Origin of the sequence: Clostridium sp. AF34-13, from assembly GCF_003477845.1 — a bacterium.
GTDB classification, from domain to species: Bacteria; Bacillota; Clostridia; order Lachnospirales; family Lachnospiraceae; genus Butyribacter; species Butyribacter intestini.
Genome location: NZ_QUEB01000009.1, coordinates 57,672 through 115,342 on the forward strand (window position 1 = coordinate 57,672; position 57,671 = coordinate 115,342).

Genomic DNA, 57,671 nt, shown 5'->3' on the forward strand with positions numbered 1-57,671 from the left:
GTGAATCTTATCTGTGTAGAAGATGGGATTGTGTTTTTTATCACACGAACTGAAATTCACAAGTTAAGAGATAAAAGTATTATTGATGAAATAAGAATGGATATTGTATGAATTTTTAGTGTGCCGTGCATGGAGAGAGACATAGTTTCTCTCTTTGTACAACTCATTTTTGATGTTAGATTATCAAATTTTCAAGAAGTCTTCAGCATCCACTCACATCTGCATAATTCCTTTTTACTTAATATTCTAATTTATTTCTATGTTTCTTGAATATAAATCCATTATGCTTGTTAAATATACGAAACCTTCTAAAGTCCAAATATATGTTATATCTGAAAACCACACTGCATCTCGTAATTCTTTTTTTGTTGGTGCTAGTGTGCTGACCTATTCATATTTAGCTAAATAACTTGCCTGAATTTTCATCTGCTGCGTTGTCATCAATTGCCGTAGCCAGCTACGGCTCATTCTTCCGCCTTGCAGAATGAAAAATTCATTCTGTGTCATTTAACTAAATAGCAACATGCCAGTACACTAGAATATAAATAGTACATAAGATATGATTGGAGGATTAAGACAAGGCTACACAGAAGAATTGTTTTAGGAGTTGACGAAACTTCCCCTTGCCATAGCACCATAAATACAGTACAATAATAGCAAATTCAACAGACACAAGGAGTAATAGTTATCATGCAGTTTAAGAGAACATTAGAAATTAAGGTAAATCATAAGCATATGATAATCAATGTCGCAGATATACTATATATCAAGGCATCGGTGAATGACTGTTACATTCATGTGACAAGCGGAAGCGTATATAAGACCAGAAGCACTTTAGAGGCAATGGAGGCACAGGTCGGAGAATACTTTCTGAGATAGAGAATTTTCTATCAATGACATATAAGATAGACGCAGATGATAGGATACACGAACTGCCATACGGCTGCGAGCCAAAAGCAGTTTAATCCACAGATATAAGAGAGGAGGCAGTCTATGAGAAAAAAGATATGCCGGATAAAAAGAGGTCTGGCGGTAATGCTATCTGTCTGCATGGTATTCGGTGTGGCACCGATTCAGGCAGGGGCAGAGGAAAATGATTCAGAAATTGCAGTGCAGGCAAATGATAGTGCTGGAAAGACTGAACAGCAATCCACGGAAGAGGAAGAGTGTAAGCACGAGGGTATTGAAATAACTTTCAACAGCAACGGTTTCGGAAACTGCCCGAAATGCAATGCAACAGTATATCAGTCTGCTGTTGAAACAACTGACAAATATGACATTGACGATGACAGCACGAAAGACATCGTTTACGAAATCAGCAATGCAGGTCAGCTGTACTGGTTTGCAGGACTTGTAAACGGCACTCTTGATGGAGTTAAACAAAACAAATTAGCCAATGCAATTCTGACAGCCAACATCACAGTAAATAAAAATCTTCTTGATTCTTTACAATACGATACAGAGGGCAATGTTTCTAACGGAAGTGATTTTATAAGCTGGACTCCGATTGCAGATTGTATGGGAGATCATATAACACAGTATTCAGGAACGTTTGACGGAAATAATAAAACTGTAAGTGGTTTATACTTTAATGATAATTCAACACGTATTGGATTATTCGGAAGTTCAGAAGCTGATGGCAACATAAAAAATGTTGGAGTTGTTGATTCCTATTTCAAGGGGAATGATTTTGTGGGCGGTGTGTGTGGACGCAATGACGGCACAATCACAAACTGTTATAATGCAGGGAATCTTACCGTTATTGAGTCATCTGCTACTATAGGCGGTATATGTGGATACAATAGTGGCACAGTCACAAACTGTTATAACACAGGAACTGTTACCGCTACCGGCCAAGTAGCTTCTGTAGGTGGTGTGTGTGGTTGTAGTATTGCACCAATTTCAAACTGTTATAACATAGGAACTGTTACTGCTACTAGCTCAAGTACTGATATAAGCGGTATATGTGGATACTATTTTGGTCCAATCAAAAATTGCTATTACCTCGCAGACACAGAAGATGAAAATGGCGGCAAAACCACCGAACAATTTGCAAGCGGTGAAATTGCGTATCTTCTCTCACAAGGTTGTACAGTAGGTGAAGGTGAAGATGCCGTAACTTACAGTGGCTCCATCTGGGGACAGGCACTTGGCGAAAATGGTGATACATATCCTGTTCTTGATATTACAAAAAAAGTTTATCAGGTAGATAAATATGACGGCTGTGAAGGAAAACCGGGCAGTTCAACAAAGGTATATTCCAATCAGAGTACGTCAATATATGGAGAACATTCTTTTGCTTATGAGCCTGTAGAAAATGGTAATGCTATTAAGGCAGCTTGTAGCGAGTGTGGTGCAACCTACACCGTAAAACTTACACGGCCGGCAGCAACATCAGATGAAAAAATTGTCTATGATGGAACAGAAAAGAAAGCCGGAACAGCAATAGACTCTGGCAACACGGGTATAGAGACAATTCCTGAAAATGCCATTACCTATGCAACGGTAACAAATGGCACACCATCTACTTATAGTACAACAGCACCGAAAAATGCTGGTACATACAAAGCAAAGCTTACATTAGGCACAGGAGATAACATAGTTTCTATTGAGATAAATTTTACGATTGAAAAAGCAGCTTCACCGACTATAGCTGGTGAGGAAAAGAGTTATGCATATTCAGCCGGTTCAGCCGGCAAGACAATCGGTGTGGATATTGCAGGAAAGTTCCCAACGGATAGGGGCATTACAACATATGCGGTTGCAAAGACAGATACAGAGCAGCTTTTAAGTGAGGTAACTGTCGATACAGCCGGAAATCTGACCTATAAAGTAAATCAGGTAGACTCGACCAAGGTTGGAAAGACAGCAATTATCGCGGTAACAGCTTCAATGGAGAACTATGAGAATGCTGGATACACGCTGACGATTAGTAGTATTGATAAGAAGGCGGTAGAGATTAAGAGTGGAAACAGCGTATCCGTAGATGGAAGCAATGTGCTGATCTATGGTGAAAAGATTTCAAAGCTGACACTCGGAAATACCGTTTTTGTGGAAGCCGGTACAGATGATGTGATAGAAGGTATCCTTTCATGGAGTAATCCGGACGAGATACCGGCAGCCGGAACCACACAGGCGGGCTGGGTATTCAAGCCAGCAGACGGTACGCATTACGCAGAACTTACCGGAAAAGCAGCCATCACAGTAGCCAAGGCAACACCTGTAATTGCGGAGAAGTCGACAGCAACCGCACTTACTTACGGACAAAAGCTTTCTGACAGTACCCTGACAGGAGGCAAGGCAACATACAAAACAGTCGATGGAACAGAGGTAGCAGGAACATTTGCATGGAAGAATAGTAATATTAAGCCTACAGTAGCCGACAGCGGAAAGACAGAGTATGATGTGACATTTACACCATCAGATACAGATAATTATAATGCTGTTGATATGAAAATCAGTCTTACGGTCAACAAGGCAGCGAAAGCTCCAAACATGCCGGAAGCTGCGATGGCACCGGCGCACAGTGCAAAGAAGGTTGGTGATATCACGCTTCCGGATGGCTGGAACTGGTCAGACACCGACAAGGATAAAGAACTTACAGATGGTGTGGCTGTGACAGCAACAGCAGTTTATACAGGAGCAGACAAGGGCAATTATGAGAATGTGAGCGTGACAATCACCATTACTCGCAGTTCCTGTGACCATAAGAATACGGAAGTGAGAGATAAGAAAGAAGTTACCTGTACCGAGGATGGATACAGTGGTGATGTCTATTGTAAGGACTGTACCGTATTAGTGACCAAAGGATCTGTGATCACGCATCCGGGTCATCTGTTAAGAGAAGTAGCAGCAAAGGATGCGACAGCGACTGTGGCAGGCAATATAGCATACTATGTATGTGAGAATGCAGGCTGCGGCAAGTACTTTGCGGATAATGCGGCGAAGACGGAGATTACCGATAAGTCAAGCATTATCATTCCAGCTACAGGAGGTGCTTCATCGTCAGGAGGTGGTTCTTCATCCAGTGGCGGTGCCTCAAGTGGAGGCTCATCAAGTGATGGTACATCTGGTGGCGGTACATTATCGGGAACAACCGATAAGCCGTCTGTACCAAAAAAAGGTACGAAGATAAAGGGCAACGATGGTTCGACTTACATAGTTACGAGTGGCAAGGGCAAAACACCGACAGTACAGTACACTGCTCCAAAGAGTACTGCAAAAGGAACGGTTACCATTCCGGCAAAGGCTAAGATTGATGGAGTATCTTATAGAGTAACATCCATCGCCGACAATGCCTTTAAGAATAATAAAAAGATTACAAAAGTCGTGATTGGAAATAACATCGTTTCCATCGGCAAAAATGCCTTTGCAAAGTGTACTAAGCTTGTAAGCGTTATCATAGGAAAGAATGTGATAAAGATTGGCAAAGATGCATTTGCCGGATGTAAGAAGTTAAAGAAAATCGTAATCAATACAAAGAAACTGACGAAGAAGTCAGTCGCCAAAGGAGCATTTCGCAGTGTTGGCAAAAAGGTTGTCGTGCAAGTGCCAAAGAGTGAGTACAAGGCATATAAGAAGCTGCTTCGTGCGAAAGGACTTTCTAAGAAGGTCAAGATTAAGAGATATTAATTTCAAAATCCGGATGCTTGCAATGGAAGCACTTTGTAAATTTGTGAAAATTGAATACAAACATCCTTTTACACCTCTTGCCGGGGCTAACCGGTAGGAGGTGTTTTTTTGTTGGTTCATTTTAAAAGTTTTCGATATTCGGATGGCGAACAGCCCTTTTGTTTATGAAACAGCCGACTGAAATACAGTGGGTTATCGTAACCGACAATGCGTGCAATTTCATTTACGGCATAATTTGTGGTTTCCAATAACATTTGGGCATTAGTGATTCGGATGGAGGTGATAAACTGCATAGGTGTTGTACCGGTAGATTTTTTGAAATTCCGAATAAACCAACTGACACTCATTCCTCTGGAAGCAGCATATTCTTCGATTTTGATATCACGGTTATAGTTTTCGTTAAAATAGGACGCAGCAGTATCCATTTCATGATCTAGGTACTCATTTTTTAGGACATATTTGCTGTTAAGTTCCCGGTGAAAGACAATCAGTAAATGACGCAGCAATAGTGTCAGCATTTCTTCATAGTTATCCTGGCATCTTTGTAATTCTAAAATAATTCGTTTGAAAATACGCTCGTATTCCAGTGATGTTCCAACATGGAAGATACGCTGGTCATTCGGGAAACCATAACCTCTTAAAATGTTCTTTACATCACTTCCGGTAAAATGCACCCAGTAAACTTCTGTTTTATCAATGCCATAGTATTCATATTTCTGAAATTCCTTGGGGCGGTAAAGTACGATATTGCCTGCTGTAACGACAGTATCATCATCTGTGTTGTCAAAATGAAAATGAGCTCGTCCGGCAGCTATATAGATGATTTGAAAGTCAAGTCTTCCTCTGGGACGATAAGTTGGAAGCTTTGGGTGTGAAGATAGACGATAGGTGCCACAGCTTCCTACAATAAGTGGTCGGCTTTTATCTTTGAAGTCTATAAGGGAGTGGTTGTGATAACCGGAATTTATATACATTTTGAATCCTCCTTTCCTTGTTTGCAAATTCATTATAGGATAGGCTGGATAAGAATGCTTGCCAAATTAAAAGAAAATATAGACAAATATTGCAAAGAAAATCAAAAATCAAGTAATAAAGGGGAGATGTATCAATGCATTTGACATTTAAGGAAACAAAGGAAGAGGTATATGCGGCTCAAAGAGTGTCAAAACATATATCTCCACATTTACATAATGCATTGGAAATTGTGTGTGTAACGGAAGGAACACTCGAGATAGGAGTGGGGCAGGAATTATATCATATGGAAAAGTGTGATATCGGATTTGTCTTTTCTGATATTATTCATCATTATCAGGTGTTTTCAGAAAAAACAAGCCGGGCAGATTATATTTTGGTTCCATCTTCTTTTGCAGGAGTATTTAAAGATAAAATACAAGGATATGCTCCTAAATATCCGGTTATTCGTGCGAGACAGATTGAACCGGATGTTTATAATGCAATTCAGGCGATTATCCAAATGGAAGAAAAAGAACCGATGGTTGTTCAAGCGTATATTCAAATTGTTCTGGTAAGATGTATAGGAAAAATGGAGTTGGTGGAAAAAAGTTGTGTGGGAAGCGATGATTTGATATACCGAACGGTATCTTATGTATCAGGAAATTTTAGGAAAAAATTTTCTTTAGAAGAGATGGCACATGATCTCGGAGTAAGTAAATATGTCTTGTCACGAGTGTTTTCTAAAACATTTCATCGCAATTTCAATCAGTACCTTAATGATGCCAGACTGAGTTATGCATGTACAAGGTTAGTGAATTCAGGAGATACAATTCTTGACATCTGTTTGGATAGTGGTTTTGACAGCCAGAGAACATTTAATAGAGTGTTTAAGGAACGCTATAGAATTAATCCGAGCGAATATCGAAAATTAAAACGATAAGATATATTTCTTTGAGGAGAAAAGCGATGTATTTTCATAAGCGGATGCGACAGATTAATAACGATTTGCCGCATCTTTTTGAAGTTGATTGATTTTTAGGCACTATGTAATGTTAATTGTGCAACGATAAAGTTCACGCATGAGGTAATTATGCCGATATATACTAAAAAAGCAGACAAACGGATTTATAATGTGGAGATAGACAGGGAGAAGTGTAGAAAATGAAAGGGCAAAATATGAATAAAACAGAAAACAAGATGTATAATTTTATGATTTTTTTTATTAGTCAGACTGTATCAGAATTGGGAACTTCAATGACTGGATTTGCGACCGTTATTTGGATGTATTCTAAAAGTGGACAGGTTATGTCTGCATCTTTACTGGCAATCTGCAGTACAGTCCCATATTTAATTGTGAGTCTTTTAGGAGGAGCGACTGTTGATAAAATGAATAAGAAAAAAATTATGCTTATTTGTGATTCTATAGCTGCAACAGGTTCAGTATTTCTTCTGAGTTGTTATATTTTGGGGGCTTTACAGTTGTGGGTATTGTGTCTGGTTAATGTGATTAATGGATTTATGAATGCATTTCAAAATCCTGCTTCTCAAGTTACCGTCACATTATTAGTTGATAAAAAAGATTATGCAAGAATTGGTGGAATTCAATCTACAATAAGTGCATTGGTTGGGATATTTCAGCCCATTTTGGCAACGGCAATTCTTAATATGTTGGGATTACAATGGATTTTAATAATTGATTTATGCACATTTGTATTTGCATTTTTAGCGTTATTATTTGTTGTGCAGATACCTGATGAAATTCCCTCTGACAATCAAACATCATTTTCGGAAATATGGAATGGATTGAAAGAAGGGATTGACTTTGTAGTTGGGAATCGACCGATTTTAATGCTTCTGTTTATGTATTGTATTTTGGAATTTATAGGAGCAATTTCATTTGATGGTATGTTTACACCACTTCTTTTGGCGAGAACAAACAATAATGAAACAATAGTTGGGATTGTTTCTTCATTTATGGCATTAGGCTGTATAGTGGCAAGTGTACTGTTGTCAGTAATAAAACAGCCACAAAAAAAATTACCATTAATGTATTTTGGCAGTTATATGTGTTTGATTGGAATTACATTGTTTGGAATGGGAAGAAATCTTGTATGGTGGTGTAGTGTCGTATTTATTGGTTGTTTTGGAAGTCCGATATATCATACATATCAGACAATAATCATAAGAGAAAAAGTTGATACATCTATGCAGGGACGAGTTTTTTCATTACAGGGTATGATTACGCAGGCATTAACACCATTAGGTTTTTTAGGTGGTGGTATGTTGGCTGACTACATATTTGAACCATTTATGGAGAAAATATCTTTAAGTAAAAATATTATAACTTTTCTTGTTGGACGGCAGAACGGTTCAGGAATAGGACTGATATTTGTTCTTGCGGGATTAACAGGGATTGCTGCACTAACAATTTTGAAATGCAATCCTGCAATAAAACAGTTAGACCAATAAATTTTAGTAAAAGATTATATAATAATATCGGGAGCGTCTATTTGTTGGAAAAGCAAATTAATAAAAACTTAACTTCGCATTGCGTGGACGATAGGAATATGTTAAGATAACCAGCAAAAGAATAAGCTCTCTTTTCCTGCAAATTTGTGGTACAATGAACAAAATACAGCAGCTATGAAGATAGCGGAAAGAAAAGAGGTAGACTATGAATATTGAAGATATGTTAGACATCAATGACTGTCCTTTATGTGACGGTGGAGCTTTATTAGAGGAGGAGTGTGGCTGCGGCTATTATGTTATGTGCATGGAATGTGGCTGTCATTCAGTTACGATTGATTTTCATTCGGAAGAAGAAAGGCTGGATGCCGCTAAAAGGACAGTTATGCTTTGGAACACGGGAAAAGTTATTTCAAGCAGTCCGGGAGAATGATTTTCATACGGTCAAGTGTCTTTTTACGGCTGAACTGTTACACTTTGTATTACAAAATGTAATGACAAATATAACAATTTGTGATAATATATCTCGTTGAGTGGTCTGATAAAATCAGATTTCAAATAAAACAAACGAGGAGAGTTTTTAAATGAGTGCAAATGTATGTATTATCATAGCAATTGTTGTATATCTTGGAGCAATGCTGTATGTTGGCTTTGCTTTCAGCAAGAACAACAACAATGCCGAGGATTTTTATCTCGGTGGAAGAAAAATGGGACCTTTTGTTACGGCGATGAGTGCCGAGGCGAGTGATATGTCAAGCTGGCTTCTTATGGGACTTCCGGGAGTGGCATATCTTTCAGGTATATGCAGTGCGGCATGGACGGCAATCGGTCTTGGAATTGGAACATGGCTTAACTGGTTTTTTGTATCGAGAAGGCTTCGCAGATATTCAAGCAATATCGGGGCTATAACTGTACCTGATTTCTTTTCAAAAAGGTATCACGATAATAAAAATATCATCAATGCCATTGCGGCACTTGTTATCATAATATTCTTTGTGCCATATACGGCATCCGGCTTTGCCGCCTGTGGAAAGCTTTTCCATACATTATTTGGTGTTGATTATATGGCGGCTATGATAGTGTCAGCACTTGTTATCATAGGTTATACTATCATGGGCGGTTTCGGTGCAGTCTGCACGACAGACCTTATCCAGAGTATCGTAATGTCACTTGCACTTATAACAGTCGTTACATATGGTATCAATTCAGCAGGTGGATTTGCGGCAGTTATGGACAATGCAAGGTCACTTCCGGGTTATCTTTCATTAAATAACACATTTGATGCCGCAAACAATACATCAAACAGTTTTAGTTTTATTTCAATAGTGTCAACACTTGCATGGGGAATCGGATATTTTGGTATGCCGCATATTCTTGTAAGATTTATGGCTATTGAGGATGAAAAAAAACTCACGCTTTCAAGAAGAATCGCAAGTGTATGGGTTGTTATAGCTATGACAGTTGGTATATTTATCGGTGTTGTAGGACTTGCAATGACAAAAGCAGGTTCACTAGAAAATCTTGCAGACAGTGAGACAGTTATCGTAAGGATTACCGGACTTATAAGCAGACATGGTGTACTTGCGGCACTTATAGCAGGTGTTATCCTTGCAGGAATATTGGCAGCGACAATGTCAACCTCAGACAGCCAGCTTCTTACGGCAGCATCGGGCGTATCGCAGAATATACTTCATGATTTCTTTCATGTAGAGATGGACGAAAAGAAAAGCCTGTTTACGGCAAGACTTACTATAATAGGTATATCTATAGTAAGTATATTTATGGCAAGAAATCCAAATTCCAGCGTATTCGGAATCGTATCGTTTGCATGGGCAGGCTTTGGAGCGTCATTCGGTGCAGTAATGCTCTGTGCATTATTCTGGAGAAGAAGCACACTTGCGGGAGCGTTATCAGGAATGGTGGCAGGAGGAGTGATGGTATTTGTATGGAAATATCTCGTGCGTCCACTTGGAGGAGCATTAGATATATATGAATTATTACCTGCATTTCTTGTATCGCTGGCAGTGATAATAATAGTAAGCCTGCTCACAAATAAGCCATCAGACAAAGTGTTAGCTGAATTTGATAAGGCAGCGGGAAAGTAAGGAAATATAGCATAAATATAGCATATGGAAATACAAAAACAGAGGTTACAAAATGACCTCTGTTTTTGTGTTCGTCCCGTAACAGTTCAGCCTTGCATTTCTTACATTCATAAACCTGCCAGCGAGCTGTCAGTCGCTGCTTTGCAGCTTTTGTTTATTTCATTTCAGAAATGAAAGGCTATTCTACCATAAAAAGGTACTTAACAATACAATGAACAAGCTCATTGTATTGCCAATTATCTTTTTATGGCTGAACTGTTACTTCGTCCCAAATATAAAAAACTAAAAACTTGCTCCACACAAAAAAATTTAATATAATTATCAGGTAATTGCGAATTTATATCTTGACAACTGCATTAAAGTAGCGTATATTACTAGACATAGTAATTCATATTAAAGAGATAGGAATTATATGTTTAGTAGGAAAGGTGATAAATAATATGAGGTTTAATACAGCATTATTACATAGTGCTGCACCGGGAGATAAGGCTACAGGAGCTACGCTTACACCTATTTACCAGTCCAGTGCGTTTTATCAGGAATCAGCTTTACAGCATGAAAAACTGTTTGCAAATAAAGCACCCGGTTTTTCTTATACAAGAATTGGCAATCCGACGATAGCTGCATTTGAAGACAGGATGACTGTTCTTGAGGGTGGTATGGCATCGGTGGCGTGTGCATCCGGTATGGCAGCAGTGTCATGTGCTTTATTAAATATCACTCAGGCAGGAGATGAGATTGTCGTAAGTACAGGCTTGTATGGTGGAACGATAGATCTTTTCCATGACTTTGAGGCATATGGTATAACTACTAAGTTTGTAGACATAAACGATCATGAGCTTGTAAAGGCAGTAATAAACGAAAAGACTAAGCTTGTATTTGCAGAGACTATAGGAAATCCAAAACTTGATGTTGCCGATATTGAAGCACTTGCAGCTATTGCACATGAAGCAGGTATTCCACTCATTATTGACAATACAGTTGCATCTGCTTATCTTACACAGCCGTTAAAACTTGGTGCAGATATTGTCATCAATTCAACATCAAAGTATATAAACGGAAACAGTGATGCAATAAGCGGTGTCATTACAGATGGTGGAAAGTTTAAGTGGGATTTTGAAAAATATCCGGGAATGAAGGAGTTTAAAGTGTTTGGAAAGCTTGCATTTACAGCAAAACTCCGCAATGGATTGTTTAGAAATATAGGAGCGTGCATCGCACCTCAGACAGCATTTTACAATCTTCTCGGAATGGAAACTCTCGGACTTAGAATGGAGAGAGCCTGTAGCAATGCACTGAAACTTGCTAAACATCTTGAAGAATATAAAGACCTTACGGTCAATTATCCGGGACTTGAGAGCAGTGATTGGCACGAAACAGCACTTAAGGTACTACACAATGGATTTGGAGCTATCATTACAGTAAGAGTCGGAAGTAAAGAAAGAGCATTTTCGATAATGGATGGTCTTAAGATTCCGAAAATTGTGTCAAATATAGGTGATACAAAGACTCTCATAGTCCACCCGTCATCAACGCTCAATGTTCACAGTTCTGAACAGGAAAAGAAAGATGCAAATGTTTTTGATGATATGATTCGCATAAGTGTCGGGATAGAAGATATAGAAGATCTTATCGAGGATTTCGACAGAGTATTAAAAGAAAACTAAGTTCATTTGTTATAAAATGGCAGATGATGTGCAAAAACATTTTGGAAATAACAGAATGTATGCAGAAAAAATACCATTAAAGTATGAAACTTCATATTAAAAAGGTTTCATAAACAAGGAGGAAAATATGGCAGTAGATTATGCAGCATTAAAAAAAGGCGGATTTATGCGTCAGAAACAGAAAAATAATTTTTCACTCAGATTGCAGGTTGTAGGTGGAAACCTTACAGCAGAAAATCTTGTAAAGATTGCTGAAGTAGCTGAGAAATACGGAGACGGTCATGTGCATCTCACATCAAGACAGAGTGTGGAAATACCTTTTATCAAGATTGATGATGTTGATGAAGTAAAAGAAGAACTTGCAAAGGGCGGATGTAAGCCTGGTGTGTGCGGTCCCAGAGTTCGTACTATCACAGCCTGTCAGGGAAATCAGATATGTCCTGGCGGAAATATTGATTCGTACGATATTGCAAAGAAACTTGACAGCAGATATTATGCAAGAGAACTTCCTCATAAGTTTAAATTTGGTGTAACAGGATGTCAGAACAACTGTCTTAAGGCAGAGGAGAATGATGTAGGAATCAAGGGAGCAGCTATCGTTTCATGGAAACAGGATGCCTGCATAAATTGTGGAGTATGTGAGAAAGCCTGCAGGGAAGGTGCAATCACTATAGCAGACGGTGTTGTTAAGGTTGACGAGTCTAAGTGTAATTACTGCGGACGCTGTTCAAAAGCCTGTCCTACTGACGCATGGGATGTAAAGACAGGATACCTTGTATCATTTGGTGGATTATTTGGAAACCGGATTGTCAAAGGTAAGGAATTGCTTCCTGTTGTTGAGTCAGAAGAGCAGCTTTTCAGAATTACTGATGCAGCTATCCAGTTCTTTGATGACAATGCAAAACCAAGTGAGAGATTTAAGTTTACTTTGGACAGAGTAGGACTTGATAAATTTGAAAAGGTTATAAAGGAGGCGTACAATGGCTGATTTTGAGATTGATGAGAGAGTAGATATTACTGATGTAGTCTGCCCTATGACTTTTGTTAAGGCAAAGGTGGCAATGGAGGAGATAGAAGTAGGAAAGGTGCTCGCCGTTACAATGAATGAGGGTGAGCCGGTTCAGAATGTTCCAAGAAGTTTTAAGGAAGAAGGACAGCAGATACTTAAACTTATTGACAATGAAAATGGAACATATGACCTTATCGTTAAAAAGGTTGAAGAATAAATCTGTTGAAAAATAAAAGGCATAGTTCTTTAAATAAAGCAGCTTTTAAATAAGTAACTTTATTAAATATAAAAATAAAATGTGATATGTCATTTAAAAGCGGCATATCGCTTAAAACAGGAGGGCGAAGAATGGCAAAGAGAGTTTCTAAAGATGATTTTGAAAAGGAAGTATTGCAATCAGAACTTCCGGTAATTGTAGATTTTTATTCAGATTCATGCATTCCATGTAAACAGCTTTCACCTATCCTCGGTGACATAGAAGATGATTACGAGGATAAGGCAAAAGTTGTAAAAGTAAACATCAATTTTGATGAAGAACTTATGGAGAAATATGAAGTCATGGCTTCGCCAACTCTTGTCTTTTTTAAAGACGGGGAAGAAACAGACAGAACAAGAGGTCTTGTAAAGAAAGCCGAGATAGAAGAGAAACTTGGTGCTTTACTTTAAAACTATCAGGCGGCAGAGCGGATTGCAAATATCCACTTCATTAAAAATATGAAAACAATCGGGGAGAACTTTTAAATAAAGTCTGTCCGTTAGATATATAAGATAGAAATTATAAATAGGAGGGTTAAGAGATGACTATTACAATAGCAGGCGAAAAAAAAGAATACGCAGAGGGAACAACTATTGCACAGATTATTGAAGCTGAAAAGGTAGAGAATCCACTTTATGTAACAGTTTCATTAAATGATGATTTTGTTGATAAAGATACATTTGACACAACAACAGTTAAAGAGGGAGATTCTATTGAATTTCTTTATTTCATGGGAGGAGGAAGTTTCTAATGGCATTTACTAATGAACAGATGGAACGCTACTCAAGACATATCATCTTGCAGGAAGTAGGCGTTAAAGGACAGAAAAAGCTGTTGAACAGCAAGGTGCTAATCATCGGTGCCGGCGGACTTGGTGCACCAGCCGCAATGTATCTTGCAGCAGCAGGCGTTGGTACTATTGGTATTGCGGATGCTGATGAGGTTGATCTTTCAAATCTCCAGCGTCAGATTATTCATGGAACTGCTGATGTAGGCAAAGCAAAAGTTAAGTCTGCAAAAGAGACAATGAATGCAATGAACCCTGATGTAACAGTAAATACATACCGTACATTTGTAACATCAGAAAACATCATGGATCTTATAAAAGATTATGACTTTATTATTGACGGAACAGATAACTTCCCGGCAAAATTCCTTATCAATGATGCCTGTGTAATGGCAAAGAAACCATTTTCTCATGCAGGAATCATCAGATTTAAGGGTCAGCTCATGACTTATGTTCCGGGAGAAGGACCATGCTATCGTTGTGTATTCAAAAATCCACCTCCAAAGGACGCAGTTCCTACTTGTAAACAGGCTGGTGTTATCGGTGCAATGGGTGGTGTTATAGGAAGCCTTCAGGCAATGGAAGCAATCAAATACATCATCGGTGTAGGGGACCTTCTTGTAGGAAAACTTCTTACATACGATGCACTCACAATGCAGTTTAGAACAGTTAAACTTCCAAAGGCTGACGGCAAATGTGCAGTATGCGGTGACCATCCGACAATCACAGAGCTTATTGATTATGAGCAGGCAGAGTGTGACGGCAAATAAGATTAAGCAAATGTCTTTTGTGACAGGTGCAGATTTGAGCAAAAACAAATAGTGTTTATGGCATATGCAAATTTGAGCTTTGCATAGCCGCTTTGCAATGAGTTGCTCAGAAACGAGGAATAATATGCTTTTTTTAACAAAAAATGATTATGACAAGATTTTAAAACATTGCGAAGCCGGACTTCCTGACGAGGCTTGTGGCCTTATCGGTGGAACAAAGGATGGCAATGATAAATATATCAAGAAAGTTTATCTTCTTACAAATATTGACCATAGCAATGAGCATTTTTCAATGGATCCCAAAGAGCAGCTTCAGGCTGTAAAGGATATGCGTCAGAATGGACTTGAACTTCTTGGAAACTTCCACTCTCATCCGGAGTCTCCGTCAAGACCATCTGAGGAAGATAAAAGACTTGCATATGATTCAAAAGTCAATTATCTCATCTTGTCTTTAATGGACAGAGAAAATCCTGTGTTAAAGGCATTTATCATAGATGAAGAAAAAAATGTGACTATAGAGGAAATTAAGATTACAGAGTAGACCGGGCGAAAGCGAAAAGCTTTATGACTGAAAGAATGGAAAAGAGTAAAAGCAAAGCAAAAACTTTTTGAATGAAATCAGGCAAGTGAGCGAAATCTAAAGCAAGGTCAACAATAAAAATGGGCGTTATTAAAAGAGACTGTATAATATATAGTCTCTTTTTGTAAGTAAAAAAATGATTTTCAATTTAAAATGCTCGTAATTTAGTGTGATGCCATCCAAGAATTGTTCTGCTCTTTGTTATAAAATTTGTAAATGAAAGACTCAGGCTTCTTAATACCACCTTATAAAAATAGTGATAATTTTACAAAGACTTGACATTTATTTTACTATGCTGTGATAGTTGCAGCATAGTTTTTTTGTTACTCTTGTGTTGTAAAGAAAGAAGTGCTTTATGATAACTATAAGAAAAATAACAGGATAAAGCATAGGCTTAGTTTTGTGTGTACTTATTAAGAAATTACAGAGAGGACAAAGATTATGAACGAAAATGTTAAGGTAGTGTTTGGTTTGCTTGGCGGTCTTGCATTATTTTTGTATGGCATGAACAGTATGAGTGATGCTTTGCAGAAAGCTGCCGGGGAAAAAATGAAAAAGATTCTTAAAATTCTTACAAAAAATCCCATTATGGGTGCACTTGCAGGTGCGTTGGTGACAGCAGTTTTACAGAGTAGTTCGGCAACAACAGTCATGGTAATAGGTTTTGTAAGTGCAGGACTTATGACTCTGCCACAGGGTATTTCTGTTATATTTGGTGCTAATATAGGAACAACTATGACGGCACAGCTTATGGCATTTAAAATAAGTGATTATATATATCCTCTGATATTTATCGGATTTATCATTAACTTTGTGTGCAAACAGGAGAAAGTAAAACAGGTCGGCCGTGTCATTTTTTCGTTTGGGCTTTTATTTGAGGGGATTGAGATTATGGGAAGTGTCATGAAGCCGCTTGCTACAAGTCCGATTTTCATTGACCTTATGGGAAAAGTAAAAGATATTCCGGTTCTTGGTGTGTTGCTTGGATGTGTAATGACACTTGTTGTGCAAAGCAGCTCGGCAACTATTGCCGTTTTACAGAATTTTGCGTCACAGGCAGGTCCTGATGGAGTGACAAGTGTTATCGGTCTTGGCGGTGCGATACCTATTTTATTTGGTGACAATATCGGTACTACGATAACAGCTCTTTTGGCATCTATCGGTCAGTCAAAAAATGCAAAGAGAACAGCGGTGGCACACAGTGTATTTAACATAACGGGAAGTATCGTGTTTATGTTTCTGATACCAGTCTTATCAAAGTTTGTAAGATATATCTCACCAAAAGGAAATGAAGTTGATGTAATCTCAAGACAGATAGCAAATGCACATACGACATTTAATATAGTCTGTACTTTGGTATGGCTTCCTCTTATACCGGTGATGGTAAAAATTGTTAAATTCATCGTGAGGGGTGACGATGCAAAAGAGAAAGCAGTATTTACCGCAAAATATCTTGATGACAAACTGATAAATCAGCCGACAGCAGCATTATATCTTGTATCAGAGGAGATAAAACGCTCAGCTTCATATGCTGCAGAAGCTTTCAGGTATCTTAAAGCAGCCGTAACGGCAAAAAAAGATGGAGTGGCAGGACGGAAGTTTAATGAATATTCGGAATATGTAAAAGTATTGCAGGAAAGTATTTCAACATACATATCAAAAATGTTCTCAAGTGGAAATCTTACAGAACTCCAATCGGAACAGACGGCAGGGCTGCTATGTGTATCAAATAATATAGAGAGAATAGCTGAGAGATGTGACGAGATAGATAAGTCTTATGAAAACCTAAAATCAAAAGGGTATAAATTGTCAAATGAAGCAATTAACGAAGTAAAAGAGTGTATGGAACTTTCGGGAAAGTTATTTGAAGAAGCGATAGAAGCGGTAGCGACAGGTGATGATAAAGTAATAGATAAAATGACGAGAGATAAAAATAAAATAAGAAAGAAAAACAGACAATGCAGCAAAGCACATTTTGGCAGAGTGAAAAATAAAAAATGCAGTAAGGCAATGTCTGGAGATTATACGGAAATCCTCCAAAATATCGGAAGAATAACGGATAACTGTGTAGGAATAGCCGAAGAAGCAATGGACAATGTAAAGTTTATGACACTTAATGCTGAGGAGATGGAACAGTATGGAAATGTAATAGACTTTTCACAGGCAAAACAGGTGGAGGGCACAGAAGCATAGAAAATACATATGATGCAAGGGTTAAAATACATTTTGCCACCGACATCATAGGATTAAAGAGCAGCTTAAATATGGATAGCTGCTCTTTTTTTGGCATAAATATATATGATATGTGGAATAATCGTTATTGTTGATGTCTGCGGTGCAGTCAGAAGTGGAGTAATTCATTTAGTTCAAAGTAGAGTGAAGTTTGTTTGAAGTGACATTGAAGTTTGTTTGAAGTGATATTGAAGTTTGTTTGAAGCGACTTTAAAGTTGACCACGAAGTGATATTGAAGTATTATTGAAATGTTGTAATCAAATGTGTCAAGAGCAATGTTTTACAGAACAAAACCTGAAATGGTTACATTAAAATAAAAGTCAATGGTTAAATACAGAGAGTACATTTATTAAAAATTGGAGGGAATATGCGAGATTTAGTTATAATAGGAAGCGGACCGGCAGGTCTTTCGGCAGCAGTATATGCAAAAAGAGCCAAACTTGATGTAGTTGTTATAGAAAAAGCAGGATACAGTGGTGGACAGATAGTATCAACAGAGCAGGTGGACAATTATCTTGGATTGCCTGAGACAGACGGCTTTACACTTGGAAGTAAATTCAGGGAGCACGCAGATATGCTTGAAACTGAGTTTATCGATGCAGAAGTAACAAAAATAGAAGAGATAAATGACACAGAGGGGAAAAAGGCATATAGGATAATTCTTAATGCCGGGGAGTCCGTCGAGACAAAGACAATAATAGCTGCTACAGGGGCATCACACAGGAAACTTGGAGCCGCAGGTGAGGAAGAACTTACAGGCACTGGTGTATCATATTGTGCAACTTGTGATGGTGCATTTTTTAAGAAAAAGGTAACAGCCGTGGTCGGCGGTGGAGATGTGGCACTTGAAGATGCAATTTATCTCTCGGCTTTATGCGAAAAAGTTTATCTTATACACAGGAGAGACGAATTCAGGGCAGCAGTAAACATTCAGCAGAAAGTAAAAGAAACACCAAACATAGAGATACTTCCGTTTTATGAGATAAAAGAAATAAAAGGCGACAATAAAGTATCGTCAATCAAACTTGTGCAAAACAAAACAGGTGAAGAAAAAGAACTTGAAGTGTCAGGAGTGTTCGTAGCTGTAGGAATGAAACCGGTAACGGATATATTTAAGGATTATGTCGAGCTTGATAAAACAGGTTATATAAAAGCGGGTGAGGATTGCAAGACAAGCAGTGAGGGAATCTTTGCAGCGGGAGATATAAGGACAAAACCGCTCAGACAGGTAGTGACAGCAGTTGCGGACGGAGCAACGGCAGTGCAGTCGGTCGAAAGATACCTTCATAGTAGATAAAAAATAGGATTGTAAAAATATCGAAAACGGACTATTTGTGATATAAATAGTCCATTTTTTGTTGAAAAAAACGGAAACAGCTTTTTGACATGGGTATGTTAGGATGGGGAATGTAAAGATACAAGCAGAAAAAAGGAGCTGCACGCTGACAATTTTTAGGTATTAGGGCAGTAGTTCCACAAGATTTGTGGTTGTGCACACCAGAAACAGTCTTGTAAAGCAAAAAAGTGTGCAGAAAAGAGGTTTATTATGGTTAAAAAGAAAAAAATGAAAGTTGCGTTTGCAGCATTTGCAGGAGTGATGTTCTTTGGAGGACTTGCATTTTCACCGAATAAGTCGCAGGCGGCGAAAAAAGTAAGCATAACAAAAAGCGTAAAGGTATATGAAGGAAAAAATGAAAAGATTAAACTGAGCAACAACAAGAAAAAGGTTGCATGGAGTGTGACAAAAGGCAGTGGAAATATCAGTCTGTCAAAGAAATCAAAGACGGGTGTAACTGTAAAGGGCAGTAAGGCAGGAACAGCAAAGGTACAGGCAAAAATAGGAAATAAAAAATATGTGTGCACTGTCACTATAAAAGCGGCTCCGGATGCAAATGCAAAGAAAGGAATACTTACGAGTGACAATTTAAAATACTGGGGAGTAAAAGATAGCGGAGCTGTTGTTATTCCTGAGGGGGTAAAAGAAATTGGAAATGATGTTTTTGCTTACAGTGAGATTAGCAGTGTTAAATTGCCAAAGACTCTTAAAGTTATTGGACAAAACGCATTTGCTTCATGTGAGATAACGAGTATCAAATTACCTGATTCACTTAAAACTATTGGTGATTATGCGTTTACAAGAACAACATTGAAATCAATAGAAATTCCTGATACAGTAAGTGAGATGGGAGATTATGTATTTTATTCTTCTGAACTTGAAAGTGTAAAACTTTCAAACGGTTTAAAGAAGTTGGGAAAAAATCTATTTGACAGTTGTGATATGTTGACGGATGTAACAATTCCGGATGGAGTGACATATATAGCTGATAACTGCTTTGTTTCCTGCTTTGAACTTAGTAATGTTAAATTACCAAGTACATTAAAAGAGTTAGGAGAGTGGACATTTTCTGGCTGTTCAAAATTGAAAGATATAACAATTCCGGATGGAGTAACAACGATAGGTGCATTTTGTTTTTCTGACTGTGGTATTAGCAATATAACGGTGCCTGACAGCGTAACAAATATTTCAGGCAATCCATTTGATTCAGATATGAAAATTACTTGGAAAGGTACTACTTATGAAGATTCGTATGATTTTATGAAAGTGTTTAAAGGTCAGTCATAAAATTAAAAAATATAACAGGATAAAAGTCATAATTAAAAATTATTACAAAAAGATGGACTATCTGATATGCAGGTAGTCCGTCTTTTCTATTATGTTTACTATTGCATGGTAAAAAGTTGAGCGATGATGTATAGGTAAAAGATATTATCAATTTATAAAATTAAGGAGTCACACATTACTTTGGGGTGATGGTGAGTATCTGATTGTGCATAGCACAAATATCCTTGCCTGAATGAAATGTCTTGACGAACATATATTCATATGGTAGTATAAAAACACAAAAAACAAACAAATGTTTGCAAGAGCTGGGAGGAATTATTGCATTTTTATTATACAGTATGTATAATGTAAGAAAGGAGACATTTATGGGGAAAATCGATATAGCAACAAAGCAGTATATGTCGCATAGGGATATTATAGCGGATGCCTTTAATTTTTACATTTATGATGGAAGACAGGTAATAAAACCTGAAGAATTGCAAAAAATAGATACGGCAGAGATTGCATTGCCATATGGAAACGATGCTGATATGGCAGTTCAGAAATTGAGAGACAATCTTATGTTGTGGTCTATGGCAAAGGATGACGAGGCGGTCTATGTAGTGCTTGGAATTGAAAACCAGGACAAAATCCATTATGCGATTGCCGTTAAAAATATGCTTTATGATGCATTACAATATGCAAAGCAGGTAGAAGAAGCAAAGCGGTCTTATAGAGACAGGTCGAAGAAAAAGCAGATTAAGTTAAACTCAGAAGAATTTTTATCAGGGTTAAAAAAGGAAGATAAATTAATGCCTGTAATCACATTGGTAGTATATTTTGGTGATAAAGACTGGGATGGAGCAAAAAGCATACATGAAATGTTATCGGTTGATAATGTTGAATTATTGTCGTATGTACCGGATTATAAGATAAATCTTATAGAACCGGCAAAAATATCAGACGAAAATTTTGATAAATTCAAAACTGATTTAGGGGCAGTAATGCAGTTTATCAAACACCAGAGTGATAAAGACGGTAGCTGGATAAAAGGAAACTCAAGATTTAATCATGTAGAAAAAGAAGCGGTAGAATTGATAAATATAATAACCGGGGCAAAATTTGCCGGGGATGATAAAGAGGAGGTTGTTGATATGTGCAGAGCATGGGAAAATTCTATGAAAAATGCGAAACTTGATGGAAAACTTGAAGGAAAAATCGAGACATTGTATGAAGAATGTGAAATGTCAATACCGGATATAGCTAAAAAAGTTTCAAAACCGGAGGAGTATGTGAGAGAAGTTATAAAGAGAATGAAAGCAGCTTGTCTGTAAAAATGCGGAAACATATCTGATATACTATACTTGTTGTCATTTCCACTCCGACAACGGAGAGGAGGTGTTAATGTATGTTATCTTTTATTTGTGCTGTTGTGGCAAGTGTAGTTGCATACTATATATGCAAATGGTTAGACAAGCATTTCTAAATGGCAACTAGCCTGGCAGAAGCTTAAACTGCTCAAACAAAACAAGTAAAAACCCCTATAAGTTGCACCTTATAGGGGTTTTGTTTTGGTGTTAATATAACACTGTTATCTTTTATTTTGCTGATTTGATTATAACATATCTACCCAGTTATTTCAAGTATATTCGAGACACTATTTAACATTCTTGTAACAGTTCAGCCTTTCATTTCTTACATTCTTAAAAAATTGTATCTTTTAACAATTTTCCCACCCTTGCTTTTTAATACTTTTTGTCTTTTTTCCTTTCCGAGCAGTCTCATATTCTTTACATATCTTTTACATAACCTGCCTTTTGGATTTTACTTAACCCATATATCATAATACTTGTAAAAAGGAAAACAAAAAACAATTAAGTTTAAATCAAAAGGAGACAAAAATTATGAGAACAAAAAACAGATTATTAGTAGCTGCAATGGTATCAGCATTAACACTTACATCACTTACAGGATGCGGAAATTCTTCAAACGGTGATAAAGCTTCTTCAGGTTCATCAAGCAGTTCAGGAGCATCTTCAAGTGCAGAACTGAGCGGTTCTGTAGCGACAGACGGTTCAACATCAATGGAAAAAGTAGTTGGTGCATTAGGCGAGGCATTTATGGAAGCAAACCCTGATGTAAAATTTACATACAATCCTACAGGTTCAGGTTCAGGTATCACAGCAGTAACAGAGGGAAGATGCGATATAGGACTTTCAAGCCGTGCACTTACTGATGATGAAAAAAATCAGGGACTTGAGGAAACAATCCTTGCATATGATGGAATTGCTATTGTAGTAAATCCAAAGAATAAAGTTAAAGATTTAAAGGTTCAGCAGATTGCAGATATTTACACAGGAAAGATTAAGAACTGGAAAGATGTTGGCGGAGATAATGGAGACATCGTTCTTATCGGCAGAGAAGCAGGAAGTGGTACTCGTGATGGATTTGAGTCGATTACGGGAACAGAAGATAAATGCAAATACGGACAGGAACTTACATCGACAGGTGATGTTATCACAACAGTTGCAAACAATCCAAATGCTATCGGATATGCTTCACTTGCATCAGTTGATGACAGCGTAAATGCTCTTTCGGTAGACGGAGTAGCACCATCAGAAGATACTGTAAAGGATGCAAGTTATAAAATTCAGAGACCTTTCGTATTCGTTACAAAGAAAGATAAAAAACTCAGCAACGAGGCACAGGCATTCTTTGATTATGCAATGAAAGCATCAGAGACTATCACATCAGCAGGTGTAGTACCGGCAAATGAAAAATAGTGTAAATAGTAATAAATAAAATGCTTAAAAGGGGTGAGTTATATGACTTGCCCGTTTTAACACTATCAGGGAAGTTTTCAACTTCTATTGCAGGGCAGGAAATATGAGTATGGAGTTTAGTGTGAAAAATCCATATATTCAAGATTTTTCAAACGCAAGATTTGTGTCTGGGCACATTTGACACAAATCTTATATGTGAAATATATTACATTTCACATTATGCACTAAAAAATGTGTGCAGAAATGAGGATTAATATGAAGAAAAGTCACAATAAATTTGAAACAATTATCCATGGGATATTTTTAATACTTGGTCTGATTACGGTTGGCTTTGTTTTGCTTATAACTGTTTATCTTGTTATCGCAGGAATACCTGCAATAAGAGAAATCGGGTTATTTAAGTTTCTGTTTGGAAAGAAATGGGCATCAACGGCATCAACACCATCGTATGGAATCCTGCCATTTATCCTGACAAGTATATATGGTACGGCGGGAGCCATCATAATAGGTGTTCCGATAGGATTTCTTACGGCTGTATATCTTGCAAATGTTGCAAACAAAAAAATGAAGGCAGTTGTTGAGATGGCAGTAAGCCTGCTTGCCGGAATACCATCTGTTGTATATGGTCTTGTTGGTATGCTGGTACTTGTTCCATGGGTAAGAGAAACATTTAATATAGCAGATGGTGCAAGTCTTTTTGCAGCAATAATTGTTCTGGCGATAATGATTCTGCCATCAATAATAAGCGTTTCACTGACGGCACTAGAAGCAGTCCCACCGGAATATGAAGATGCATCACTTGCACTTGGTGCAACACCTATCGAGACATATTTTAAAGTATCTGTACCGGCAGCAAAAAGCGGTATAGCGGCGGCTGTGGTACTTGGTGTTGGCCGTGCGATAGGGGAGGCAATGGCAGTAATGATGGTTTCAGGCAATGTAGCCAATATGCCAAAACTTTTTGGAAGTGTAAGATTTCTTACAACAGCAGTTGCAAGTGAAATGTCATATTCATCGGGATTGCAAAAACAAGCATTATTTTCAATCGCACTTGTATTGTTTTTGTTCATAATGCTGATAAATGCATTACTTAACAGCCTTTTAAAGAAAGAAAAGGAGTAATCAGACTATGAAAAGAAAAGCTTATATCTGGATAATGAAAATACTAATGTGGATATCAGTTGCGATAACCTGCGGTCTTGTTGTATTTGTTATCGGATTTGTATTATATAAAGGAGTTCCCAATATTACATGGAAACTTCTAACTACTAAGCCCAGCTATCTGACAAAGAATATAGGTATTCTGCCTGATATTTTAAATACATTTTATATAGTAATAGCAACACTTGTTGTCGTTCTTCCTCTTGGAGTTGGAGCAGCGATATATCTTACTGAGTATGCGACAAATAAGAAACTGGTTGCGGTAATAGAATATGCGGCGGAGACACTTTCAGGTATTCCGTCGATTATATACGGTCTTGTTGGAATGTTGTTTTTCTGCGAATTTCTCAAGATGCAGACATCAATATTAGCGGGTGCGATGACGCTTGTTATTATGAATCTCCCGACAATTATGAGAACAACACAGGAAAGTTTAAAAACAGTTCCGCAAAGTTACAGAGAGGGTGCTTTTGGACTTGGTGCAGGTAAATGGAGGGTTATAAGGACTGTCGTGCTTCCAAGCTGTGTTGACGGTATTATGACAGGATGTATTCTTGCAATCGGAAGAATACTCGGAGAATCGGCAGCACTATTATTCACGGCTGGTTTTGCACATACGATAAACGGATTTGTTGACGGACTCGGCCGTGCAGGAGCAACACTTACCGTTGCACTTTATGTTTATGCTAAAGAGCAGGGTGAGTTTGAGGTAGCATTTGCGATAGCGGCAATTTTGATGATACTTGCACTTTTGGTTAATCTTGCTGCTAAATTTACGGGACTTTATTTCAAGAAGAAAGTAGAGTAATATTTGCGAAAATTTTGCAGGTTGTGTTAGTGGTATGACTACAACAGATAATACCATCGGCACACTTGCGTTACATTGTCGCTCGTAACAGTACATAAATGGTGAAAAAACCACCATTAAGTACTGGCGGCGACAAAAGTGCCGACTAACATTATTTGTTGTAGTCATACCACTTAATTACAAGAATGACAGTTTCACAAATAACTAAGATATATATGCAGGAGGAATTATATGAATAACATAATGACGGTTAAGGACTTGTGTCTCTGGTATGGACAGACGCAGGCATTGAAAAATATAGACATTGATATTCCAGAGAAAAGCATTACGGCTCTTATAGGTCCGTCGGGATGTGGTAAGTCAACTTTTTTAAAGACACTTAACAGGATGAATGATCTTGTGCAGGGTGTAAAGATTACAGGTGAGGTTAAATATGGAGATATGGATATTTTTGCACCTGATACTGATGTAAATAAACTACGAAAAGAAATAGGTATGGTTTTCCAGAAACCAAATCCTTTTCCTATGAGCATCTATGACAATATTGCTTACGGACCGAGAACACACGGAATAAAAAATAAGGCAAAGCTTGATGAGATAGTTGAAAATTCTCTCAGAGGTGCCGCAATATGGGATGAGGTAAAGGACAGACTTAAAAAGTCGGCACTTGGTATGTCGGGTGGACAGCAGCAGAGACTCTGTATAGCGAGAGCACTTGCAGTAGAACCTAAAATTCTTCTTATGGATGAGCCTACAAGTGCACTTGATCCAATTTCTACATCCAAGATAGAGGAACTTGCAAGTGAACTTAAGGAAAAATATACGATTGTTATAGTTACACATAATATGCAGCAGGCAGTTCGTATATCAGATCAGACAGCATTTTTCCTTCTTGGCGACCTTATTGAATATGGTAATACTGAGAAGATGTTTGCGACACCTGAGGATAAGAGAACTGAAGATTATATTACAGGAAGATTTGGTTAAGATAGGAGGATTTTGAAAATGAGAAGCAGATTTGATGAACAGCTTGCGGATTTGAATAAAAAGCTTATTGAGATGGGTGCGATGTGTGAGGAGTGTATTTCTTTGGCTGCAAAGGCATTAAAGGAGGGAAATCCGGGGATTAGATGGGAAGTCGAACCTCTTGATAATTCGCTTGATGACCTTGAGAGAAATGTTGAATCTCTTTGTTTAAAACTTTTGCTCCAGCAGCAGCCGGTTGCAAGGGATTTAAGACAGGTATCAACAGCTCTTAAAATGATAACGGATATTAAGAGAATAGGAGACCAGGCGTCAGATGTTGCTGAGATAATAGGCTTTTTAAATGGAAGAACAAGTGAGGAATGTGAATATCTTGACCAGATGGCAACAGCAACAATAAAGATGGTTACAGAGTCTATTGATTCATTTGTAAAGAGTGATCTTAATCTTGCAAACAGCATAATCGAGTATGATGATGTTGTGGATGAGTATTTCAACAAAGTCAAGATTTTCCTTATAGACCTTATTGCAAAAAATCCAAAGGATGGCGAGTATGCACTCGATCTTCTTATGATAGCAAAATATTTTGAGCGTATCGGGGATCATGCCGTAAATGTAGCTAAGTGGGTTGTTTTTTCAGTAACGGGAAATCATTAAAGAAAAGAGGAATGATATGATCTGGTGCGTAGAAGACGATGTAAGTATAAGAGATATTGAAATTTATACATTGGAACAGACAGGATTTACAGCAAAGGGATTTTGTGATGGTGACAGCTTCTGGGTGGAACTTGCGACAACCGATGAACTGCCGGAACTTGTAATATTAGATATAATGCTTCCGGGAGAAGACGGTGTTTCTCTTTTAAAAAAGATTAAGGCATCTTCCCGAACCAGAGATATTCCGGTTATAATGGCTACTGCAAAAAGTGTTGAATATGATAAGATAAAAAGTCTTGATATGGGTGCAGATGATTATCTTGTAAAACCATTTGGAATGATGGAAATGGTTTCAAGGATAAAAGCCGTGCTCAGAAGATGTATGCCGAAAAAAGAAAACAAAACAGTATATGTTAATGGTATAATAGAAATGAATGTTGAAGAGCACACTGTATCAGTTTCCGGAGAGAGTATATGTCTTACATATAAAGAATATGAGATACTTAAGATATTTCTTATGCATCCCGGTATGGCATATACAAGAAACCGGCTTTTGTCAGAAGTGTGGGGTATCGACAGTTATGGAGAGAGCAGGACGGTAGATATGCACATAAAGACACTCAGGCAGAAACTTGGTGACGGTGGCAGATATATAGTGACAGTGAGAAATGTCGGATACAAAATGGAGGTACACAATGACTAAAAAAATATTTAAATCAGTGCTTTTAGTTGCCGTAGTGATGGTATTGTTCTGTTGTACATTTATTCTTGGAATTTTGTACAGGCATTTTACTACAATAGAAGAGGAACAGCTTGGAGCACAGCTTGGTTTTGTTGTAACCGGAGTTGAAAATGGAGGAGTGGATTATCTTAAAAGCCTTACGGAAAAAAAGTACAGAATAACATGGGTTGAGCCGGATGGAACAGTGAAGTTTGATAATAAAACAGATGCTTCAAAGATGGAAAATCATGCAAACAGGGAAGAGATAAAAGAGTCTTTGAAATTTGGCAGAGGTGAGTGTACAAGATATTCATCTACGCTTACGCAAAGGACAATTTATTATGCCAAAAAGATAAATGACGGCAGTGTAATAAGAATATCAATAAGTCAGGAGACCGTACTTAAGCTTTTATTTTCGATGATTTCACCCATGGCAATAACTATACTTCTGGCAGTGATATTATCTTCATTACTTGCAAGAGGTGTATCCAAAAAGGTTGTTGAGCCGTTAAATAACCTTGATCTCAACAAGCCATTACAAAATGATGCATACGGCGAGATAGCACCGCTTTTAAGACATATAGAACACCAGCACAGGCAGATAGACGAGCAGGTTTTAGAACTTCGACAGAAGAAAGACGAATTTCAGGCAACCATCGAAAATATGGATGAGGGACTTATCCTGCTTGATGCTAAAAACAGTATAATAAGTATAAATCCGGCAGCAAAAAAGATATTTGGAACAACAGATGAGTGTCTTGGGAAAGATTTCCTTACGGTAGAAAGAAATACATCAGTTGGAAATACCATAAAAGAAGCAATGGAAAAGGGAAAGGCTGAGATTATACTTAAAAGATACAGGCTTGATTATCAGCTTGGGATAAGCAAGATAGAATCAGCCGGAAAAACACTTGGAGCTGTTTTACTTGCTGTCGATGTTACTGAAAAAAATAATGCAGAAAGAACAAGAAGAGAGTTTTCAGCAAATGTATCACATGAACTTAAGACTCCTCTACAGTCTATTATCGGAAGTGCCGAACTTATGGAAAACAATCTTGTAAAAGAAGAGGATATGCCTAGATTTGTAGGTCACATCCGTAAGGAAGCAGAAAGGCTTGTAAATCTTGTGGAGGATATAATAAGGCTTTCATGGCTTGACGAAAACAGGGATATGGAGACAGAACTTGTAAGTCTTAAGGATATTGCGGCAGAAACAAAGGAAGCTTTGGAAAATACAGCAAATGAAAAGAATGTGACAATAAACATAAGTGGTGAAGATATAAAACTTCACGGAGTCAGAAGCCTGCTCTATGAGATTGTCTACAATCTTTGTGAAAATGGGATTAAGTACAATAAAGAAGGTGGAAAAGTTGATATAACTTTATCAAAAGAAGCCGGAAAAGATATTCTCGTGGTCGAAGATACCGGAATAGGAATAAAAGAAGATCAGCAGTCAAGAATATTTGAGCGTTTTTACAGGGTAGATAAAAGCAGGTCGAAAGAAACCGGAGGAACAGGACTCGGACTGTCTATAGTGAAGCACGCAGCAATGTATCACAACGCAGATGTTACGCTTGAGAGTACGGAAGGACAGGGAAGTAAGTTTACGGTTATGTTTCCACGGGAGTAGAAAAGAGGAAAAATTTATGGAAGCTGCAAAAATATCAATGATAGCACTTGACCTTGACGGAACCTGTCTTGACAGTACCGGGAAAATGGTGGATAGAACAAGAAATATTCTTGAGTATTACGGAGAGAAGGGAACACAGATAGTATTTACGACAGGCAGGCCTATCGCAGGAATTTTAAAAGAATTGAGAACGATTTCGGGAACAAATTATGCAATAGCACTAAACGGCGGCATGGTCTATGAGCTTTTGGATGAACGGATAATCTATAAAAAGAGTATAGACAGGGAGGAAGTGCTTCTTGTAAGAGATATAGTGTTAAAGCACGATGCACTTACAGATGTTGCATCGTCAGGAGTAGGTTTCGGTGATAAAAAGACATATGACAATGCGGGAAAATACATAAAAAATGATGACTTTAGAAATTATTATCTTTCAAGCAGAGGGGCAAAAAAAGACCTTTGGGAAAATATAGAAAAACTGGAGAGTGTCGAAAAGATAAATATGTTTTTTAGTGACATGGAAGAAAGAAGAAAAGTCTTAGAGGAACTGAAAATCCTAAAAACATCAAAAGTGTGTTCGGGGATGCCGAACAATATCGAGATAAACCATTCAGAAGTAAACAAAGGAAATGCACTTAAGTGGCTTTGCAAAAAACTGGGCATTGATATATCAGAGCTTATCGCCTTTGGTGATGGTGGAAATGATATAGACATGATAAAGACTGCCGGATGCGGTGTGGCAATGGCAAATGGCTGTGATGAGATAAAAAGGTGTGCCGATGTTATCACAAGAACGAATGATGAAGAAGGAGTTGCTTACATTTTAGAAAAATATATATAAATAAAATCTGAATTTAAAAGTAATGTTATGATGTTGGGGTCAAAAGGTATTTTGACCCTAACTGATGCTTCGGATTGTTTCATTGCTACGCAATTTTCGTAATCCTGCAAACACCTCCATTCTTATTGTCGGTATTTTTACATTTTTTCTACAAACATCATTGTAAATACTGCCGCTAAAAGAAGTGAAGAAACCCATATTGCCCTGATTCCGATATGCAGGGATAGGATTCCACCAATTCCAGCGCCAATGGCAAATACAAATATTATTCCATAATAGTGTAGTGCTTTCTTTAAAATCTCAGGCTTCTTTTCACGCATATAGATGGAAAGGCTTTCAGTGCCGCTTCTTAAGTTTCCTATACACATCGTACTTGCGTAGCCGTAGCCGTTTACTTTTCTGAAAGTCTGAACCTGCATTGAGCAGGCAAAAGAAACAAGCATAGTTGCAGCCATATTGTAAGAGTCAGGTATAAGTCCGACAACAAACAATATGGCTAACTCCATAAGTACAATTATCTGACGCCAGTGAATTTTTTTTACATATTTGAGCCTTTTCTGTATTCTCTCAGCGACAAAAACTCCAAGTGCAAATGCGATTATAGGAAAAAGATAATGCAGCCCGCGTATCCATTCACCTGACATAAAATTCTGGCTCATAAGTACGACATTGCCTGTTTGTGCATTAGAAAAGACTTCATCCCTCACATTGTAAGTGTAAGCATCCTGAAATCCGCCCGATATGGCGAGGATTGCACTAAGTCTGAAAGTCTCAGAAGTCTGTTTTTTTAATTTGTTTGTTTTAGTTCTTTTCATTTTATATAAACTCCATTCAGCACACATTTTTTTGTGCATAGTGTGAAAGGTTTTGCCTTTCACACTAAACTCCATTTCAGCATACATTTTTTTACTTATAAAATATTATATAACAATCTCAAAGTATATGTGTAATGTATATATCGTATGTGTGATATATGGTATTGATATATGAATAGATTATCAAATTGTTACTTAAATAAATTACAGAATACAAATAAATTAACTTAAAATGTTGACTATTTAGCAAAAACGATTATAATTAAATTAACTTTAAATGAAAATGCAAACAAATAATTAAAGTTATACAGAAGAGTGATTTAAGTTGAAATGTATTATTAATGGGCAAGATTGGAAATATATTTCATGCACTCTCGAAAGTATTTGATTTGAGAAGATACAGAGAGTACATTTCATAAAGGGGAGGACGAAAAATGTGGATAAGTGCAGATAGTGAAAAGATAAGATATACGGGACGCATAGACTGGAGTGTGCCAAAAGAACCAACATGGATATTTCCATGCACATCGTCAGAGTTTAAATTTACTGGAAATACATTAAAAATCCATGTGAAAAATAAAAATGAATATTGGCAGAATTATCTTAGCTGTATTCTTGACAATGTGCAGTCACGCTTCTACATAAAAAAAGAGGGAGAAACTAAGATTGAAGTACGAGTGAATGAAAATGAGACAGGCGTTCACCATGTATTATTTTTTAAGAGACAGGATTCATGTCATGAAGTGACAATTCTTGGTTATGAGATAGAAGATGGCGAGAAACTCCTCGAACTTCCAAAGAAAACTGACAAAAGAATAGAGGTGTATGGAGACTCTGTATCAGCAGGAGAGGTATCGGAGGCCGTTGACTTTGTTGGAAAGGAAGACCCGGAGCATGAGGGTGGTTATTCAAACAGTTACTATTCTTATGGCTGGATTTTGGCAAGAAAACTGGGGGCACAGATACATGACATTGCTCAGGGAGGAATCGCACTTATGGATGGCGAGGGCTGGTATCACGAACCGGAGCAGATAGGAATGGAGACTGTTTGGAATAAAGTACATTATAATACAAGGCTTAGCGGTATGAGTGACTGGGATTTTAGTAAGTACATACCGCAGGTCGTAATCGTTGCCGTAGGACAGAATGACTGTCATCCGGAAGATTATATGAAAGAAGAGTACTGTCATCCGCAGGCAAGAAAATGGAGGGAACACTATATGAATTTTTTGAGAAAATTGAGGAGTGTATATAGTGAAGCCTACATAATATGCTGTACGACACTGTTAAACCATGATGAATCATGGGACGATGCGATAGCACAGGTTGTAAAAAATATGGATGATAAAAAGATAACGCAATATGTCTTTAAAAGAAATGGCATGGGAACACCTGGACACTTAAGAATACCGGAGGCATATGAAATGGCGGAGGAACTGGAAGAATATATTGGGACATTGGATGGAAAAGTTTTTAGTTGCATAGGATAGCAGATGAATTTATAGATATGGTTCAAAAGTATTGCGAACAACATTTAAAAGATATAAATAATGATAAATTTTAAAACTAAGTATATAGAAGATACACACTGGAGATTTAATTTTTTTGGTGTGTATTTTTTATATTTTTTAAACTTTCTGCTGACTCATTACAATATAATATATAGAAGCACAGATAAAACATGATTTGGAAAGGTAAATATTCGCTCGCAAGTTTTTCGATAGTACAAAGAAAAAATAATTATTCGTTATACAGATGTTAAACTTGTGTCGGAATTTAAAATTCACAGGACATTAAATATGAAAAAAGAAGAACTTGAACAATTTATTTTAAAATATGGTGAAACTCTGATGAAGTTTTGCAAGATAACCACCAACGACAGTGAACTTGCATGGGAACTTTATCAGGACACTATGCTCAGACTTGTTGAGCATTACAAAAAGCTTGATATGTCAGAAAATGTAAAAGCATGGGCAATCTCTACTGCCATAAATCTATGGAAAAACAAGAAAAGAAAATATGCGTGGAGAAAGAGGATTGCAAAGCAGGAAAGTTATGAGGTGCATATGGAAAATGAATTTCAAATTTTTGATTATGCGAATTTTTCCGGTGAACAGGATAACAGTCCGGAGGATACGGCAATAAAAAATGAACTTATAAGGTTTGTTCAGAGTCAGGTGAGAGAACTACCCGAAAAATACAGGATAGTAGTGTATCTTTATTACACGGCAGATATGAAGATAAAAGATATTGCGGCATTGTGCGAGATACCGGAGAGTACCGTTAAGAGCAGGCTTATCAAGGCAAAGAAAATATTGAAGCACAAGATTGAGTCCGCTTGGAAATAGAATGGAGGATTAATATGAATGATTTAAAAATAACGGATGAGCAGTTTGAAAATATTCTTCGGGTATCGATGTCACCCGAAGTTAAGAAAACAGAATTAAGATTTGCAAAAAAGTTTGGAATAAGGATAATGGCAATGTATATGTTGATGGCTGCGGCAGGACTTTATCTTATCACAGGTGCATATATATTTGCGGGCAGCAGCAGATATGTCAAGGCAGACAAGCTGTTTTTGGAAATAGGAAATTTATTTGAAAACAGTTCGTTTTATGTTTCATTTGTGACTTTGTGGCTCAGCATTTTGCTTTGTGGATTGTTTTTGGTAAAACAGCTTTTTAATATGAAACAATACAAAAAGAGCAGAGGATTTTATGTGATTTCGTATGCTGTAACTATCTTTTTACAGTATTATTTTGTGGACAGGCTTATACAGCCGTCAGTCTATGTGAGCAAGCTGTCGGTGGAAGTACCAAACGCTTTGAAATTAAGCCATTTTGCGGTAACTTATCTAAACGATGGAGTAACGAGTTCATGCAGTTTCAATCTTCTGCCTGCTGTTGTTCTTTGGGGTGTATCCTTTATAATCCTGCTCGTGCAGATGTTTAGGGAACGGTAGATGGCAGTTAGTTATATTTCAACTTCTATACTGAGGTATCGTGTATCGGGAATTTCGGTATGTCTTGTATTTACAAATCTTTTTGGAGCCTGAGAAGTCCTCGTATATGTCACATCAGCTGTGTAACATATTATATAAAAAAGGTATGTCATGAATCTGCTATTTTAATGAAAAATATTGTATATATTTTTTTATGAATCAGTTATATTTTGTAAAAAGATATTAAGTTTTGTGTCGTGCATACATGATACAGAAAATGCAATGAGAAAATTATTTATATGCAGAAAAGAGGAGCAAAATGAGATACGGCTATTTCGATAATGAAAAAAGGGAGTATGTTATTACAAGACCTGATACACCGGCACCTTGGGTAAATTATCTTGGTTCACCTGAATATGGTGCGATTATTTCAAACAATGCGGGGGGATACAGCTTTGAAAAATCAGGTGCAAACGGCAGAATTTTAAGATATGTATTTAATCAGTTTGATGAACCGGGAAGATATATTTATATCAGGGACAATGACTCAAAAGATTATTGGTCCGCATCATGGCAGCCGGTTGGAAAAGATTTGGATGAATACAAGAGCGAATGTCATCATGGAACAGCTTATACAAGAATGATTGCCAAATATTCAGGTATAAGCTCAGAAGCACTTTATTATGTACCGCTTGATAAATCTTATGAAGTATGGGATTTAAAGGTTACAAACAATTCAGAAAAAAATAGAAAATTAAATATAACAGGTTATGCTGAGTTTACAAATAATTGCAATTACGAGCAGGATCAGGTGAATCTTCAGTATTCACAGTTTATTACATCGACACATTTTTCGCAAAATCGTGTAATGCATCATGTTCATGGAAATCTTGATGCTTTAAAAGAAGACGAATACATTGACAATAAAAATGTTTCAATGAGATTCTTAGGAATGGCAGGTCAGAAGGTTTCATCATGGTGTGGAAGTAAAGAGGGATTTTTAGGAAGATACCATGATTATTCAAATCCGATTGGTGTTATTAACGGTAGTCTTGATAATAAGGGAAATTACAATGAAAACGGCTGTGGTGCTTTAACAACACTACTTGAACTTGCACCGGGAGAGACAAAGGAAGTTATTTTTATTGTTGGAATGAAGTACGATGATGAAGCGGCAAAGATAATTGCAAGATATGATGAAAATGAAAATTTATGTGAAAAAGAACTTGTTGAGTTAAAGAAATTCTGGCATGGGAAACTGGAAAAATTCCAAGTTAAGACACCAAGCGAGGAATTTAATACAATGATAAATACATGGAATGCATATAATTGTTTTATGACATTTATATGGTCAAGGGCTGCATCATTTACATATTGTGGTCTTAGAAATGGATATGGTTATCGTGATACAGTACAGGATATTCAGGGAATTATACATCTTGCCCCGGAAATGGCAGTAGAGAAAATAAGATTTATGCTTTCGGCTCAGGTTGACAATGGTGGAGGACTTCCACTTGTAAAATTTACACACAATCCGGGACATGAGGACACACCTGATGATACATCTTATGTTCAGGAGACAGGACATCCGGCATATCGTGCTGATGATGCTTTATGGTTATTTCCTACAGTTTATAAATATATTTCTGAAACAGGAAACATGGAATTTTTAGATGAGGTTATTCCTTTTGCAAACAAAGATGAAGCAACAGTATATGAGCATTTACAGCGTGCAGTTAAATTTTCTGCTGAGCATCTTGGAAAACATGGAATGCCTGCCGGTCTTTATGCAGACTGGAATGACTGCTTAAGACTTGGAAAAGACGGAGAATCTTCGTTTGTTGCAATGCAGTATTATTATGCAATGACAATACTTAGAAAGTTTGCTGAATATAAAAATGATGATAACTATGTAAAACAGCTTGACAAACAGCAGGAAGAACTCGGAAAGATTATTCAGAAAATTTGCTATGACGAGGATCGTTTTATAAGAGGATTTACAGAAGAAGGAAATGTTATCGGCAAGCGTACAGATGCAGAGGCGAATATGTGGCTTAACCCACAGAGCTGGGCTGTAATCAGCAAGGTTGCAGATGAAGAGCAGGGTGAGGTTATAATGAACAGCGTATATGACAGATTGAATACGGAATACGGTGCTATTCTTATGGATCCACCATATCATGCAGAAGCATTTCCAGGAGCTTTAGCGGTTATATATAATGCCGGAACAAAAGAAAATTCAGGAATTTTCTCACAGTCACAGGGGTGGCTTATACTTGCAGAGGCATTGTTGAAGCATGGTGACAGGGCATTTGAATATTTTATGGAGAATTCACCGGCAGCACAGAATGACAGAGCTGAGACGAGAGTGCTTGAACCATATTGCTATGGACAGTTTACTGAAGGAAAAGCAAGTCCAAATTTTGGGCGTTCACATGTTCACTGGCTCACAGGAACAGCATCCACTGTAATGGTTGGATGTGTAGAGGGAATACTGGGTATGCGTCCTGACTTTAGAGGACTTCATATTGAACCTTCAATTCCTGAAAAGTGGGAAAAATTTGAGATTACAAAAAGTTTTAGAGGAAGCCGGCTTCATATTGTTGTTAAAAATCCGGGTCATGTCCAGAGCGGCTGCAAAAAAATGATAGTAAATGGAAAAGAAGTTGAAGGAAACTATGTGACGGAAGATATGCTTACGGAAAATACAGAAATAGAACTTTATATGTCATAGGAACAGGAGGAATTTATAAATGGGAAAAATAAAATTTACGGACAATAGTGGAACATTTGTTATAGAAAATCCTGAAAATTACAGTGGTCTTTATCTTCCGCTGGCAGGCGAAAAGGAGTTAAAGTCAAGTATTACTCCGACACTTGCAGGTGATTCAAAAACAGACCAGAATCATTTCCTGTTTGAACCTGTAAGTATCGAAAATCTGCATAATAACAAAAATGGAAGAAATTTCTGGTGTCTGATAAATGGTAGTAATATGTGGTCTGTATCAGGTGCATCTGCCATGCAGGAGGCTGAAAAATTTTCAAAGGAACAGGATGAGAGTAAGATAGAAGCTGGTCTTATGTGGCAGAGGCTTACAAGAGTTTCAAAAAAGTTTGGTATTAGAGCAGAAGTGTTGTCTTTTGTGCCTGTTGATGAAAATATAGAGATTATGTATGTGACATTGAAAAATATTTCTGACAATGATATAGATATAACACCCATAGCAGCTCTTCCTATATATGGAAGAAGTGCTGACAATCTAAGAGACCATAGACATGTAACATCTCTTTTACATAGAATAGAAACAAAAGAATATGGAGTAGAAGTGGCACCTGTTTTATCATTTGATGAGAGAGGTCATAGAAAAAATGAGACTACATATTTTGTATATGGTTCAAAAGATGATGGAGAAAAGCCGAAAGAATTTTATCCTACAAATCAGATGTTTATCGGTGAGGGTGGAAGTTTTCTTATGCCGGAGGCTGTAAGAACTGGAAAAACAGGTGTAAATCCGGGAACGAAAATTCAGGGAAAAGAAGCGACAGGAGCCTTTGCTTTTGGAAATATTAAATTAAAAGCGGGTGAGAAAACAGGTTATATTATGCTTGCCGGTGTCACAACGCAAAAAGACACAATAGAATCAAGGACTTCATTATACAGAACAAAAGTAAATGTTATAAAGTGCTTTGAAAAAACAAAGAAACATTGGAAAGACAAAGTTAATATAGACTTTGAAATGAATGACAAGGCAGTTGATAATTATCTTAAATGGATATGCTTCCAGCCTATACTCAGAAGAATTTACGGATGTTCGTTCCTGCCATATCATGATTATGGGAAGGGGGGCAGAGGCTGGAGAGATTTGTGGCAGGATTGTCTTGCACTCCTTGTTATGGAGCCCGATATGGTTCGCAAAATGATAGTTTCTAATTATGGTGGTGTGAGGATTGATGGAACAAATGCAACAATAATAGGAAATGGACAGGGAAAGTTTATAGCGGACAGAAATAATATAACACGTGTATGGATGGATCACGCTTACTGGCCGTTTGTTACAACTAAACTTTATATGGATCAGACAGGTGATCTCGATATACTTCTTGATAAGGTGTCATATTTTAAAGACAGGCAGTCACTAAGAGGAACAGCACACGATGATGAATGGAAATTTGAAGATGGAAATACTCAGAAAACAGCTGGTGGTGTCGATTATTTTGGAACTGTTATCGAGCATATACTTTTGCAGAATCTTTGTGCATTTTATGATGTTGGAGAGCATAATGAAATGAGACTTCATGGTGCAGATTGGAATGATGCACTTGATATGGCATGGGAAAGGGGAGAAAGTGTCGCATTTACATGTGCATATGCGGGAAATTTAAAAGATATAGCATATTATTTGAGAAAAATTGAAAGTACAGACGGAATCCGCATTATTGAGGTTGCAAAGGAAATGGAATGTCTATTTAGAAAAGGTAAGGAATTGTACGAAAATCCTTACAAAAAACAGCAGCTTCTTTCTGAATATAGTAAACTTTGCTGTCACAATATAAGTGGCGAAAAAGCTGTATTAAAAATAAGTATGATATGTGAAAATCTTGAAGAAAAAGCAGATTGGCTCATGAAAAACATTCGTGAAAATGAGTGGATAAAAGAAGATGACAATACGGGGTGGTTTAACGGTTATTATGATAATCATGGAAAAAAGGTAGAGTATTATAAAAAAGATGATGTGCGTATGATGCTTACAAGCCAGGTATTTGCGATAATGAGTGGCACTGCAGATGAAAAGCAGATAAAAGCGATTTGCAACAGTGCGGATAAATATCTCTATGAAAAGAAAGCTGGAGGATACCGTCTTAATACAGATTTTAAAGAAGAAAAATTTGATTTTGGAAGAATGTTTGGGTTTGCATATGGTGAAAAAGAAAATGGAGCCGTATTTTCACATATGGCAGTAATGTATGCAAATGCATTATACAAGAGAGGCTTCATAAAAGAGGGTTACAAGGTGCTTAAAAATCTGCTTGATAGTGCGATGGATTTTGAAAATAGTATTATGTATCCGGGAATACCTGAGTATTTTGATAACGATGGACGCGGATTGTATGCCTATCTTACGGGTGCAGCAAGCTGGTATATGCTTACAATGATAACAGAAGTTTTTGGAGTAAGAGGAGAACTTGGAAATCTTGTTATAAAACCGGCACTTCTTCCTGAGCAGTTTGATAAAGATGGCAAAGCTGCAATAAAACTTAATTTTTCAGGAAGGACATTAAAGATTACGATTCACGCTGACATTGATAATATACAGGATAATAATGGAGTGTATAATAAAATAATAAGAGTGGAATGTGACGGAAATGAGCTTGAGTCTGCTGATTTAAAGAAAGTAGTAATAATGAAAAAAAGGATTGAAGAAATGAGCTGTGAACGATGTCATGAAATTGATGTTTTTATAAAATAGTATGTGAGATAATATCTTATAAGATATTCCTAAAAAGCAAAAGAGGAAATTGATGTGAAGATTAATTTCCTCTTTTTTTTATGAAATGAAAATGCGTTATTACCACATTGATTTATAATATTTATCACGATATTTCTTTGGTGTTATACCCATGAAATTTTCAAATGTTTTAATAAAATGGCTTTGTGACGAAAAGGAAAGATAATTAGCTATATCAATTAGTGATTTATCAGAATAGCGGAGCAGGTGAGTTGCTTTTTCTATCTTTTTTTCGCGAATGTAATCACTTATGGAAACACCAAGATTTTGTTTGAATATGCGAGAAAGATAGTTCTCAGAAAGTCCTGTGTAATCAGCAAGAGTGGATATTGTGATACGTTCTTTGATATGGCTGTATATATAGTTTACACATTGCATAACAGGTTTTGAGAGAATTGAACTTTTCTTAAAAAGAACCATTTTGCCGGTAAAATCTTTTGCCATTTCATGATGAAGGTCAGCTACCTGGCGTATTGTATTGCAGGAGTCCATCTTTAGTATATAAAAGTCACTTAGACGATATGCCTGCTCCGCTTCAAGACCTCCATCAATACAATATCTTGTAATCATTGCGGTCGTGACAACAAAGTGGTATTTTATATTTGTGAGAGGATTTTGTGAGAGAATACCGGCTCCTTCTAGATTTATAAAAGCATCTTGCTTGCAATTTTCAATTACGGCGTCCATATCTCCCGTTTTAACTGAATTATAAAAAGAGTATTCAACATCAGGGGCTCGGTGAAGTACTTCAAATTCGCTGTTTGAGAGTTCTGTATTTACCCATTCTTCTGATAACGACATATTTTTCCTCCTAAAATAGTGTTAAAATCTGATATAATATTGTTATTATTTAACATTATGACATGAATCTGCTATTTTTACAAGTGATTTAGTATAAAGTGTGCGTTAAATGGGGTAGTATATGACTTGTAAATGAGGAATGACATAAAGTTATGTCGAATGATTAAAAATATATTCTATTAGGAGGAATGAGAAATGAAACGCAAATTTTTAGGTTTAGTGCTTGCATCGGCAATGAGTGTTACAATGCTTGCCGGATGTGGAAACAAGGCAAATGATGGTGGAGCAGGAAACAGCAGTCAGAAAGAAGGAAAGATAATAAATATCTATTCATGGAACGATGAATTCCGTCAGCGCTTAGAGGCTGTTTATCCACAGGTAGAATCAACATCAAAGGATGGGACAGTTACAAAACTTAAGGATGGCTGTGAGATTCACTGGGTTATCAATCCAAACCAGGATGGTGTATATCAGCAGAAACTTGACGAGGCACTTGGAAGACAGGCTGATGCATCAGCAGACGATAAAGTTGATATTTTCCTTTCGGAGACAGATTATGTATTTAAATATACGGATAAAGATGCGGATGTTGCAATGCCTTTAAAGAATCTTGGAATTGATACATATAAAGAGTTTGCAGATCAGTATGATTTTACAAAGACAACAGCATCAGACAGTGAAGGAGTTATGAGAGGTTCTACATGGCAGTGCTGTCCTGGAGTTCTCGTTTACAGAAGAGACATCGCAAAGAAAGTATTCGGAACAGATGATCCAGAGAAAATTGGTGAGAAGGTTAAGGATTGGGATACACTTAAGAAATCAGCAGAACAGTTAAAAGCAAAAGGATATTACACATTTTCATCATATGCTGACACATTCCGTTTATATGGAAACAGTATTTCAAAATCATGGGTTACGCCTAGTGATTCACAAGATACTACAGTTGATGTAGATTCAAAAGTCATGGATTGGATAAATGATTCAAAACAGTGGCTTGATGCAGGATACTTTGACAAGACTGTAAAGGGGCAGTGGAATGATGACTGGAATAAAGCCATGGGTTCAAAATCTAAAGTATTTGCATTCCTCTTACCGGCATGGGGAATTGACTTTACATTAAAGCCAAACTGGGATGGAAAAGAAGGCGAGTGGGGTGTTACAAATCCTCCACAGGAATATAACTGGGGCGGTTCTTACATACATGCAGCAACAGGAACAGACAATCCTAAGCATGCAAAAGAAATTATTCTTGCACTCACAGCAAATAAAGACAATCTTTTAAAGATTTCAGAAAAATATTCTGACTTTACAAATACAAAATCTGGAATGAAAGAGGCTGCAGAAAATGATGGAAAATATGCTTCTAAATTCCTTGGTGGTCAGAATCCGTTTAAGTATTTCGCACCTGTTGCAGAAAATATTAAAATTGCACCATTGTCAGCATATGATCAGGGATGTGTAGAGCTTATACAGAACTCATTCAGCGATTATTTTCAGGGAAAAGTTACTTATGACAAGGCAAAGAAAAACTTTGAGACAGCAATTAAAGAGCGTTATGCAGATGTTAAGAAGGTAAATTGGGCTAAGTAGCAGCAATTATAAAGGGATAAATAAAAATATTGTATTATGTAGTCACAAAGATGTGGCAATATAACAGGATTTAGTTATAATGAAAGTATAGCTGAATCCTGTTATAAGAAATGAAATACTCCAAGTTTATAATGATATTTAGGAAAGGAGTGGGATTATGAAAAAGAAGAAAAAAAGTGTAAGTTACGCTAAATGGGGTTATATATTTATACTTCCATTTTTCATAACTTATATTATATTTTCATTAATACCGCTGTTAGATACAATAAGGTATAGTTTTTTTGAGTATTATCGTACCGGAATAAAAGAAGTAGGACCAAACTTTATTGGAATGAAGAATTATGTAAGTCTTCTGAAATCCGATATGATTACATATGGAAAAAACACACTTATAATGTGGGTTATAGGATTTATTCCTCAAATAGTATTTGCACTTCTTTTAGCGAATTGGTTTACTGATGTTCGTTTAAAGATTCGTGGAAAACAGTTTTTTAAGGTAGTTATCTATCTTCCCAACCTGATTATGGCATCAGCGTTTGCGATGTTGTTCTTTACACTTTTTTCTACAAACGGACCTGTAAACTCAATAATGTTGTCTGCTGGATTTATCAAGAAGCCGATTGACTTTTTAGGTTCTATATTTGGAACGAGGTCACTTATAGGATTTATGAACTTCCTTATGTGGTTTGGTAATACAACAATCATGCTTATAGCAGCAATAAACGGAATAAGTATGGAAATTTTTGAGGCTTGTGATCTTGACGGATGTAACAGCATACAGAGATTTTTCTATATTACACTTCCTATGATAAGACCAATTCTTGCATACACACTTGTAACATCTATTATCGGTGGACTTCAGATGTTCGATGTTCCACAGATACTTACAAATGGACAGGGAAATCCTGATAGAACTTCAATGACGCTTATAATGTTCCTTAATAATCATTTGAAGAGTAAGAACTATGGAATGGCAGGAGCTTTATCAGTATATCTGTTTATAGTAAGTGCGATATTATGCTTTATCGTGTATAAGCTTACAAATGACAATGATCCTGATGGTTCAAAAGCAGCTGCAAAAGCAGAAAAACGTAGAAGAAGAAGGGGGTTATTATAATGAAAAAAGGACATAACAGATTCAGAAGTATTTTGGCACATATAGTTTTGTTGGTCTTAGCATTTTTATGCCTGTTCTTTTTCTATATACTTATTGTTAATGCAACCCGCTCACATTCAGAATTACAAAAAGGTTTTTCGGCATTGCCGGGTACACATTTCTTGGACAATCTGAAAAAGGTAGCGAAGGATGGAAGTTTTCCAATGCTGCGTGGAATAGTGAACAGTTTGTTTATATCAGCAGCCTCAGCAGCTATATGTACATATTTTTCATCACTTACTGCATATGGACTTTATGCATACAACTTTAAATTAAAAAAGGTTGCATTTACATTTATTATGGCAATACTTGTTATGCCAACACAGGTAACGGCGATGGGATTTTTAAGACTTATAACAAATATGGGGATGTATGATTCATGGACACCTCTTATAGTTCCATCAATCGCATCACCGGCAGTATTTTACTTTATGTATAGTTATCTGCAGTCATCACTTCCTATTTCACTTGTTGAAGCAGCGAGAATTGACGGTTCAGGAGAATTCAGGACATTTAACAAGATTGTTATTCCGATAATGAAACCAGCGATTGCAGTACAGGCAATATTTACATTTGTAGGTTCTTGGAATAACTATTTCATTCCGGCATTGATAATCCAGTCAAAACAGAAGATGACTGTACCTATTCTTATTGCAACACTTCGTGGAGCTGATTATATGAATTTTGATATGGGTAAGATTTATATGATGATAACAGTAGCAATCGTACCTATCGTAATAGTATATCTTTTACTTTCGAAATTTATTATTTCAGGGGTTACTCTTGGTGGTGTAAAAGAGTGATATTTAATATATTATAAGGTACATACTACTTGTGTTATTATAAAATCTGGAGTATGAATTTTAAAAATTAAAATCGTAAATATTTTTGGATAATAAATGTGATAGAAGTAAGACCTCTAAAGTTTAGGGGTCTTCTTTTTGGTGTGTATTTTTTTGCAATAGTACAAAGAAAATATATTAGAAAATGTAAAAGCATGGGCAATCTCTACTGCCATAAATCTATGAAAAAACAAGAAAAGAAAATATGCATGGAGAAAGAGGATTGCAAAGCAGGAAAGTTATGAGGTGCATATGGAAAATGAATTTCAATCTTCTGCCTGCTGTTGTTCTTTGGGGGGTATCCTTTATAATCCTGCTCGTGCAGATGTTTAGGGAACGGTAGATGGCAGTTAGTTATATTTCAACTTCTATACTGAGGTATCGTATGTCGGAAGTTTCAGTATGGGTGGTATTTTCCACGGAAATTTGTCCGTCGTATTTTTTGACGATACCCTTAACAATGGAAAGACCCAGTCCGTGTCCGTCTTTTTCTGTCTTGGAAGTATATTTTTTAGTAAAGATATCGTGTATAAATTCACTTGTGGCGGCAGGTCCCGGATTTTCAACTTTGATACGGAAACTGTCGCTTTGTATATTGTCTGTACGCTGACCGATGCTTATAAAAATGGTGTCGTCAGGGCGGCAGGCTTCTATCGCATTATCTATAAGTACACCTGCAAGGTCGATTATCTCCATATCTGAGCAGCTGCTTGTGTAATCATAATTAAAAATAGTCACTATTATCTGTATATCTTTTTTTAGAGCGGCATTTACCTTGCTGAATAAAAGTCCTGCAAGAAGTTTGTTATTAAGGTGGAGAAAATCATAAGAATATCTGTGTCTGTCATCCATTTGTGTTATATCTTTTATTGCCTTGCACAAGTCTTCATAATTATCATAGGAGTCGGTAAGCTGTGATAATGAGAGGAGCTGGTTATTGTATAAATGCTGTCTTTTTTGTATATTCTCAATCATTTCATCGACAATAGGCATATATGTACTGTAATCTTTTAAGGATTGTTTTCTTTTCATATCATCGAAACTCTGAAGTATTATAAGTATGGTGATAACTGCGGCAAAAAGGATATTAGCAGTAGTGGAAATAAGAGTTCCGAGTGATAAGCTGCTTTTTATGGATGTAAATATTGCAACCAAAATGAAGCTTCCCAAAAAGAAAAGGGAAGAAAAATAAGAAAAATTCTTAAATCTGTCGGTAAACTTTGTTATAGGAAATAGTTTATTTAAAATGATTAAAACAAAAAGTGATAAAATTAAGAGTGCTGCCGAAATAGGGTCGGCTGCATTATTTTCATCAAAATTCAAATTTAAGAGAGCTAAAGCAAGCATGACAACAGCCTGACAGCAGGAAACTATAAAATATCCGGCAATAGATATATTTATCGCCTGGCTTATAGTACATCTTGTGTTTATAAAAATCATAAGGCTGTAAAAGGCAAACATAAGTAAAAAGGCGAACATAAGCTGATTATTATCATGTTTCTGCAGATAATTTAACACAACACTATATATACAGAAAGAAACTAAAAATTTGGGAGATGTAAGTTTCTTTAAGGAATGTTCAGAAAGATATATCATAAAACCTATGTATGTAAGATTTTGTATCGTTAAAGTAAGTATAATTATAAGATTATGTAAAATATTCATCTGTGTTCTCCTTATTTTATGTATCTATAATTTCTGTTACATGGAACTTTGTCCTTTGTTTTTTTCAATGAGATCAGGTGGGCATATGGGTCGATAAGTTCGATATACCGGGTATTTACAATATATGATTTATGGCACTGCTCAAAATATGCAGGAAACAGTTCGAGAATCTGTTTCAAGCGGTACTGTCTTGTCATAAATTCACCATGTAAAGTGTGGGCTATTATATACCTGCCATGTGATTCAAAATAAAATACATCATCAAAATTTAATTTTATCCGAATATTGTCAATGGTTTTAATAGTAAAATCCCGTTCAGTACCTAATATATTGTCAAGCTGTCTGAAAAGCTGTTCTTTTGTATATGGTTTTAAGAGATATGCCGTACAGTGTATATCATTGACTGCGTGGTATATGTGTTTTGGAAATGCGGTAGTAAAGATTATAGGAGCATTGTTCTTTGTCTTGTGCCTGATATATTCAGCAATCTTAAGACCATCCGTATTTTCAGCATCCGGGTTTGTGGAAATATCTAAAAAATATGCACGAAAGTAAGGCTCTTTAGAAAGTATGCTTATTGCTTCTTTTGTGCTGGATGCGATAACAGGGTGCATATCCTGTGAATATTCATTGATATAGTTTTTTAAAGCCGTGGCTTGTATCTTATCATCTTCAAATATAAAGATTGAAAAATTCTTAATGTCTTCCATGACATATTTCTCCTTTGAAAAGAAATCATATTATAAAATAATCGTATCTGTGTATATTTATAAGGCGTTTTTGTATGTATCAGGTAAATACTAGTAGAGTATATTATAGAATTTTAAGAATGTAAAGAGATAATTTTAGTGCAGTTCGTAACCAAAAAACTACCAGTTGTGACCGATTGCCGCAGAAAGCTGGAATTGGGAGCTGTGACATGATAATATTTGTATAAAAAATAAATAAAAATTATAAAAATAAATTTAAGATAAGACTTGACAAGGTGCAAAGGAGAAATACATAATGGCAGAGCAGTAATATTTTCATTTATAATAATACAGTTAAAAACAAGGCAAGTGAAGCTATAACTTTATGTTGATAACTTGCCTTGCCTTGTTTTGTTTTCTATGTATAGGAAAATGCTCATAATGTAGTGTGATGCCAATGAGAATTGCAAAGCAATTTTATAAGGGCAAAATGTCAGCAGTGTAATGCTGCGAAAGCAGGATACTGGTGTTGCTTTTTATTTTACATTAGTTACAAAAATATTGCTAAAAATTACAAAATTAAAAAAAATATTTTATATACGACATAATAACAAAAAAGAGGTGACAGGATTATGGCTGAAAAAAAATATGAAATAACTTATGCAGCAATAACAGACAAAGGTGAACGCACAAACAATGAAGATTATCTTGGAGTAGGGAAAGATAATACAGGAGTATTGTGTGTACTGTGCGATGGACTTGGAGGACACGGAAAAGGTGAGGTGGCTTCAAGATTTGTCGTTGAAGAAATGATAGAGTCGGTGTGTAACAAGGGTGTTAATGTTGAGCACGCCATTGTGAGTACACAGGAAAATCTATTGAAAAAACAGGAAAGGGAAAATGCTCAATCATCAATGAAGACTACGCTAACCTGCCTTTATATAGAGCAGGAGGATGCATCATATTATCATGTCGGGGATTCAAGGGTATATCACTTTGAGAGCGGAAAAGTTAAGGACAGAACCCTTGACCACAGTATTCCTCAGTTATTAGCAGCAAGGGGAGATATAAAGGAAAGTGAGATAAGACACCATCCTGACAGGAGCAGGCTTTTGAGAGTTGTGGGAACACCGTGGGACAGCCCTAAATATAGCGTCAGCAAAAAGATAAAGATAGGAAAAAAGACAACTTTTCTTATGTGCAGTGACGGTTTTTGGGAGCTGATAGATGAAAAGACAATGTGCAAACTGTTGAAAAAATCAGCAACACCCGCAGAATGGCTTGAAGAAATGAGAAAGATAGTACTAGAAAACGGCAGAGGAACGAATATGGATAATTATTCGGCGATAGCTGTTTTTATCAGATAAACAAAGATAAGTAGGAGTAGATGTATGGCAGTAAAGTGTAGTAACGGACATTGGTATGATCCAAAGATGTATAAGAGTTGTCCTCATTGCAAGAGGGCAGGAGAGCAGTTGAGTATATCTTTAGACGATGTGGAAGAAGATGACAAGACCGTATCTATTGCGGAAGTAGATATATCTCTTGGTGAACAGCTCGGTGAGATAATAGGCGGAAACTTTGAATGTGCAGGAAATCTCATGCAGCCGGATATGGGCGAAATGCAGGAGGGTTCGTCAGAGGATGGCGATAAAACAGTATCTTTTGGATTTTTTGGAGTTACCAAAAAGCCGCCGGTAACGGGATGGCTCGTATGTATAAACGGCGATGAAAAGGGCAATGACTACAGGCTTCATGCAGGCAAGAATTTTGTAGGCAGAAGTCAGGCGATGGATGTTGTGCTTACTGATGACAAGAGTATTTCGAGGGAGAAACATTGCTCGGTCTTATATGACCCTAAGGGAAATGAGTTTTATGTGACGGCGGAAAAATCCAATATCGTTTATCTGAACGGGGATTTAGTGACAGAGCCGCACTCTTTGAAATTGGGTGATGTGATAAAAGTGGGAGAGACAGAGCTTAAATTTATACCATATTGTCAGGAGGATATAACATGGGAAAAAGAATAAGAAAGATAACATATGCGTTTCTAATCGTAGCACTGTTTATGGCATTAAATACAAAGGTGTCATATGCGGAGAGAAAGCAGTTAAATATTGAGCAGGCAGTAGGAAATCCTCCGGAGATAACAGCTTATGTAAATGGCGAAAAAGTTTCAAAAGATGCAGAGTACACAGCTTCTTTTAAGGGAAAAGACATTGAGTTTGAAACAAAAAGCGTGACTAAATTTGCAAAGGCAGATAAGCCTGTAAGATATGTTATATTTTTGGATAACTCAAAATCAGTTGACGAAAAACAGTTTAATGAAGTTAAGAAAAGTCTTGTAAATCTGAGAAAGAAAATAAGAAAGATTGACAAGATGGAACTTTACACGGTAGGTGCTGACAGTAAACACGGAAATAAGGTTGAAGTCTTTAAGGCAGACGGAAAGTCGGACAAAAAAAGCCGTGACAAAGATATTAAAAAGATAAATAAGATCAAGAGAAATAAAAATTATACGGTGCTGTACCGTTCGATAACAAAAAAACTTACGACAGTTGATAATTCATCAGAGCGAACAGTTATGTTTCTTATTACGGACGGAGAGGATGACAGTGCCGGAAAAGATAAGGAAGATTATAATGTAAATCCGGCAGTAAAGAAGTCTAAAGTACCGGTCTATGCGGTATTGCTGAAAAATGTAAGTTCAAAACCCAATCTTAGCAAGATAAAAAATACAAAGAAAAATATTCTTAATGAGAACTATAGCAGAGGTTATTATAAGGACTGCAGCAGCACAAAGGATGTAAAAAAAGGATTTAAAGAAATCAACAGGATATTGTTTGATGAGACATATGTATTAAATTTTAGAGCCGCTGACGGAAGTAACAAAACATTATCGTTGTCAGAGTCAAAGTTAAACATTGTTATGAAATCCGGCGGAAAGACAAAAGAAGCAGCTTTAGACAAAGAGGGACAGTTTGAATATACAAACAGCCAGAAAGATACTGACCGCCCGAAAGTAAAGAGTATAGAACAGTCAGGGGACAATTCAATAAAAGTAAAGATTGAAGATGGAACTACAAAAAAACTTACCGGTGCACAGGATAAGAGTAATTACCTTGTAAGGTTCAAAGGAAAAGACGGAAAAGTATGGGAAATATCAAACATAACCGTAAATGAACAGGAACATACATACACATTGTTCTTTAAAGACAAATTTTACACAGGCTCATATACATTGGAATGTAAGAATATTAAAGATGATTCCGTAGAGAAAAATACTATAAAGACCGACAAGGTGAAATTTGAAGTTAAGGACGGGCTTAATCTTACAGCAGAGGGAATCAAGCAGACGGTAAGGGCTTACTGGTGGATACTGGTTGTTCTCATAGTTATTGTCATAGGTGTGATAACTATCATAGTGGTAAAGAAAAAGCCTGCAAATGTAGTGGAGGTGCCTGCCGATGACCTTATGAAAGCAGATTCAAAGCTGATAAGACTCATCATTACTGACAGGGCAGGAAAGATAAGAGAGGTAGAGTGGAATGTCGAGGGAAGTATCTTTGTAGGCAGGTCGAACATATGCAACATATATTTTGACGATGACAGGCTTTCAAGACAGCATTTTGCCATAGAAGTTACTAAAATGGCTTGCTATATAGAAGATTTGGAGACTACAAATTCAACTTTTGTAAACGGTGTGAAGATAACCGGAAAAAGGATGCTCTTAGATGGGGATGTTATCACGGCGGGCAGAGAGAAATTTGAGTTTCACAGTGTAGAGAACGGAGGCGATGAGCAAGTTGGATAATTCAGATAGTTCGCTTAGGAAAGGTCATATCCTTGATCAGAAATACAGTATTAAAAAAGTTCTTGGCATAGGTGGATTTGGAAGAACATATCTGGCGGAGAGTATCTGGACACAGGAAAATTTCGCAATAAAGGAATACTTTCCGAATGACTGGGCAGTAAGAAGTGAGGACGGGATTTCACTTAGGGCTTTCGATGAAACAAAAAGAAGTTTTTATGAACATGGATTATCTGTTTTCGTAAATGAAGCAAAGATACTGAAAAATCTGAGAGAAGATGATGTTGTTGTAGATGTAAAGGACTTTTTCTATGAAAACAACACAGGATATATAGTCATGGAATATATACAGGGCTGCACACTTGCTCAGTATATGCAAAAACAAAACAGCATTATCCCGCTTGATATGGCAGAAGTGATAATCATAAGTGTTGCAAAGTCAATGTCAAAAATTCACCGGCTCGGACTGCTGCACAGAGATATAAGTCCGGACAACATAATGCTTTTAGAGGACGGCAGCATAAAATTGATAGATTTTGGAGCAACAAGGCAATATGCATTAAACGAAACAACGGATATGTCCGTTATGATAAAACCGGGATTTGCACCGATGGAGCAGTATTCCAGAACAGGAAAGCAGGGACCGTGGACGGATGTATATGCACTTGCTGCAACTTATTATTTTATCGTATCCGGTAAAAGACCACTTACTGCAGTGGACAGATGTGCCGGAGAGCAGCAGTTGTCCCTTAGCAGCGTAAATGGTAATGTGCCGGAAGAATTGAGCGAGGTTATAGATTGTGCACTGGAACTTGACTACTCCGTAAGAATACAGAACATGGAGGAATTTGTAAGGGAATTTGAAACTGCATACAGAGGCAGTGCAGATATTCCTGTTGATGTTTATCCGCATATCACTATGAAAATGCATGGAAAAACAAGAAAATGGAAGTTTATGCCTGATAAATGCGTCACCATAGGAAGGAGCATAAATGATTGTGATATATGTGTTGAGGAAGGTGATGTGAGCAGGATTCACTGTAAAGTGATGTATGATGCAATATCAAATCAGTTTAAGATATTGGATTTGTCTAAAAACGGAACATATACCCAAAATGGTCTTATCGGAAGAGACAGGAGTGCCATTTTAAATACCGGAGATGTGTTCTGGCTGGTGGACGAGCAGATTAAGTTTTATTTGGAGGTGAGATAGTTTTGTTTGGAAAAAGGAAAAAAGAACCACAACCTGAAATTAATATTCAGAGAAATGTTTCCCATACTGTAGTGAGGACAGTGCCGGAGATAATTACCTGCAAATACTCGGCAACCGGAAACAGAAAATACCAGCAGGATGCGGTATATGTTTCGGGGAGTAAAAAAATAGCAGCCAACCGGAAAACAAGAGTGATGGCGGCTGTGTGTGACGGAATGGGTGGAATGGCAGACGGAGAGAAAGCGAGCCGCACAGCCATAACAATGTTAAAAGACGGATTTGAAAAGATAGAAAAAGACCCTAATGTCAATATACCGTTATTTTTTCAGAGCGGGATAAAAGCGATAGACAAAGTTATACATGATTTCCATGAAGAAGGAGAAAAAGGTTCAGGAACGACGATGGTTGCAGTAATAACTGAGGAAAACAGGCTTTACTGGGCATCAGTCGGTGACAGCAGGATATATCTTTTAAGAGGAGATGAGATAAAGCTTGTCACAAGAGATCACAACTATTATCTCCGTCTTATGCAGATGGTTGAAAATGGGAGCATGACAAAAGAAGAAGCAATGAGACACCGTCAGAAAGAGGCACTTATAAGTTTCCTCGGAATAGGCAATGTAAAACTTATGGATGTTATCGACAAGCCTTTTGAGATGCAGACGGGGGACATGGTTCTTTTGTGCAGTGATGGTGTCACAAAGACACTTTCAAAAGACAGGATAAAAATGATATTAAAGAATGATGCCGTATCAATGCAGAAAAAAGCAGAGATACTGGTTGAGGCAGCAGTGAGGGAAAATACACATTCCCAGGACAACACATCAGTTGCACTGCTTCAATATATAGAAACTAAAATAACAAAGGAGAGATAAATTATGAACTTAAGCAGATGTAGTAACGGACATTTTTATGATAAGGAGAAATTCCCAACCTGCCCATACTGTGCACAGGGAGCAGGAAACGATGACGGACTTACCTCAGTGTTTGATGAAAGTCAGGAAAATGATATAGGGGCAACACAGCCATTGACTTACAACAATCCTCCTCAGCAGCCGCAGGCAGGAGATTTTGTTCAAAATAACATACAGACAGAACAAAATATGATGAATAATTTTGGCAGAGGCGGACATGAAGATGTGGCTGATGCGACAGAGACTTTAGGCGGCAATCAGGATAGTCTGGGCAGTGGTCCGGATAGTTTTATAGGAAGAACGGAACCAAGGAGACCTTCTGTTCAGGATGTGCAAAAGATAACACCGGGCGGTGTCATGGAAGATGATGATGACCATACGGTAGCATTTTATGATGATATTTTTTCATCACCGACCACGAGCAAGGCTAATACGGCTCCTGTTAAGGAAACCGTGGCAAAAGAGCCGGTAAAAAGGTCAGTATCGACACCTTGCACAGGCTGGGTCATTGCACTTGACGGAAATCATCTGGGCGAGGATTTCAGACTTAAGGTTGGAAAGAACTTTGTCGGCAGGGATACATCAATGGATATAGCACTTGTGGGTGATAAGAGTGTCTCAAGAAATAGGCACGCAATACTTGTATATGAACCAAAACAGCATTTATATCTTGTCCAGCCGGGAGAGTCAAGCGAACTTGTCTATCTGAACAATGAAGTAGTATTAAGTCCTATGAAGCTTCAGGCATACGATGTTATCATGGTCGGTGAAGTAAAACTTTTATTTATGCCGTTGTGTGGTGCGAAGTTTAACTGGACGGACTATTTAACACAAAACAGACGGTAAGTCAGATATGTGAGGTTGTATATGAACAAATTGGCTAAGTTTTTCAGGATAGCAGTTGTTTTTCTGCTATTGGCAGACATAGGATTTTTATTTATGCCTGTGATAAAGACTGTTCAGGAGAATTATCCGACTGACACTTACAGTCAGGCAGATTTTGTCAAAGATACCTTTTCAAAATTTGTCATGGGAAAGTCGGGACTAAAGATTTCGGGCAGTCAGGTACTTGAGATAATTGTATTTGTAGTTCTCCCTGCACTTCTTTCGGTTATTTTTATGATAGTAAGCATTGTTGCAGGAAGCAGGCAGATAATATCAGGATTTGCGGCGATAGTTACGGCGGTATTAAATATAGTCTTTACAACAAAAGCAACCGGTATAGGTCAGATTTATAAAAAACAGTATCAGGATATAGTAAGATTGCGTGGACTAAATATGATAATGGTATTAGCAGTGATACTGATAATCTGCGGAATACTTATAATCATAACCAAACCTGCAAAGGCGAAAAAGAACAAGGATAAAGACAATATGATACCTGATGTTGAGCAGATACATCAGGAGCAGATAAAACCAAAATATGAATTTATCGACGAAGCAAGACCTGAGCAGGCTGGTACTTCGGCAGCAGAGCAGGTTCAAAATGCACAGCAGGTACAAAGCGGTGAAGTCACACACGATGCGGGGACGGCACAAAATATTGAAAATTTACAGAAAGCACAGCCGGATGATTCAGGTCAGGGAAGACCGAGAGGAGTTATGGTCGGCATTACGGGAATGTATGCCGGAGCTGAGATACCTTTTAAACCGGGCGAAGAATTAAAGTTTGGCAGAGACAATGTAAATGATGTTGTATTCCCGGAGGCACGCAAGATAAGCCGTACTCACTGTACCATAACATGGGATGCACAAAAAGAGGAATTTTATATTGTTGACAATTCTTCAAACGGATGCTTCATAAATGAGATGGATGAATGTATTCCGCAAAATCTGCCTATCAGACTGGAAGTCGGAACTATCCTTGACATAGGCGATGATACTAATCGTTTTAGATTAGAGTAAAAAAGAAATGAGGACAGGTTATGGCAAATGAATTATGTATGAACTGCTTTAGTGTCAAAGGACCGTATGAGGTGTGCCGTTATTGCGGTTATGTGGAGGGAACACCTCCGGAGCAGCCGCACTATCTCAGACCGGGAACAGTTTTAAAAGGACATTTTATTGTTGGAACGGCAATAGGTGTCGGTGGTTTCGGAATAACTTACAAATGTTATGATGCGACACTTGGTGTCATCGTTGCGATAAAAGAATTTTTTCCGGTAGGTCTTGTAAACAGGTCACCGGGAGAGATGAAAGTAGGTCTTTTGTCCGGTGAGAAGGAGAAGCAGTATAAAAATCAGATAAAGCGTTTCCTTATGGAGGCTCAGAGTATCGCACAGTTTGGAAAAGCAAATGACATAGTAAATGTGTTTGATTATTTTGAGGAGAACAATACGGCATACATAGTCATGGAATATATAGATGGTGTACTTCTCAAAGATTATCTTGAAAAACAGGGTGCACTGTCGCCGGATATAGCGATGACTATAATAGAACCGGTAGTTGAAGCCTTAAAAAAGATACACGCAAGTGGGATTATACACAGGGATATAAGCCCGGACAATATATTTATTGCAGGTGAGGACTCGGTAAAAGTATTTGATTTTGGTGCGGCAATATTAAATGACGAAAGCGGAGCAAAAGAGGGCGAAAAAGTCATAAAGGTAGGATATTCCGCACCGGAACAGTACAGAGACAGTGCCGGGCAGGGATATTTCACTGACATATATTCGATAGGTGCGATACTGTACCAGATGATAACGGGACAAAAGCCTATTGAGTCTACCGAGAGGGAATACAAGGACGAACTCAAATCACCGTTAGAACTTGGTTTTCACATAGAGCCAAATCTTGACAGGGCGATAATGGAGGCATTGGCGGTACAGCCGGCACTCAGATTTCAGGGAATACAGCAGTTTGATGATGCGATAAACGGCAAGAGAAAAGCGGAATATCCAAAAGTAAAACTGCGTATAAGGAAAAGAAAGAGGATAATGGTTGCTTGTATGTCACTGCTGGCACTTGCGGCAATAGGGGTTGGCGGCTTATTTTTCAATAATAAAATAAAGCATAGTGACAAACTGTATAACGAGAATGCAAAGATAGAAAAGGCAACTGACATAGTTGTATGGGTAGATAACGATAAAATGAAAGATACGGTTGAAAAGACTGTATCCCGTGCAAATATGAAAGTTAAATCTGCCGTAAAGAGTACAAAAACTTCAGACGGAGGTCAGTTTACAAAAGAGCAGAAAGCTGAAAATCCTAAGATTACCGTGGAAGTAAAGAACATAAGTGATAAAAATAGCGGTTACAAAGATATGGATGCTGCACTTAAGGCTGCAAAAGATGGCAAAGAAAAATATCCTGACATGATACAGACGGATGATATTACGGATATAACATCAAATGAAAAGAAAATGGTGTCACTTAAGGATAATGTCTATGCGATGCTCAACCTCAGAGATTACAGCTATATGTCAGCTTATTCAAAATATTATCCTGATATGAAGCAGATGCCGACCTCGTTTGATATTGTCCTAATGTATGCATTAAAGGATATTCAGACCAGCCGGGACAAAAAGTCTCTTATGGAGAGCAGATGGTATGGCAAAGATGGAGATTATGACAACTGTAAGACTGTGGAACTTGATGAGATACTGAAAAATGCAGGAAGTGGCAGTGAGTCGGTATATATTGACAAGAAATACCGCACATTACTCTCACTTTATCAAAACAGCACTGATGTAAATAGTGACGGAACATGGGATTCATCGGATGAGGATATAAAAAGCAGCATAAGGCAGTTTGATGATGTATCAGAGGATACAGTTTCATGGCTTAAAGATAAAAATAATTACGGAAAAAAGCAGTTTGAAAGTAATAGTGAGAATTATCTGAAAGGAATAAATATCATTTCAGGAATAGAGTACCGCAAGGAACTTTATAAGACACAGGCGGCAGAAAGTGATGGCTACAGACTGCTTATACCTGTTATTGACGGAAAGATGCTTGTGAGATACACGGGAACTTTCTCAATCTTTGACAATGATGACAAAGACAAAAAGCTTGCATCTGAAAGATTATTGTACTACATGGTAGCACAGGATGATTTTGAAGATGGTGAGATACAGAACTATCCGCTAGTTTTAAGTTCAAACGGACTTGAGGCGGCAACAGCTATCTCAGGACAGAGAAGTCTTGAGAAAATGATAAAAGAAATTCAGACACCTTGCATTATGTTAAATACAAATGATGGGAAGATAAATGAAAAGTAATATTTGAAAAGGACAAAAGGCTTATGCAGAACAGTGACAGATTACAATCAACGGTTTATGTGGATAACACAAAGTATTACGGTTCTTCTAATAAACTTATCGTTTTGAGTAACGGACAGATAACAGAGTATGACCTTGCCGGGATGAAAAAAGACAGACTGTTTTTTGGAAGTTCGATGCAGTGTGACATAGTTATAAATGACCCGGTGATTTCAGAAATACAGGGAAAAATAAAACTTGTAAATGATATGGTCTATGTCGGGGATATGGATGACAGTGGAAAAATGTATCTGTATCGTGACAGAAATTACCATCCGATGTTTGCCAAAAAATATTATGTAAAACAGCCGGGTGATATGTTTATCAGGATAGCAGGGAGCAGCAGTTACAGCGGCAAAAATGTAATACTTGTATTTTCAAGTATTTCAAGAAATTCAGTCTGGAGCACAAAAAAACTTACAAAACCTCAGACAACGATAGGGCGTGACAGCCGCAATGACATAGTGCTTGAAAATCCAGGTGTGTCAAGGAAACACGCACTTCTTGTAAATAGTGCAAACGGCTATGTGATATATGACAACAACAGTGTGAACAGTATTTATGTAAACGGCGAAATCGTGCAAAGGGCAGGCAGCATGGAAGTACATGACGGCGACATAATACAGATTGCCGGCATAACTATGTTCCTCTCGGAAAACAGTGTCATATACCAGCAGGCGGCAGGCGGAGCATCATTGGAGCTGCACAATGTAAACAAGATTGTCGGCAAGGCTGATGACAGAAGAAAAATATTAAATCATGTTTTCTGTGACATAGGAAACAATGAGTTCGTAGCCATTATAGGTGGTTCGGGAGCAGGCAAGACCACGGTTATGAATGCGATGAGTGGATTTGACTATGACATTTCCGGAAAAGTTTATTGCAATGGAATAGACCTCAGAAAGAATTTTCAGTCACTTAAAAATATTATAGGTTTTGTGCCGCAGCAGGACATAATATATGAAAATCTCAAATTGAGAAGAATGTTGGAATATACGGCACAGTTAAAGATGCCGCCAGATACGACAAAGGGAGAGAGAGACGAGAGAATACAAAAAGTCTTACAGATGGTGGGACTTGAGGAAAGAGCAAATGAATATATAAGAAAACTCAGTGGAGGCCAGAAAAAGAGAGCGAGTATAGCAGTTGAGCTTCTCGCAGACCCCGGACTGTTCTTCCTTGATGAACCTACATCAGGTCTTGACCCTGATACAGAGAAAAGTCTTATGAACACGCTTGCAAAACTGTCAAAAACAGAGAATAAGACAATAATCATGGTAACACATACAGTGCAGAACATAAACCTTTGTGACAAAGTTATCTTTATGGGACCGGGAGGAAAAATCTGTTACTGTGGCAAACCGGACAAAATGTATGAATATTTTGGAAAAGACAGTCTTGTGGATGTGTATAGCGAGCTTGCTTCGAATGTTGATATGTGGAATATGAAATATCTTATGCTTTATAAAGAGCAGCATCTTGACAAGAACACGGAGATACCTGAAGTAAATGAGAATGAAAAAATATCAGACATGATAAAAGACTCAGGAAAGAAAACATCACCGTTAAAGCAGCTTGGAGTTCTCACAAAGAGATATTTTGAACTTGTTTTTAATGACAGACAAAGACTTTTATTGCTTTTATTGCAGCCGTTCATAATCGCTCTTTTGTTAAAAGTAGTGGCAAAAAAAGATGTTTTTAAGATATATGACTCGACACAGTCGATAATGTTTGCACTTGCCTGCTCCGGAATATGGATAGGCTTGTTCAACACGATACAGGAAGTATGTAAGGAAAGACCTATACTGAAGCGTGAATACAT

The 57,671-nt window shown here is 37.2% G+C and carries 48 protein-coding genes (2 of these 48 cut by a window edge); 43 read left to right on the forward strand and 5 right to left on the reverse strand.

Annotated features, from left to right (window positions below; all coding sequences use genetic code 11):
* The 3 genes from DWZ63_RS08945 to DWZ63_RS08960 form a co-directional block, all read left to right on the forward strand.
* Positions 1-111, forward strand: the end of a protein-coding gene (locus tag DWZ63_RS08945; protein ID WP_055944562.1) for a recombinase family protein. 315 nt of this gene lie to the left of the window's left edge; only the last 111 of its 426 coding nucleotides appear in the window; its start codon lies beyond the left edge, outside the window; it ends in the stop codon at positions 109-111.
* Positions 112-690: 579 nt separating this feature from the next.
* A complete protein-coding gene (locus DWZ63_RS08955; RefSeq protein ID WP_118499547.1) occupies positions 691-879 on the forward strand; it encodes a LytTR family transcriptional regulator DNA-binding domain-containing protein in 189 nt (62 codons plus the stop codon).
* 114 nt (positions 880-993) lie between these two features.
* Positions 994-4,632, forward strand: coding sequence for a leucine-rich repeat domain-containing protein (locus tag DWZ63_RS08960; protein WP_118499549.1), 3,639 nt, complete (start codon positions 994-996; stop codon positions 4,630-4,632).
* A gap of 116 nt (positions 4,633-4,748) precedes the next feature.
* Here DWZ63_RS08960 and DWZ63_RS08965 read toward each other — a convergent pair whose 3' ends face one another.
* Entirely contained in the window at positions 4,749-5,606 is an 858-nt protein-coding gene (locus DWZ63_RS08965) for an AraC family transcriptional regulator (protein WP_118499550.1), read from the reverse strand.
* 134 nt (positions 5,607-5,740) lie between these two features.
* Between DWZ63_RS08965 and DWZ63_RS08970 the strand changes: the two genes are divergently transcribed.
* The 23 genes from DWZ63_RS08970 (at position 5,741) to DWZ63_RS09080 (ending at position 29,646) form a co-directional block, all read left to right on the forward strand.
* Positions 5,741-6,526: an AraC family transcriptional regulator gene (locus DWZ63_RS08970; protein ID WP_118499552.1), complete on the forward strand. Its 786-nt coding sequence runs from the start codon at positions 5,741-5,743 to the stop codon at positions 6,524-6,526.
* Positions 6,527-6,747: 221 nt separating this feature from the next.
* A complete protein-coding gene (locus tag DWZ63_RS08975) occupies positions 6,748-8,055 on the forward strand; it encodes an MFS transporter (protein WP_118499554.1) in 1,308 nt (435 codons plus the stop codon).
* A 205-nt stretch (positions 8,056-8,260) separates the two neighbouring features.
* A complete protein-coding gene (locus DWZ63_RS08980) occupies positions 8,261-8,485 on the forward strand; it encodes a Lar family restriction alleviation protein (protein ID WP_022014018.1) in 225 nt (74 codons plus the stop codon).
* 151 nt (positions 8,486-8,636) lie between these two features.
* The gene (locus DWZ63_RS08985) at positions 8,637-10,157 is read left to right on the forward strand and encodes a sodium/proline symporter (RefSeq protein WP_118499556.1); all 1,521 of its coding nucleotides are present in this window, start codon (positions 8,637-8,639) and stop codon (positions 10,155-10,157) included.
* A 440-nt stretch (positions 10,158-10,597) separates the two neighbouring features.
* Positions 10,598-11,824 carry an aminotransferase class I/II-fold pyridoxal phosphate-dependent enzyme gene (locus tag DWZ63_RS08990; RefSeq protein WP_118499558.1) on the forward strand — a complete coding sequence of 409 codons (1,227 nt, stop codon included), beginning with the start codon at positions 10,598-10,600 and terminating at the stop codon, positions 11,822-11,824.
* A gap of 127 nt (positions 11,825-11,951) precedes the next feature.
* On the forward strand, positions 11,952-12,812 hold the full coding sequence (locus tag DWZ63_RS08995; protein ID WP_055944543.1) for a 4Fe-4S binding protein: 861 nt from the start codon (positions 11,952-11,954) through the stop codon (positions 12,810-12,812).
* Positions 12,805-13,050 carry a sulfurtransferase TusA family protein gene (locus DWZ63_RS09000; RefSeq protein WP_118499560.1) on the forward strand — a complete coding sequence of 82 codons (246 nt, stop codon included), beginning with the start codon at positions 12,805-12,807 and terminating at the stop codon, positions 13,048-13,050. The genes DWZ63_RS08995 and DWZ63_RS09000 overlap by 8 nt, the downstream gene beginning before the upstream one ends.
* Positions 13,051-13,181: 131 nt before the next feature.
* Positions 13,182-13,499 (forward strand): thioredoxin domain-containing protein, encoded by a 318-nt coding sequence (locus DWZ63_RS09005; RefSeq protein ID WP_055944540.1) that lies wholly within the window; start codon positions 13,182-13,184, stop codon positions 13,497-13,499.
* Positions 13,500-13,630: 131 nt separating this feature from the next.
* Positions 13,631-13,840 carry a sulfur carrier protein ThiS gene (gene thiS / locus DWZ63_RS09010; RefSeq protein ID WP_055944538.1) on the forward strand — a complete coding sequence of 70 codons (210 nt, stop codon included), beginning with the start codon at positions 13,631-13,633 and terminating at the stop codon, positions 13,838-13,840.
* A complete protein-coding gene (thiF, locus tag DWZ63_RS09015; protein WP_022014025.1) occupies positions 13,840-14,646 on the forward strand; it encodes a thiazole biosynthesis adenylyltransferase ThiF in 807 nt (268 codons plus the stop codon). The genes thiS and thiF overlap by 1 nt, the downstream gene beginning before the upstream one ends.
* 124 nt (positions 14,647-14,770) lie before the next feature.
* A complete protein-coding gene (locus tag DWZ63_RS09020) occupies positions 14,771-15,187 on the forward strand; it encodes a M67 family metallopeptidase (protein WP_022014026.1) in 417 nt (138 codons plus the stop codon).
* A gap of 480 nt (positions 15,188-15,667) precedes the next feature.
* Positions 15,668-17,419 (forward strand): Na/Pi cotransporter family protein, encoded by a 1,752-nt coding sequence (locus DWZ63_RS09025; RefSeq protein ID WP_118499562.1) that lies wholly within the window; start codon positions 15,668-15,670, stop codon positions 17,417-17,419.
* 407 nt (positions 17,420-17,826) lie between these two features.
* Positions 17,827-18,756: a thioredoxin-disulfide reductase gene (trxB, locus tag DWZ63_RS09030; RefSeq protein ID WP_118499564.1), complete on the forward strand. Its 930-nt coding sequence runs from the start codon at positions 17,827-17,829 to the stop codon at positions 18,754-18,756.
* A gap of 249 nt (positions 18,757-19,005) precedes the next feature.
* Positions 19,006-20,082: a leucine-rich repeat domain-containing protein gene (locus DWZ63_RS09035; RefSeq protein WP_118499566.1), complete on the forward strand. Its 1,077-nt coding sequence runs from the start codon at positions 19,006-19,008 to the stop codon at positions 20,080-20,082.
* Between the two features lie 365 nt (positions 20,083-20,447).
* Complete coding sequence (locus DWZ63_RS09040; RefSeq protein WP_182431476.1) at positions 20,448-21,395, forward strand: Rpn family recombination-promoting nuclease/putative transposase; 948 nt, start codon at positions 20,448-20,450, stop codon at positions 21,393-21,395.
* A 570-nt stretch (positions 21,396-21,965) separates the two neighbouring features.
* Positions 21,966-22,844 (forward strand): phosphate ABC transporter substrate-binding protein, encoded by an 879-nt coding sequence (locus tag DWZ63_RS09045; protein ID WP_022013636.1) that lies wholly within the window; start codon positions 21,966-21,968, stop codon positions 22,842-22,844.
* 255 nt (positions 22,845-23,099) lie between these two features.
* Positions 23,100-23,966, forward strand: coding sequence for a phosphate ABC transporter permease subunit PstC (gene pstC / locus DWZ63_RS09050; protein ID WP_118499569.1), 867 nt, complete (start codon positions 23,100-23,102; stop codon positions 23,964-23,966).
* A gap of 7 nt (positions 23,967-23,973) precedes the next feature.
* On the forward strand, positions 23,974-24,813 hold the full coding sequence (pstA, locus tag DWZ63_RS09055; protein ID WP_055944518.1) for a phosphate ABC transporter permease PstA: 840 nt from the start codon (positions 23,974-23,976) through the stop codon (positions 24,811-24,813).
* Between the two features lie 231 nt (positions 24,814-25,044).
* The gene (pstB, locus tag DWZ63_RS09060; protein ID WP_118499571.1) at positions 25,045-25,800 is read left to right on the forward strand and encodes a phosphate ABC transporter ATP-binding protein PstB; all 756 of its coding nucleotides are present in this window, start codon (positions 25,045-25,047) and stop codon (positions 25,798-25,800) included.
* Positions 25,801-25,818: 18 nt separating this feature from the next.
* Complete coding sequence (gene phoU / locus DWZ63_RS09065) at positions 25,819-26,454, forward strand: phosphate signaling complex protein PhoU (RefSeq protein WP_022013632.1); 636 nt, start codon at positions 25,819-25,821, stop codon at positions 26,452-26,454.
* 16 nt (positions 26,455-26,470) lie between these two features.
* Entirely contained in the window at positions 26,471-27,157 is a 687-nt protein-coding gene (locus DWZ63_RS09070) for a response regulator transcription factor (RefSeq protein ID WP_118499573.1), read from the forward strand.
* On the forward strand, positions 27,150-28,805 hold the full coding sequence (locus DWZ63_RS09075; protein WP_118499575.1) for an ATP-binding protein: 1,656 nt from the start codon (positions 27,150-27,152) through the stop codon (positions 28,803-28,805). Before DWZ63_RS09070 ends, DWZ63_RS09075 begins: the two co-directional genes overlap by 8 nt.
* Before the next feature lie 16 nt (positions 28,806-28,821).
* Entirely contained in the window at positions 28,822-29,646 is an 825-nt protein-coding gene (locus tag DWZ63_RS09080) for a Cof-type HAD-IIB family hydrolase (RefSeq protein ID WP_182431477.1), read from the forward strand.
* Positions 29,647-29,783: 137 nt separating this feature from the next.
* On the opposite strand, the gene DWZ63_RS09085 is transcribed toward DWZ63_RS09080, so the two are convergent.
* The gene (locus tag DWZ63_RS09085) at positions 29,784-30,461 is read right to left on the reverse strand and encodes a YoaK family protein (RefSeq protein ID WP_118499579.1); all 678 of its coding nucleotides are present in this window, start codon (positions 30,459-30,461) and stop codon (positions 29,784-29,786) included.
* Positions 30,462-30,895: 434 nt separating this feature from the next.
* Here DWZ63_RS09085 and DWZ63_RS09090 point away from each other — a divergent pair, with 434 nt between their 5' ends.
* The 5 genes from DWZ63_RS09090 (at position 30,896) to DWZ63_RS09110 (ending at position 38,870) form a co-directional block, all read left to right on the forward strand.
* The gene (locus tag DWZ63_RS09090; protein WP_118499580.1) at positions 30,896-31,951 is read left to right on the forward strand and encodes an electron transporter RnfD; all 1,056 of its coding nucleotides are present in this window, start codon (positions 30,896-30,898) and stop codon (positions 31,949-31,951) included.
* Between the two features lie 309 nt (positions 31,952-32,260).
* On the forward strand, positions 32,261-32,809 hold the full coding sequence (locus DWZ63_RS09095; RefSeq protein WP_118499582.1) for a sigma-70 family RNA polymerase sigma factor: 549 nt from the start codon (positions 32,261-32,263) through the stop codon (positions 32,807-32,809).
* A gap of 14 nt (positions 32,810-32,823) precedes the next feature.
* Positions 32,824-33,423, forward strand: coding sequence for a hypothetical protein (locus tag DWZ63_RS09100; RefSeq protein ID WP_118499584.1), 600 nt, complete (start codon positions 32,824-32,826; stop codon positions 33,421-33,423).
* Between the two features lie 298 nt (positions 33,424-33,721).
* Positions 33,722-36,136, forward strand: coding sequence for a glycosyl hydrolase family 65 protein (locus DWZ63_RS09105; protein WP_055944482.1), 2,415 nt, complete (start codon positions 33,722-33,724; stop codon positions 36,134-36,136).
* Positions 36,137-36,155: 19 nt separating this feature from the next.
* Positions 36,156-38,870: a cellobiose phosphorylase gene (locus DWZ63_RS09110; protein WP_118499586.1), complete on the forward strand. Its 2,715-nt coding sequence runs from the start codon at positions 36,156-36,158 to the stop codon at positions 38,868-38,870.
* A gap of 99 nt (positions 38,871-38,969) precedes the next feature.
* Here the strand turns inward: DWZ63_RS09110 and DWZ63_RS09115 are convergent, their stop codons facing one another.
* On the reverse strand, positions 38,970-39,710 hold the full coding sequence (locus DWZ63_RS09115) for an AraC family transcriptional regulator (protein WP_118499588.1): 741 nt from the start codon (positions 39,708-39,710) through the stop codon (positions 38,970-38,972).
* A 195-nt stretch (positions 39,711-39,905) separates the two neighbouring features.
* On the opposite strand from DWZ63_RS09115, the gene DWZ63_RS09120 reads away from it, so the two are divergent.
* The 3 genes from DWZ63_RS09120 (at position 39,906) to DWZ63_RS09130 (ending at position 43,259) form a co-directional block, all read left to right on the forward strand.
* Positions 39,906-41,300: an ABC transporter substrate-binding protein gene (locus DWZ63_RS09120; RefSeq protein ID WP_118499590.1), complete on the forward strand. Its 1,395-nt coding sequence runs from the start codon at positions 39,906-39,908 to the stop codon at positions 41,298-41,300.
* A gap of 157 nt (positions 41,301-41,457) precedes the next feature.
* On the forward strand, positions 41,458-42,417 hold the full coding sequence (locus DWZ63_RS09125) for a sugar ABC transporter permease (RefSeq protein WP_055944470.1): 960 nt from the start codon (positions 41,458-41,460) through the stop codon (positions 42,415-42,417).
* Positions 42,417-43,259, forward strand: a complete 843-nt coding sequence (locus DWZ63_RS09130) for a carbohydrate ABC transporter permease (protein WP_022013619.1) — start codon at positions 42,417-42,419, stop codon at positions 43,257-43,259. Before DWZ63_RS09125 ends, DWZ63_RS09130 begins: the two co-directional genes overlap by 1 nt.
* 393 nt (positions 43,260-43,652) lie before the next feature.
* Here the strand turns inward: DWZ63_RS09130 and DWZ63_RS09140 are convergent, their stop codons facing one another.
* Complete coding sequence (locus tag DWZ63_RS09140) at positions 43,653-44,963, reverse strand: ATP-binding protein (RefSeq protein WP_118499594.1); 1,311 nt, start codon at positions 44,961-44,963, stop codon at positions 43,653-43,655.
* An 11-nt stretch (positions 44,964-44,974) separates the two neighbouring features.
* Positions 44,975-45,673 (reverse strand): LytTR family DNA-binding domain-containing protein, encoded by a 699-nt coding sequence (locus DWZ63_RS09145; RefSeq protein WP_118499596.1) that lies wholly within the window; start codon positions 45,671-45,673, stop codon positions 44,975-44,977.
* 611 nt (positions 45,674-46,284) lie between these two features.
* Here DWZ63_RS09145 and DWZ63_RS09150 point away from each other — a divergent pair.
* The 9 genes in view from DWZ63_RS09150 to DWZ63_RS09190 are tightly spaced (at most 24 nt apart) and all read left to right on the forward strand, a layout consistent with a single transcriptional unit that may run on beyond the window.
* Positions 46,285-47,019, forward strand: a complete 735-nt coding sequence (locus DWZ63_RS09150) for a protein phosphatase 2C domain-containing protein (RefSeq protein ID WP_055944455.1) — start codon at positions 46,285-46,287, stop codon at positions 47,017-47,019.
* Between the two features lie 24 nt (positions 47,020-47,043).
* The gene (locus DWZ63_RS09155) at positions 47,044-47,682 is read left to right on the forward strand and encodes an FHA domain-containing protein (RefSeq protein WP_118499598.1); all 639 of its coding nucleotides are present in this window, start codon (positions 47,044-47,046) and stop codon (positions 47,680-47,682) included.
* Positions 47,667-49,466 carry an FHA domain-containing protein gene (locus tag DWZ63_RS09160; protein WP_118499600.1) on the forward strand — a complete coding sequence of 600 codons (1,800 nt, stop codon included), beginning with the start codon at positions 47,667-47,669 and terminating at the stop codon, positions 49,464-49,466. Before DWZ63_RS09155 ends, DWZ63_RS09160 begins: the two co-directional genes overlap by 16 nt.
* A complete protein-coding gene (locus DWZ63_RS09165) occupies positions 49,459-50,676 on the forward strand; it encodes an FHA domain-containing serine/threonine-protein kinase (protein ID WP_182431478.1) in 1,218 nt (405 codons plus the stop codon). Before DWZ63_RS09160 ends, DWZ63_RS09165 begins: the two co-directional genes overlap by 8 nt.
* 2 nt (positions 50,677-50,678) lie before the next feature.
* Entirely contained in the window at positions 50,679-51,551 is an 873-nt protein-coding gene (locus DWZ63_RS09170; protein ID WP_022013770.1) for a protein phosphatase 2C domain-containing protein, read from the forward strand.
* A 3-nt stretch (positions 51,552-51,554) separates the two neighbouring features.
* A complete protein-coding gene (locus DWZ63_RS09175) occupies positions 51,555-52,436 on the forward strand; it encodes an FHA domain-containing protein (RefSeq protein ID WP_118499604.1) in 882 nt (293 codons plus the stop codon).
* Between the two features lie 21 nt (positions 52,437-52,457).
* Entirely contained in the window at positions 52,458-53,495 is a 1,038-nt protein-coding gene (locus tag DWZ63_RS09180; RefSeq protein WP_118499606.1) for an FHA domain-containing protein, read from the forward strand.
* Between the two features lie 20 nt (positions 53,496-53,515).
* Complete coding sequence (locus tag DWZ63_RS09185; protein WP_118499608.1) at positions 53,516-55,810, forward strand: serine/threonine-protein kinase; 2,295 nt, start codon at positions 53,516-53,518, stop codon at positions 55,808-55,810.
* Positions 55,811-55,833: 23 nt separating this feature from the next.
* Positions 55,834-57,671 carry the 5' portion of an ATP-binding cassette domain-containing protein gene (locus DWZ63_RS09190; RefSeq protein WP_243020555.1) on the forward strand. It continues 550 nt past the right edge of the window, so 1,838 of the gene's 2,388 nt are visible here — the first part of the coding sequence; its start codon is at positions 55,834-55,836; the stop codon falls past the right edge of the window.

Bases quoted from the DNA above. Each gene is read 5' to 3' on its own strand.
- DWZ63_RS08955 (WP_118499547.1), top strand. From the start codon at position 691: ATGCAGTTTAAGAGAACATTAGAAATTAAGGTAAATCATAAGCATATG.
- DWZ63_RS08960 (WP_118499549.1), top strand. From the start codon at position 994: ATGAGAAAAAAGATATGCCGGATAAAAAGAGGTCTGGCGGTAATGCTA.
- DWZ63_RS08965 (WP_118499550.1), bottom strand. From the start codon at position 5,606: ATGTATATAAATTCCGGTTATCACAACCACTCCCTTATAGACTTCAAA.
- DWZ63_RS08970 (WP_118499552.1), top strand. From the start codon at position 5,741: ATGCATTTGACATTTAAGGAAACAAAGGAAGAGGTATATGCGGCTCAA.
- DWZ63_RS08975 (WP_118499554.1), top strand. From the start codon at position 6,748: ATGAAAGGGCAAAATATGAATAAAACAGAAAACAAGATGTATAATTTT.
- DWZ63_RS08980 (WP_022014018.1), top strand. From the start codon at position 8,261: ATGAATATTGAAGATATGTTAGACATCAATGACTGTCCTTTATGTGAC.
- DWZ63_RS08985 (WP_118499556.1), top strand. From the start codon at position 8,637: ATGAGTGCAAATGTATGTATTATCATAGCAATTGTTGTATATCTTGGA.
- DWZ63_RS08990 (WP_118499558.1), top strand. From the start codon at position 10,598: ATGAGGTTTAATACAGCATTATTACATAGTGCTGCACCGGGAGATAAG.
- DWZ63_RS08995 (WP_055944543.1), top strand. From the start codon at position 11,952: ATGGCAGTAGATTATGCAGCATTAAAAAAAGGCGGATTTATGCGTCAG.
- DWZ63_RS09000 (WP_118499560.1), top strand. From the start codon at position 12,805: ATGGCTGATTTTGAGATTGATGAGAGAGTAGATATTACTGATGTAGTC.
- DWZ63_RS09005 (WP_055944540.1), top strand. From the start codon at position 13,182: ATGGCAAAGAGAGTTTCTAAAGATGATTTTGAAAAGGAAGTATTGCAA.
- thiS (WP_055944538.1), top strand. From the start codon at position 13,631: ATGACTATTACAATAGCAGGCGAAAAAAAAGAATACGCAGAGGGAACA.
- thiF (WP_022014025.1), top strand. From the start codon at position 13,840: ATGGCATTTACTAATGAACAGATGGAACGCTACTCAAGACATATCATC.
- DWZ63_RS09020 (WP_022014026.1), top strand. From the start codon at position 14,771: ATGCTTTTTTTAACAAAAAATGATTATGACAAGATTTTAAAACATTGC.
- DWZ63_RS09025 (WP_118499562.1), top strand. From the start codon at position 15,668: ATGAACGAAAATGTTAAGGTAGTGTTTGGTTTGCTTGGCGGTCTTGCA.
- trxB (WP_118499564.1), top strand. From the start codon at position 17,827: ATGCGAGATTTAGTTATAATAGGAAGCGGACCGGCAGGTCTTTCGGCA.
- DWZ63_RS09035 (WP_118499566.1), top strand. From the start codon at position 19,006: ATGGTTAAAAAGAAAAAAATGAAAGTTGCGTTTGCAGCATTTGCAGGA.
- DWZ63_RS09040 (WP_182431476.1), top strand. From the start codon at position 20,448: ATGGGGAAAATCGATATAGCAACAAAGCAGTATATGTCGCATAGGGAT.
- DWZ63_RS09045 (WP_022013636.1), top strand. From the start codon at position 21,966: ATGAGAACAAAAAACAGATTATTAGTAGCTGCAATGGTATCAGCATTA.
- pstC (WP_118499569.1), top strand. From the start codon at position 23,100: ATGAAGAAAAGTCACAATAAATTTGAAACAATTATCCATGGGATATTT.
- pstA (WP_055944518.1), top strand. From the start codon at position 23,974: ATGAAAAGAAAAGCTTATATCTGGATAATGAAAATACTAATGTGGATA.
- pstB (WP_118499571.1), top strand. From the start codon at position 25,045: ATGAATAACATAATGACGGTTAAGGACTTGTGTCTCTGGTATGGACAG.
- phoU (WP_022013632.1), top strand. From the start codon at position 25,819: ATGAGAAGCAGATTTGATGAACAGCTTGCGGATTTGAATAAAAAGCTT.
- DWZ63_RS09070 (WP_118499573.1), top strand. From the start codon at position 26,471: ATGATCTGGTGCGTAGAAGACGATGTAAGTATAAGAGATATTGAAATT.
- DWZ63_RS09075 (WP_118499575.1), top strand. From the start codon at position 27,150: ATGACTAAAAAAATATTTAAATCAGTGCTTTTAGTTGCCGTAGTGATG.
- DWZ63_RS09080 (WP_182431477.1), top strand. From the start codon at position 28,822: ATGGAAGCTGCAAAAATATCAATGATAGCACTTGACCTTGACGGAACC.
- DWZ63_RS09085 (WP_118499579.1), bottom strand. From the start codon at position 30,461: ATGAAAAGAACTAAAACAAACAAATTAAAAAAACAGACTTCTGAGACT.
- DWZ63_RS09090 (WP_118499580.1), top strand. From the start codon at position 30,896: ATGTGGATAAGTGCAGATAGTGAAAAGATAAGATATACGGGACGCATA.
- DWZ63_RS09095 (WP_118499582.1), top strand. From the start codon at position 32,261: ATGAAAAAAGAAGAACTTGAACAATTTATTTTAAAATATGGTGAAACT.
- DWZ63_RS09100 (WP_118499584.1), top strand. From the start codon at position 32,824: ATGAATGATTTAAAAATAACGGATGAGCAGTTTGAAAATATTCTTCGG.
- DWZ63_RS09105 (WP_055944482.1), top strand. From the start codon at position 33,722: ATGAGATACGGCTATTTCGATAATGAAAAAAGGGAGTATGTTATTACA.
- DWZ63_RS09110 (WP_118499586.1), top strand. From the start codon at position 36,156: ATGGGAAAAATAAAATTTACGGACAATAGTGGAACATTTGTTATAGAA.
- DWZ63_RS09115 (WP_118499588.1), bottom strand. From the start codon at position 39,710: ATGTCGTTATCAGAAGAATGGGTAAATACAGAACTCTCAAACAGCGAA.
- DWZ63_RS09120 (WP_118499590.1), top strand. From the start codon at position 39,906: ATGAAACGCAAATTTTTAGGTTTAGTGCTTGCATCGGCAATGAGTGTT.
- DWZ63_RS09125 (WP_055944470.1), top strand. From the start codon at position 41,458: ATGAAAAAGAAGAAAAAAAGTGTAAGTTACGCTAAATGGGGTTATATA.
- DWZ63_RS09130 (WP_022013619.1), top strand. From the start codon at position 42,417: ATGAAAAAAGGACATAACAGATTCAGAAGTATTTTGGCACATATAGTT.
- DWZ63_RS09140 (WP_118499594.1), bottom strand. From the start codon at position 44,963: ATGAATATTTTACATAATCTTATAATTATACTTACTTTAACGATACAA.
- DWZ63_RS09145 (WP_118499596.1), bottom strand. From the start codon at position 45,673: ATGGAAGACATTAAGAATTTTTCAATCTTTATATTTGAAGATGATAAG.
- DWZ63_RS09150 (WP_055944455.1), top strand. From the start codon at position 46,285: ATGGCTGAAAAAAAATATGAAATAACTTATGCAGCAATAACAGACAAA.
- DWZ63_RS09155 (WP_118499598.1), top strand. From the start codon at position 47,044: ATGGCAGTAAAGTGTAGTAACGGACATTGGTATGATCCAAAGATGTAT.
- DWZ63_RS09160 (WP_118499600.1), top strand. From the start codon at position 47,667: ATGGGAAAAAGAATAAGAAAGATAACATATGCGTTTCTAATCGTAGCA.
- DWZ63_RS09175 (WP_118499604.1), top strand. From the start codon at position 51,555: ATGAACTTAAGCAGATGTAGTAACGGACATTTTTATGATAAGGAGAAA.
- DWZ63_RS09180 (WP_118499606.1), top strand. From the start codon at position 52,458: ATGAACAAATTGGCTAAGTTTTTCAGGATAGCAGTTGTTTTTCTGCTA.
- DWZ63_RS09185 (WP_118499608.1), top strand. From the start codon at position 53,516: ATGGCAAATGAATTATGTATGAACTGCTTTAGTGTCAAAGGACCGTAT.